The 45,429-nt window shown below is 67.8% G+C and carries 42 protein-coding genes, 1 tRNA gene and 1 pseudogene (1 of these 44 running past the window's edge); 14 read left to right on the plus strand and 30 right to left on the minus strand.

What is annotated here, in order from left to right:
* The 4 genes in view from BST38_RS04535 to BST38_RS04550 are tightly spaced (at most 9 nt apart) and all read left to right on the plus strand, a layout consistent with a single transcriptional unit that may run on beyond the window.
* Positions 1-1,100, plus strand: the 3' portion of a protein-coding gene (locus BST38_RS04535) for a M1 family metallopeptidase (RefSeq protein WP_083142042.1). 244 nt of this gene lie to the left of the window's left edge; only the last 1,100 of its 1,344 coding nucleotides appear in the window; its start codon lies beyond the left edge, outside the window; its stop codon occupies positions 1,098-1,100.
* The gene (locus BST38_RS04540) at positions 1,097-2,362 is read left to right on the plus strand and encodes a hypothetical protein (protein ID WP_083142043.1); all 1,266 of its coding nucleotides are present in this window, start codon (positions 1,097-1,099) and stop codon (positions 2,360-2,362) included. Before BST38_RS04535 ends, BST38_RS04540 begins: the two co-directional genes overlap by 4 nt.
* 9 nt (positions 2,363-2,371) lie before the next feature.
* On the plus strand, positions 2,372-3,349 hold the full coding sequence (gene galE, locus BST38_RS04545; RefSeq protein ID WP_083142044.1) for a UDP-glucose 4-epimerase GalE: 978 nt from the start codon (positions 2,372-2,374) through the stop codon (positions 3,347-3,349).
* A 4-nt stretch (positions 3,350-3,353) separates the two neighbouring features.
* Entirely contained in the window at positions 3,354-5,123 is a 1,770-nt protein-coding gene (locus BST38_RS04550; protein WP_083142114.1) for a hypothetical protein, read from the plus strand.
* Between the two features lie 15 nt (positions 5,124-5,138).
* Here BST38_RS04550 and BST38_RS04555 read toward each other — a convergent pair.
* Together BST38_RS04555 and BST38_RS04560 are read right to left on the minus strand one after the other, a co-directional pair.
* Positions 5,139-5,214, minus strand: a tRNA-Thr gene (locus BST38_RS04555).
* 86 nt (positions 5,215-5,300) lie between these two features.
* Positions 5,301-6,515 (minus strand): DNA polymerase III subunit delta', encoded by a 1,215-nt coding sequence (locus tag BST38_RS04560; RefSeq protein ID WP_083142045.1) that lies wholly within the window; start codon positions 6,513-6,515, stop codon positions 5,301-5,303.
* Between the two features lie 82 nt (positions 6,516-6,597).
* On the opposite strand from BST38_RS04560, the gene BST38_RS04565 reads away from it, so the two are divergent.
* On the plus strand, positions 6,598-8,268 hold the full coding sequence (locus tag BST38_RS04565) for an adenylate/guanylate cyclase domain-containing protein (RefSeq protein WP_237160661.1): 1,671 nt from the start codon (positions 6,598-6,600) through the stop codon (positions 8,266-8,268).
* 38 nt (positions 8,269-8,306) lie between these two features.
* On the opposite strand, the gene BST38_RS04570 is transcribed toward BST38_RS04565, so the two are convergent.
* From BST38_RS04570 to BST38_RS04585, 4 genes are all read right to left on the minus strand, one after another.
* Complete coding sequence (locus tag BST38_RS04570; RefSeq protein WP_133057205.1) at positions 8,307-8,738, minus strand: hypothetical protein; 432 nt, start codon at positions 8,736-8,738, stop codon at positions 8,307-8,309.
* Between the two features lie 264 nt (positions 8,739-9,002).
* Complete coding sequence (gene topA, locus BST38_RS04575) at positions 9,003-11,840, minus strand: type I DNA topoisomerase (protein WP_083142116.1); 2,838 nt, start codon at positions 11,838-11,840, stop codon at positions 9,003-9,005.
* A gap of 148 nt (positions 11,841-11,988) precedes the next feature.
* Entirely contained in the window at positions 11,989-12,579 is a 591-nt protein-coding gene (locus BST38_RS04580; protein WP_083142047.1) for a hypothetical protein, read from the minus strand.
* Between the two features lie 108 nt (positions 12,580-12,687).
* Positions 12,688-12,891: a cold-shock protein gene (locus BST38_RS04585; RefSeq protein ID WP_006243848.1), complete on the minus strand. Its 204-nt coding sequence runs from the start codon at positions 12,889-12,891 to the stop codon at positions 12,688-12,690.
* Positions 12,892-13,204: 313 nt separating this feature from the next.
* Here BST38_RS04585 and BST38_RS04590 point away from each other — a divergent pair, with 313 nt between their 5' ends.
* Positions 13,205-15,553 carry a DNA 3'-5' helicase SftH gene (locus tag BST38_RS04590; protein WP_083142048.1) on the plus strand — a complete coding sequence of 783 codons (2,349 nt, stop codon included), beginning with the start codon at positions 13,205-13,207 and terminating at the stop codon, positions 15,551-15,553.
* A gap of 130 nt (positions 15,554-15,683) precedes the next feature.
* Positions 15,684-16,766, plus strand: a complete 1,083-nt coding sequence (locus BST38_RS04595; protein ID WP_083142049.1) for a PAS domain-containing protein — start codon at positions 15,684-15,686, stop codon at positions 16,764-16,766.
* A gap of 7 nt (positions 16,767-16,773) precedes the next feature.
* Here BST38_RS04595 and BST38_RS04600 read toward each other — a convergent pair whose 3' ends face one another.
* From BST38_RS04600 to BST38_RS29750, 4 genes and pseudogenes are all read right to left on the minus strand, one after another.
* On the minus strand, positions 16,774-18,009 hold the full coding sequence (locus BST38_RS04600; protein ID WP_083142050.1) for a serine/threonine-protein kinase: 1,236 nt from the start codon (positions 18,007-18,009) through the stop codon (positions 16,774-16,776).
* 65 nt (positions 18,010-18,074) lie between these two features.
* Positions 18,075-18,386 (minus strand): Rv3654c family TadE-like protein, encoded by a 312-nt coding sequence (locus tag BST38_RS29600; RefSeq protein WP_237160662.1) that lies wholly within the window; start codon positions 18,384-18,386, stop codon positions 18,075-18,077.
* A 31-nt stretch (positions 18,387-18,417) separates the two neighbouring features.
* Positions 18,418-18,702: a TadE family type IV pilus minor pilin gene (locus BST38_RS29605; protein ID WP_237160663.1), complete on the minus strand. Its 285-nt coding sequence runs from the start codon at positions 18,700-18,702 to the stop codon at positions 18,418-18,420.
* Between the two features lie 44 nt (positions 18,703-18,746).
* A pseudogene (locus BST38_RS29750) lies at positions 18,747-18,878 on the minus strand (DUF4244 domain-containing protein); the annotation flags it as partial.
* A gap of 141 nt (positions 18,879-19,019) precedes the next feature.
* Here BST38_RS29750 and BST38_RS04615 point away from each other — a divergent pair.
* Positions 19,020-21,179: a hypothetical protein gene (locus BST38_RS04615; RefSeq protein WP_133057206.1), complete on the plus strand. Its 2,160-nt coding sequence runs from the start codon at positions 19,020-19,022 to the stop codon at positions 21,177-21,179.
* A 283-nt stretch (positions 21,180-21,462) separates the two neighbouring features.
* Here BST38_RS04615 and BST38_RS04625 read toward each other — a convergent pair whose 3' ends face one another.
* The 14 genes from BST38_RS04625 to ssd form a co-directional block, all read right to left on the minus strand.
* Positions 21,463-21,747: a hypothetical protein gene (locus tag BST38_RS04625; protein WP_083142053.1), complete on the minus strand. Its 285-nt coding sequence runs from the start codon at positions 21,745-21,747 to the stop codon at positions 21,463-21,465.
* A 323-nt stretch (positions 21,748-22,070) separates the two neighbouring features.
* On the minus strand, positions 22,071-22,976 hold the full coding sequence (locus BST38_RS04630; protein WP_083142054.1) for a hypothetical protein: 906 nt from the start codon (positions 22,974-22,976) through the stop codon (positions 22,071-22,073).
* 150 nt (positions 22,977-23,126) lie between these two features.
* Positions 23,127-23,306, minus strand: a complete 180-nt coding sequence (locus BST38_RS04635; RefSeq protein ID WP_083142055.1) for a hypothetical protein — start codon at positions 23,304-23,306, stop codon at positions 23,127-23,129.
* Between the two features lie 429 nt (positions 23,307-23,735).
* Positions 23,736-24,644, minus strand: coding sequence for a phage major capsid protein (locus BST38_RS04645; RefSeq protein WP_272818839.1), 909 nt, complete (start codon positions 24,642-24,644; stop codon positions 23,736-23,738).
* 123 nt (positions 24,645-24,767) lie between these two features.
* Positions 24,768-25,238 carry a hypothetical protein gene (locus BST38_RS29190; protein ID WP_133057207.1) on the minus strand — a complete coding sequence of 157 codons (471 nt, stop codon included), beginning with the start codon at positions 25,236-25,238 and terminating at the stop codon, positions 24,768-24,770.
* A gap of 91 nt (positions 25,239-25,329) precedes the next feature.
* Positions 25,330-25,470, minus strand: a complete 141-nt coding sequence (locus tag BST38_RS29320) for a hypothetical protein (RefSeq protein ID WP_165761556.1) — start codon at positions 25,468-25,470, stop codon at positions 25,330-25,332.
* Between the two features lie 1,036 nt (positions 25,471-26,506).
* On the minus strand, positions 26,507-26,908 hold the full coding sequence (locus BST38_RS04655) for a hypothetical protein (RefSeq protein WP_083142059.1): 402 nt from the start codon (positions 26,906-26,908) through the stop codon (positions 26,507-26,509).
* A gap of 38 nt (positions 26,909-26,946) precedes the next feature.
* Positions 26,947-27,792, minus strand: a complete 846-nt coding sequence (locus BST38_RS04660) for a restriction endonuclease (protein WP_083142060.1) — start codon at positions 27,790-27,792, stop codon at positions 26,947-26,949.
* A 307-nt stretch (positions 27,793-28,099) separates the two neighbouring features.
* Positions 28,100-28,336, minus strand: coding sequence for a hypothetical protein (locus BST38_RS04665; protein ID WP_083142061.1), 237 nt, complete (start codon positions 28,334-28,336; stop codon positions 28,100-28,102).
* Between the two features lie 3 nt (positions 28,337-28,339).
* A complete protein-coding gene (locus BST38_RS04670; RefSeq protein ID WP_083142062.1) occupies positions 28,340-30,004 on the minus strand; it encodes a recombinase family protein in 1,665 nt (554 codons plus the stop codon).
* Between the two features lie 127 nt (positions 30,005-30,131).
* On the minus strand, positions 30,132-30,704 hold the full coding sequence (locus BST38_RS04675) for a type II secretion system F family protein (protein ID WP_083142063.1): 573 nt from the start codon (positions 30,702-30,704) through the stop codon (positions 30,132-30,134).
* The gene (locus BST38_RS04680; protein ID WP_083142064.1) at positions 30,701-31,483 is read right to left on the minus strand and encodes a type II secretion system F family protein; all 783 of its coding nucleotides are present in this window, start codon (positions 31,481-31,483) and stop codon (positions 30,701-30,703) included. Before BST38_RS04680 ends, BST38_RS04675 begins: the two co-directional genes overlap by 4 nt.
* The gene (locus tag BST38_RS04685; RefSeq protein ID WP_083142065.1) at positions 31,480-32,649 is read right to left on the minus strand and encodes a TadA family conjugal transfer-associated ATPase; all 1,170 of its coding nucleotides are present in this window, start codon (positions 32,647-32,649) and stop codon (positions 31,480-31,482) included. Before BST38_RS04685 ends, BST38_RS04680 begins: the two co-directional genes overlap by 4 nt.
* Positions 32,646-33,758 carry a septum site-determining protein Ssd gene (gene ssd / locus BST38_RS04690; RefSeq protein ID WP_083142066.1) on the minus strand — a complete coding sequence of 371 codons (1,113 nt, stop codon included), beginning with the start codon at positions 33,756-33,758 and terminating at the stop codon, positions 32,646-32,648. Before ssd ends, BST38_RS04685 begins: the two co-directional genes overlap by 4 nt.
* A 433-nt stretch (positions 33,759-34,191) precedes the next feature.
* Between ssd and BST38_RS04700 the strand changes: the two genes are divergently transcribed.
* Positions 34,192-35,031: an HAD-IB family hydrolase gene (locus BST38_RS04700; RefSeq protein WP_165761558.1), complete on the plus strand. Its 840-nt coding sequence runs from the start codon at positions 34,192-34,194 to the stop codon at positions 35,029-35,031.
* Positions 35,032-35,471: 440 nt separating this feature from the next.
* Here the strand turns inward: BST38_RS04700 and BST38_RS04710 are convergent, their stop codons facing one another.
* Complete coding sequence (locus BST38_RS04710; RefSeq protein WP_083142069.1) at positions 35,472-36,206, minus strand: Fic family protein; 735 nt, start codon at positions 36,204-36,206, stop codon at positions 35,472-35,474.
* A gap of 120 nt (positions 36,207-36,326) precedes the next feature.
* Between BST38_RS04710 and acs the strand changes: the two genes are divergently transcribed.
* Complete coding sequence (acs, locus tag BST38_RS04715) at positions 36,327-38,288, plus strand: acetate--CoA ligase (protein WP_083142070.1); 1,962 nt, start codon at positions 36,327-36,329, stop codon at positions 38,286-38,288.
* Between the two features lie 4 nt (positions 38,289-38,292).
* Here acs and BST38_RS04720 read toward each other — a convergent pair whose 3' ends face one another.
* Complete coding sequence (locus tag BST38_RS04720; protein WP_110781503.1) at positions 38,293-38,958, minus strand: chymotrypsin family serine protease; 666 nt, start codon at positions 38,956-38,958, stop codon at positions 38,293-38,295.
* 172 nt (positions 38,959-39,130) lie between these two features.
* Here BST38_RS04720 and BST38_RS04725 point away from each other — a divergent pair, with 172 nt between their 5' ends.
* Together BST38_RS04725 and BST38_RS04730 are read left to right on the plus strand one after the other, a co-directional pair.
* Positions 39,131-39,676: a phage holin family protein gene (locus BST38_RS04725; protein ID WP_181791959.1), complete on the plus strand. Its 546-nt coding sequence runs from the start codon at positions 39,131-39,133 to the stop codon at positions 39,674-39,676.
* On the plus strand, positions 39,676-40,641 hold the full coding sequence (locus tag BST38_RS04730) for an alpha/beta fold hydrolase (protein WP_083142072.1): 966 nt from the start codon (positions 39,676-39,678) through the stop codon (positions 40,639-40,641). The genes BST38_RS04725 and BST38_RS04730 overlap by 1 nt, the downstream gene beginning before the upstream one ends.
* Positions 40,642-40,663: 22 nt before the next feature.
* On the opposite strand, the gene marP is transcribed toward BST38_RS04730, so the two are convergent.
* From marP to nth, 4 genes are read right to left on the minus strand one after another with little or no spacing between them, the layout of a single operon-like run.
* Positions 40,664-41,857 (minus strand): acid resistance serine protease MarP, encoded by a 1,194-nt coding sequence (marP, locus tag BST38_RS04735; RefSeq protein WP_083142073.1) that lies wholly within the window; start codon positions 41,855-41,857, stop codon positions 40,664-40,666.
* Positions 41,854-42,636 (minus strand): NUDIX hydrolase, encoded by a 783-nt coding sequence (locus BST38_RS04740; RefSeq protein ID WP_083142074.1) that lies wholly within the window; start codon positions 42,634-42,636, stop codon positions 41,854-41,856. Before BST38_RS04740 ends, marP begins: the two co-directional genes overlap by 4 nt.
* Entirely contained in the window at positions 42,633-43,277 is a 645-nt protein-coding gene (locus BST38_RS04745; RefSeq protein WP_083142075.1) for a TlpA family protein disulfide reductase, read from the minus strand. The genes BST38_RS04740 and BST38_RS04745 overlap by 4 nt, the downstream gene beginning before the upstream one ends.
* A 4-nt stretch (positions 43,278-43,281) precedes the next feature.
* On the minus strand, positions 43,282-44,079 hold the full coding sequence (nth, locus tag BST38_RS04750) for an endonuclease III (RefSeq protein ID WP_083142076.1): 798 nt from the start codon (positions 44,077-44,079) through the stop codon (positions 43,282-43,284).
* Between the two features lie 104 nt (positions 44,080-44,183).
* Here nth and BST38_RS04755 point away from each other — a divergent pair, with 104 nt between their 5' ends.
* Positions 44,184-44,528 carry a hypothetical protein gene (locus tag BST38_RS04755; protein WP_083142077.1) on the plus strand — a complete coding sequence of 115 codons (345 nt, stop codon included), beginning with the start codon at positions 44,184-44,186 and terminating at the stop codon, positions 44,526-44,528.
* Positions 44,529-44,630: 102 nt separating this feature from the next.
* Positions 44,631-45,305 (plus strand): cAMP-activated global transcriptional regulator CRP, encoded by a 675-nt coding sequence (gene crp / locus BST38_RS04760; protein WP_005138643.1) that lies wholly within the window; start codon positions 44,631-44,633, stop codon positions 45,303-45,305.
* Positions 45,306-45,429: the final 124 nt, after the last annotated feature.

The following is a 45,429-nucleotide window of genomic DNA, read 5'->3' on the forward strand; positions in this document are numbered from 1 at the left end:
CCGCCCAGTTCCGCGCGGCGGCAGGCAAACTGCACATCACGCTGCCGGACCGGTTGCCCGCCGGCGCGGCGATGACGATCGCGATCCGCTACGGCGGCACCCCACGACCCGTCCGGTCGCAGTGGGGCGAGGTCGGTTTCGAGGAACTCACCGAAGGCGCGCTGGTCGCCGGGCAGCCCAACGGCGCATCGTCGTGGTTCCCGTGCGACGACCACCCCGCCGCCAAGGCCAGCTTCCGGGTCCAGATCGCCACCGAGAGCCCGTATTTCGCGTTGGCCAACGGCAAGCTGCTGTCACGGCGCCCGCGGGCCGGCATGACCACCTGGGTCTACGAACAGCCCGAGCCGACGTCGACGTACCTGATGACACTGCAGATCGGCATGTACGAACGGCACCGGATGGCCAAGAACGGCGTCGAGATGTTCGCGGTGTTGCCGGACCGGCTACGCGACGATTTCGACCACGACTTCGGCCGCCAGCCACAGATGATGAAGCTGTTCACCAAACTGTTCGGCCCGTACCCGCTGGCCAACGGCTACACCGTCGTGGTGACCGACGACGACTTGGAGATTCCACTTGAGGCCCAAGGGATCTCCATTTTCGGCGCCAACCACTGCGACGGCAGCCGCCGCGCGGAGCGGTTGATCGCCCACGAGCTCGCCCACCAGTGGTTCGGCAACTCGGTCACCGTACAGCGGTGGCGCCACATCTGGCTGCACGAGGGATTCGCCTGTTACGCCGAGTGGTTGTGGTCGGAACACTGCGGTGAGCGCACCGCACAGGAGTGGGCGCAGCACTATCACCACCGGCTCAGGCATTCCCCGCAGGACCTCGTCCTCGCCGACCCCGGCCCGCGCGACATGTTCGACGACCGGGTCTACAAGCGTGGCGCACTGACCCTGCACACGCTGCGCTCCCACCTCGGGGACACGAACTTCTTTGCGCTGCTCAAGGATTGGACGACGCGGTACCGGCACTCCAGCGCGGTGACCGACGACTTCGTCGGCCTCGCGTCGCAATACTCCGACGAGTCACTGAGGTCGCTGTGGACGGCGTGGCTGTACGAGCCGGAGGTTCCGCCCCTGGACACCGGGTCGTGACGGACGCGAGCGCAGGCCCTGCGGGGGCGGTGAACCGAGCCAGCGTGGTCCGGGTCGCCGTGGCCACGGCGATGTCGGCATTGTGTGGTTACGCGGTGCTCTACCTCGCGGCCCGGGACCTCGAGCCCGCCGGCTTCTCCGTCTTCGGGGTGTTCTGGGGCGCGTTCGGTCTGGTCAGCGGTGCGGCGTTCGGACTGTTGCAGGAGACGACGCGCGAGGTGCGCCACCCCGGAACCGACCCCGCCCAGACGCACCCGGCGCGGGTCGCCGCCGGTGTCGGGGTTGTCGCGGCCGCGGTCCTGGCCGCGACGTCACCGCTGTGGTCGGCACACGTGTTCGTCGACCTGCGCGCGTTGAGCGTCGCCCTGCTGTGCGGCGGGCTGGCCGGATTCTGCATCCACACCACGTTGCTCGGCGCGCTGGCCGGGATGGGCCGCTGGTCGGAGTACGGCGCGCTGATGGTCACCGACGCCGCACTGCGCGTGGTGGTCGCGGTCGCGGCGTTCGCGGCCGGCTGGGGTCTGGGTGGCTATCTGTGGGCGTCGGTGGCCGGGGCATTCAGCTGGCTGCTGATGCTGCTGGTGTCACCGGCGACCCGGGCCGCGGCCCAGATCCGGACGTCGGGTGGCACCGCCACGTTCCTGCGCGGCGCCGGTCATTCGATCGCCGCGGCGGGCGCCAGTGCCGTACTCGTGATGGGTTTCCCGGTGCTGCTGCAGGCCACCTCGCGGGATCTCGGTGCGACCGGTGGTGTGGTGATCCTCGCGGTGACACTGACCCGGGCCCCGCTGTTGGTTCCGCTGACCGCGATGCAGGGCAACCTGATCGCACACTTCGTCGACCAGCGCGCGCACCGACTCAAGGCCCTGCTGGGGCCCGCGGCGCTCGTCGGTGCGCTCGGCGCCGTCGGCGTCGTGCTCGCGGGCGTGTTCGGACCGTGGCTGCTGCGCGAGGCGTTCGGTGCCCAGTACCGGGCCGACGGGATCCTGCTGGCCTGGCTGACCGTCGCCGCGGTGGCCATCGCGCTGCTGACGCTGACCGGCGCCGCGACCGTCGCCGCCGCCCTGCACCGTGCCTACGCGGCCGGCTGGGTGATCGCCACGGTGGCCGCGACGCTGCTGTTGCTGCTGCCGCTGGACCTGGAGGTCCGGACCGTGGTGGCGCTGCTGTGCGGGCCGCTGATCGGCATCGGGGTACACCTGAGCGCGCTTGCCGGACGACGCCGCGACGCCGCGCCCACCTATGCTGCGATCGATGACTGAGGAGGCAACATGAGCTGGCTGGTGACCGGCGGGGCCGGATACATCGGTTCGCACGTGGCCCGGGCGATGCTCGACGCCGATCTGGACGTGGTCGTCCTCGACGATCTGTCCACCGGTTTCGAGAGTTTCGTGCCCGCGGGGGCTCAATTCGTCAAGGGCACCCTGCTCGACGCGGCGCTGGTCGACGACACCCTGGGGCGGTTCGGCGTCGACGGCGTGATCCATATCGCCGGGTACAAGGCCGCGGGCGAGTCGGTGAAACGGCCACTGCACACCTACGAACAGAACGTGTCGGCGACGGTGATCCTGCTGCAGGCGATGCAGGCCCGCGGTGTCGGTCAGATCGTGTTCTCCTCCAGCGCCGCGACGTTCGGGACCACCGACGTCGAACGCGTCGACGAGTCGACCCCTACGCAACCGGAATCGCCGTACGGCGAGACCAAACTGATCGGTGAGTGGTTGCTGCGCGACGCCGGCCGGGCCACCGGACTGCGGCACACCAGCCTGCGGTACTTCAACGTCGTGGGATCCGGGGACGTCGAGTTGTTCGACGCCAGCCCGCACAACCTGTTCCCGCTGGTGTTCGACATGCTGATGCGCGGTCAGACCCCCCGCATCAACGGCGACGACTACCCGACGCCGGACGGCACCTGCGTGCGTGACTACATCCACGTCAGCGATCTGGCGCTGGCGCATGTGGCGGCCGCGCGCCGGCTCGCCGACGGGCTGCCCGTCGAACCGGTGTACAACCTCGGCAGCGGGGCGGGAACCTCGGTGCGCGAGATCATGACGGCGATGCGGGACGTGACCGGAATCGACTTCGAACCCGAGATCATGCCGCGGCGACCGGGCGACCCGGCACGCATCGTCGCGGCCGGGGATCTCGCGGCACGCGACCTGGGCTGGCGCAACCGGCATTCGGTGGAGGAAATGGTCGCGTCTGCGTGGCGTGCCCGCCGGCACGCCGGAGACGCGTATCCCCGGTAGTTCTGTGAGATTCACCGTCGCCCGTGCCGCCGCGGCGCTGATCGCCGTGCACCTGGCGGTCCGCGCGGTGCTGGCGTTCGGCGGCTACTTCTATTGGGACGACCTGATTCTCGTCGGCCGGGCCGGTACCCAGCCGCTGCTGTCGCCGGGGTACCTGTTCGACGACCACGACGGTCACGTGATGCCGGGGGCATTCCTGGTCGCGGGCGCGATCACCCGGGCGGCGCCGCTGAACTGGATCGGCCCAGCGGTCAGCATGGTGGTGCTGGCGCTGGTCGCGGCGCTGGCTCTGCTGCGCGCGCTGTACGTGATCCTCGGGTGGCGACCGGTATTGCTGGTGCCGTTGACTTTTGCGCTGTTCACCCCGCTGGCGGTGCCGTCGTTCGCATGGTGGGCCGCCGCGCTGAACTCGCTGCCGATGCTGGCGGCGATGGCGTGGGTGTGTGCGGAGGCGATCCTGTTGGTGCGCACCGGGGTTGCGCGGCACGCATGGTCCGGGGCGCTGGTGTTCCTCGGCGGGCTGCTGTTCTTCGAGAAGGCGGCCATCATCCCGTTCGTCGCGTTCACGGTCGCCGCCCTGTACGGGCATGTCACCGGCACGGCCGGGCTGCGCGAGGTGTGGCAGCGCGGACAGCGGTTGTGGGTGGCCTCGCTGGCGGTGACGGCCGCCTGGGTCGGGGTGTATCTGCTCGTCGTCGACCAGCAGCGGTGGAGTTTCGACCTGGCGATGACGTGGGATCTGTTGCGCCGCTCGTTCACCCACGGCATCGTTCCGGGTCTGGTCGGCGGCCCGTGGGACTGGCAGCGGTGGGCGCCGGCCTCGCCGTGGGCCACCCCGCCCGTGACCGTGATGGTGCTCGGCTGGCTGGCACTGGGCGCGGTGGTGGTGGTGTCGCTGCGGCGCAAGTATCGGCTCGGTCCGGTATGGCTGGCCGCGCTGGGCTATGCGGTGGCCTGCCAGGTGCCGATCTATCTGATGCGCTCGTCGCGGTTCACCGCGCTGGAATTGGCGCAGACCCTGCGCTACCTGCCCGATCTGGTACTGGTGCTGGCGCTGCTGGCCGCAGTCGGGTTGTGCGCCCCGAACCGGGCGGGCTCGGGGTGGTTGGACGCCTCCCCCCGGCGCACCCTCGTAACAGTGTGCTGTGCCGGGCTTTTCGCGGTCAGCAGCCTCTACTCGACGGCGACGTTCCTGATCAGCTGGCGGGACAACCCGGCGCAGCCGTATCTGCAGAACGCGCGGGCCGCGCTCGCACAGGCCCACACCGACTCGGATGCGCCGATGCTCGACCAGGAGGTCGACCCGCTGGTGCTGCAACGCGTCGCGTGGCCGGAGAACCTCACCTCACACATGTTCGCGCTGCTGCGCGACCGGCCCGAATTCTCGTCGGCGACGACGGAACTGCGCATGCTCGACTCCGCGGGCCGGCTGACCGACGCGCAGGTGACCTGGGTGCGCAGCATCCGGCCCGGGCCCGACGAGCGGTGCGGCTATCTCGTTCAGCCCGACTTCCCGGTGCGGATGCCGTTGGACGGTCCGCTGCTGCCCGCCGACTGGACCGCCGAGATCAACTACCTCGGCAACAGCGAGGGGTCCATCACGCTGTCGCTGTCGGAGGGCGACGAGGTGAAGGTGCCGGTGCACCCTGGCCTCAACCGGGTGTTCGTCCGGCTGCCGGGCGCCGGGGACACGATCACCGTGAGCGCGAACACCGCCGCGCTGTCGGTCTGCGTCGCCGCGGGGCCGGTCGGATTCGTCGCCCCGAAGAACTAGAGCACCCGAAGGTGGTGGAGCCGCCTGGGGGAATCGAACCCCCGACCTATTCATTACGAGTGAATCGCTCTACCGACTGAGCTAAGGCGGCGCTGACGAACAGCGGCATGAGTCTACGGTAGGGCCTGCCCGCGACCCAACTTGAGCCCGGGTCGCCGCGCTCCTGCAAGCCGAACCTCAGCTACGCAACGCCTGTCCGATCGTGGCGACCATCGCGTCGACGGCGAATTTCGGCTTGACGTTGACCGCCAGTGCCTCGCGGCATTCGAGCACCGCCTCGATACAGCGCAACAGCTTGTCCGGGGATGCGTGGGCGGCCAGCGCGGCGACCTTGTCGGCCATGTCGGGATGGTTCGCGACCACACCGGTCGCGCCCGAGGACACCAGCAGCGCGTCGCGGAAGTAGGTGGCGAGGTCGATCAGTGCCCGGTCCATCGCATCGCGCGACGCCCGGGTCTGCCGGGACTTCTGCCGCTTCTCCAGGTCCTTGAGCGCCCCCGCTGCACCGCGCACCGCGCCCGCGGTGCCCTTGCCCGTCCCACCCGCGCCCAGCGCGGTGCGCAGTTCCTCGGCCTCGGCCTCGTTGCGGTCTCCGGTCAGGGCCTTGGCCTCCGCCTCGGCGGTCGCGACGAGTTCCTCGGCGGCCGCATACGCGCGCGACGGTGTGGCGGCGTCGCGGGCCAGCCCGAGCGCCCGCTTGCGCCGCTCCCTGGCCTGTTCGTCGGTGGCCAGCCTGCGGGCCCGCCCGACGTGCCCGCCGCTGACCGACGCCGCCCACTCGGCCGTCTCCCGGTCCAGCGCGTCGCTGTCGATCAGCACCCCGGCGATCGCCTCGGCCCGCGGCGTCACCAGCGCGACGTGGCGGCACCGCGAGCGCAGCGTGATCGCGATGTCCTCCGGGTCCACCGACGGGGCGCACAGCAGGAACACCGTCGACGGCGGCGGCTCCTCCACAACCTTGAGCAGCGCGTTCGCCGCGCCCTCGGTGAGCCGGTCGGCATCCTCGATCACGACGATCTGCCAGCGGCCCGTCCCCGGGCGGCGGGACGCGATCTGCACGATGGCGCGCATCTCGCCGACGCCGATGGACAACCCCTCGGGAATGATGCGTCGCACGTCGGCGTGGGTGCCGGCCATCGCCGTCGTACAGGCCCGGCAGTCACCGCAGCCCGGCGTGCCGTCGGCCGTGCACTGCAGCGCGGCGGCGAAACACAGCGCGGCCACCGACCGTCCCGATCCGGGCGGGCCGGTGATCAGCCATGCGTGCGTCATGGTGCCTGTCTCAGCGGCGCCGTCGCTGTGAGAGGAATCACCGCGCGCGGCCCTTGCCGCGGCGATCAGCTCCTTCTCGACTGCGTCCTGGCCCACCAGGCGCGAGAAAACTCCGGCCATCGCCGATAACAGTAGTGCTGCGAACCGACACGTCCGCCCCAGAGGCCCCTTCTGCGTCAGGCCGGCCCGATACGGTAATCGGGTGGCCGCCGAACCGATCGAGATGGGACGCATCAGCGCGTTCGTCCGCTGGGTCGCGCGCACGCCCTGGCCGGTGTTCACGCTGGGCATGCTGCAGGCCGACATCATCGGCGCCCTGCTGGTGCTGGGATTCCTGCGCTTCGGGCTACCCCCCGAGGACCGCATCCAGCTGCAGGATCTGCCCGCGTACAACCTGGCGATCTTCCTCGGCTACCTGTTCGTCTCGTTCACGGTCGCGTCCTATCTGACGCTGCGCATGCTGATCCCGGTGATGCGCTGGCAGCGCCGGGACACGCTGCTCGGCGACCGGGATCCCGCCGAGACCGAGGTCGCCCGGATGCGGGCGCTGAAGATGCCGTTCTACCGCTCGCTGATCAGCGCCACGAACTGGTTGCTCGGCTCGGTGGTGTTCATCGTCGCGAGCTGGCCGGTGGCGTCCAAATCGGCCCCCGTGGTGGCGGTGGCGACCGGCCTGGGCGCGACGGCCACCGCGATCATCGGCTACCTGCAGTCCGAGCGTGTGCTGCGGCCCGTCGCCGTGGCGGCGCTGCGCGGCGGCGTGCCGGAGAACTTCCGGGCGCCCGGGGTGATCCTGCGCCAGGTGCTGACCTGGGTGCTGTCCACCGGAGTGCCGGTGCTGGCCATCGTGCTCGCGCTGGTCGCCAGCAAGTTCGAGGTGCTGACCGCGCCCGCCGACCGGCTGATCACCACGATCCTGCTGCTGGCGATCGTCGCGCTGGTCATCGGGTTGTCCAGCACCGTGCTGGTGGCGATGTCGATCGCCGACCCGTTGCGGCAGCTGCGCTGGGCCCTCGGCGAGGTACAGCGCGGCAATTACAACGCCCACATGCAGATCTACGACGCCAGCGAGCTGGGCCTGCTGCAGGCCGGCTTCAACGACATGGTGCGCGACCTGGCCGAACGACAACGCCTGCGCGACCTGTTCGGCCGTTACGTCGGTGAGGACGTCGCGCGCCGTGCGCTGGAGCGCGGCACCGAGCTGGGCGGCCAGGAACGCGACGTCGCGGTGCTGTTCGTCGACCTGGTCGGTTCCACGCACCTGGCCGCGACCGTCCCGGCCTCCGAGGTCGTCAACCTGCTCAACGAGTTCTTCCGCGTCGTCGTCGACACCGTGAACCGGCACGGTGGATTCGTCAACAAATTCCAGGGTGACGCGGCGCTGGCGATCTTCGGCGCACCGATCGAACATCCGGACGCGTCCGGCGCGGCGCTGGCGGCGTCGCGGGAACTGCACGACGAGCTGATCAGGGTGCTCGGCGAGACCGACTTCGGCATCGGCGTCTCCGCCGGCCGGGCCATCGCCGGCCACATCGGCGCGCAGGCGCGCTTCGAGTACACCGTCATCGGCGACCCGGTCAACGAGGCGGCCCGGCTGACCGAGCTCGCCAAGCACGAGCCCGGGCACGTGCTGGCGTCCTCGATCGCGGTGTCCGACGCGCTGGACGCGGAAGCCCTGTGCTGGAACGTCGGCGAGATCGTCGAGCTGCGCGGGCGCACGGCGCCGACACAGCTGGCTCGCCCCGTGAAGCTGGCTTCCCCGGATGAGGCGTACAGCGAGGCGCCCGAGAGCGCCGCCGACGACGCGTCACCGATGAGCTTCGCGCCCCCGGCCGACCTTCACCCCGACCGCGCATCCACCTCACGGGAGTGACCGGGCGAACGACCTAGAAAAGTCGGTCGCGCTGAGCACTACCTGCGATGATCCCGCACCGTCGGCGGCACGGTTGTGGGTGGTGGGGCCGGGTCCGCGGCCACCGTCGGCGCGGCCGCCGGTGCCGAGGGGCGCTGCCGTGAGCCCACGTCCACCGCCTCGAGTGGCAGTCCCCCGGGACTCTGCACGGTCCCGGGCAGCGCCGCGGGAGCGGTGCAATGCTGGACGGAATGCCACTCCCCGCCGGATCGCAGACAGCAGAACTTCACCTCGTCGGCGTAGGTGGCCCCGTTGGTCTGACCATTGACGAAACGAATGTCGGCAGCGCGCACACAGCTGTCGTAGTCCTGGATATCCCAGATCCGCTCCGCGTGCGCGACGGCCGGTGCCAGCCAGCCTCCGACGGAGACGAGCGCGGCAGAGACGAACAACGCGGCCCGAGTGCCAGGACGATGCAATGTGATTTCCATGAACCGTGACCCTGCCGCGGCGACAGATCGACGACATCAGGAGATTTCCCCCATCTTCGGTTCCGCGCAACTGCTCTCAGACGGGGGGCTACCTATACAGAGCCGTTCGGCGACATCCACCTACCGGTGTAGGCAGTGGACGGACACGTATCGGCGGTCATCGCCGAACTCGCAGTGGGCGGTCGACGCGAAGAAGCGCGGCGGGCCCGAGACTCGGAATCCGGTAGGCCTGCAGGGGTGCCCGTTGGGGCCACCCCGCTGTGCCTAGGCCTTTTTCGCGGCCTTCTTCGCAGGTGCCTTCTTGGCGGGTGCCTTCTTCGCGGCCTTCTTGACCGTCTTCTTCGCGGCGGCCTTCTTCTTCACCGGCCCGCGCGCGCGGCGGTCGGCGAGCAGTTCGGAGGCGCGTTCGTCGGTGATCGACAGCACGTCGTCGCCCTTGCGCAGGCTCGCGTTGGTCTCACCGTCGGTGACGTACGGACCGAAGCGGCCGTCCTTGATCACCATCGGCTTCTCCGAGACCGGGTCGACACCCAGTTCGCGAAGCGGCGGCGTCGCGGCGCCTTGGCGGCCACGCCGTTTCGGTTCCGCGTAGATCTTGAGCGCCTCGTCGAGGGTGATGGTGAACATCTGCTCTTCGGTGGCCAGCGACCGGGAGTCGGTGCCGCGCTTGAGGTACGGGCCGTAGCGGCCGTTCTGCGCGGTGATCTCCTCGCCGTTCTCGGGATCCACCCCGACCACCCGCGGCAGCGACAACAGCTTCAACGCGTCGTCGAGCGTCACCGTCTCCAGATCCATTGTGCGCAACAGTGATCCGGTGCGCGGCTTGGGCCCGGTCGGCTTCTTACCCTTCTTCGCCGTCACCCCTGCTGTGCCATCGTCGGGATTCCCCGACTCGGGTTCCGGCAGCACCTCGGTCACGTACGGGCCGTACCGGCCGTCCTTGGCGACGATCTCGTGTCCGGTCGCCGGATCGATACCCAGCGATCGACCCTCTTGCGGTGTGGCGAAAAGCTTTTCGGCCAGTTCCAGGGTCAGCTCATCGGGGGTGAGCTCGTCCTTGAGGTTGGCGCGTTGCGGTTTGAGCTCACCCGGATTGTCGGGATCGGCGATCATCCGCTCGAGATAAGGCCCGTTGCGGCCGACCCTGACATTGACCGCGCGACCCTCGGAGTCGTCGAACAGCTTGATGGAGTTGACTTCTCGGGCGTCGATCTCTTCGAGGTTGCCGCCGACGAGCTTCTTCAGACCACCCTCGCGGGCGATCGAACCCTCGACGCCGTGTTCGCCACCGAAGTAGAAGTTGTTGAGCCAGTTGGTACGTCGCTCGTTGCCCGCGGCGATCGCGTCGAGCTCGTCTTCCATCGCGGCGGTGAAGTCGTAGTCGACCAGCCGGCTGAAATGCTGCTCGAGCAGTCCGATGACCGCGAACGCGACCCAGGACGGCACCAGCGCGCTGCCCTTCTTGTGGACGTAGCCGCGGTCCTGGATCGTCTTGATGATCGAGCTGTACGTCGACGGCCGGCCGATGCCGAGATCCTCGAGCGCCTTGATCAGCGACGCCTCGGTGTAGCGCGCAGGCGGCGAGGTGGTGTGGCCGTCGGCGGTCAGGTCCTTGGCGTCGACCCGCTGCCCCTGGGTCAGGTTCGGCAGCCGGCTCTCGGCGTCGTCGGCCTCCCCGCCGGCCTGGTCGTCGAGGCTCTCGACGTAGGCCTTCAGGAAGCCCGGGAACGTGATGGTGCGGCCGGAGGCGTTGAACACGACGTGTTCCCCGCCCGCGGCGGTGCCGCCGATGCGCAGGCTCAGCGTCGTGCCGCGCGCGTCGGCCATCTGGGAGGCCACGGTGCGCTGCCAGATCAGCTCGTAGAGCCGGAACTCGTCGGTGTCGAGCTGGCTGTGCAGCTGGCCCGGCGTCTGGAACACGTCCCCCGCCGGGCGGATGGCCTCGTGGGCCTCCTGCGCGTTCTTCACCTTGCGGGTGTACTGGCGCGGCGTCGGGTGGACGTACTCCTCGCCGTAGAGCTGGCGGGCCTGGTTGCGGGCCGCGTCGATCGCCGACTGCGACAGCGTCGTCGAGTCGGTACGCATGTAGGTGATGTAGCCGTTCTCGTAGAGCCGCTGCGCGATGCTCATGGTGCGCTCCGACGTGAACCGCAGCTTGCGGCCCGCCTCCTGCTGCAGCGTCGAGGTCATGAACGGCGCGTAGGGCCTGCGCGTGTAGGGCTTCTGCTCCACCGACGACACGGCCAGCTGGGCCCCGCGAAGGCCCGAGGCCAGTCCGGTCGCCGCCGCCTCGTCGAGCACAAGCACCTCGTCGGGCTTCTTGACCGCGCCCAGGGAGTCGAAATCGCGGCCGGTGGCCACGCGGCGGCCGTCGACCGTGTTGAGCTTCGCGACGAACGTCGGCGGGCTGGCCTGCGCGTCGGAGACGCTGGCGTCGAGTTCGGCGGTGACGTCCCAGTAGCCGGCGGAGCGGAACGCCATCCGCTCGCGTTCGCGCTGGACGATGATGCGGGTCGCGACGGACTGCACGCGGCCGGCCGACAGCTTCGGCGCGACCTTCTTCCACAGCACGGGGCTGACCTCGTAGCCGTAGAGGCGGTCCAGGATGCGGCGGGTCTCCTGCGCGTCGACCAGGTCGTTGTCCAGGTCGCGAGGGTCCTCGGCGGCGGCGCGGATCGCGGGCTCGGTGATCTCGTGGAACACCATCCGCTTGACCGGGATGCGCGGCTTCAGCGTCTCCAGCAGGTGCCAGGCGATCGCCTCGCCCTCGCGGTCACCGTCGGTGGCGAGGTAGAGCTCGTCGACGTTCTTGAGCTTGTCCTTCAGATCGGCGACGGTGGCCTTCTTGTCGGGGCTGATGATGTAGAGCGGCTCGAAGTCGGCGTCGACGTTGACCCCGAGGCGCGCCCACGGCTCCGATTTGTACTTCGCGGGCACGTCGGCTGCGGCGCGCGGCAGATCGCGAATGTGCCCCCTGGAGGACTCGACGATGTAGTTCGACCCCAGGTAACCTGCGATTTTGCGCGCCTTTGTGGGCGACTCGACGATGACGAGTCGCCGCACGGACCCGTTCTTGCCGTTGCCGCGGTCCCCGTCAGCCACGTGACCCATTCACGATCTAGCTCCACCATTCTTTCTGCTGCCCTGCGGTGTGCATTTATTCACGCAACCCGCCCCGGCAACTGACAATTTGACACCCCGGGCTTGCCGACGCAAACCGTCCCCCTCCCCGCGGGCCCCCTCAGAGCAGCTAGATCCGGGGCCAGTGCGTCAACGCCTCGGCACCCTCTGGAGGTTCCCCCACGTTCTCTACCAGGCGCGATAGCCGTCGGCGCCCACTGATCCGCAACGCCGGATGCGATCCCCTGGTGCCGATCAGAGTCGGCGCGATCCCGATTCTCATCATTGCCGATGCGAGCGCGGAATGCGTGTCGGGCGCGTGCGGATCCAGCCCGAGCAGGTAACGGTCCGATTCCGGGGTCCCCGCCGCCAGCGTCCAGGCGCGCAGTTCGCGGGGACCGGGCAGCCACTGCGGCGGGACCGTCTTGACCGCTCCCCTGGTCCACGACGCCGCGATGGGCACCAACCGGACGTCGGCGTTGGTGCGCACCAGCGGGTTGTTCTCGTCGGTGCGGGCGATCTCGGGCACCAACCCGGCCTCGGCGATCATCTCGGCCAGCGCATCGGCCCGCCACCGCTGCTCGACGACCACCGACAGCCGGGCCGCCTGGCCCTGCGGCCCGCTCAGCAGCACGGCCTGCCCGGGCCCGGCCAGAATGCCCGTCAGATCGGCGATCGCCGGGGGCACCGACTCCGCAGAAAAGAAGGACAACTGGCTCACACTGTCGACATTAAGCCAGGCCGCGCGGATCGGGGCCGCACGAACAAGGACACCCCCGCGTGTCCGGTGGGACGACGCGGGGGTGTCGATAGGTCTTGGTGGTTCCGCTCAGACGGCGCGAACGCCGGTGGCCTGCGGGCCCTTGGGGCTCTGGCCGACCTCGAACTCGACCTTCTGGTTCTCTTCCAGGGTGCGGAAGCCGCTTCCCTGGATTTCCGTGTAGTGGACAAAGACGTCAGCGGAGCCGTCCTCGGGAGCGATGAACCCGAAACCCTTCTCCGCGTTGAACCACTTCACAGTTCCCTGTGGCATCTCTCGTACATTCCTTCTCTGTATTCAACCGGGTGCGGTCCGCCGTCTTTCGGCAGACCGGGCCCGTTCCGACCGCCATACCTTCGTGGAGTGCTCGGAACTCGACCCGACCTACAACCCTCGCAGGAACCGCGATCGCAACGTCGTTCCTGCGAGTGCTAACACACGAACACAGAAGCTGCGACCGCGATCAGTCAACCATGAGATCGACGACTGCGACAGTCTCGCGGAGATCCCGTAGTGAACAATTCACGTAGATGAAGCACGGGGCCGGATATCGGGCGGCCCCGGTCCTCGACCGGGAGGGTCCCAGGTGAGCGATCCGGCGCCGGATTTCGGCCGCGAGCTGCTCGCATGCGCGGTCGAGGGCACCGCGGCGGACGAGCACCCGCTGCGCCACGTCGCGGACCTGCCGCCCCGCCGCGCCAGATCCCATCCTTTCCCGCTCTGGGCTGACCCAGATGTGGTGCGGGCGTTCCATGATCGAGGTATCGAAGCGCTGTGGTCGCATCAGCTGGCCGCGGCCGAGTTGGCCCGCGACGGCCGCCACGTCGTGCTGAGCACGGGTACCGCCTCGGGTAAGTCGCTGGCGTATCAGCTGCCGATCCTGACCGCACTCAAACAGGATCGGCGCGCCCGGGTTCTGTACCTGTCCCCGACGAAAGCACTCGGACACGACCAATTGCGTGCCGCCGCTTCGCTGACCGCCGCCGTGCCGGGTCTGGACGACGTCGCGCCGAGCGCCTACGACGGGGACAGCCCGACCGAGGTGCGCCGCTTCGCGCGGGAACGTTCCCGGTGGATCTTCTCCAACCCGGACATGATCCACCTGTCGATGCTGCGCAACCACTCCCGCTGGGCGGTGTTCCTGCGTAATCTGCGCTATCTGGTGGTGGACGAATGCCACTACTACCGCGGCGTTTTCGGGTCGAACGTGGCCATGGTGCTGCGCAGGCTGCTGCGGCTGTGCGCGCGCTATGCGAGCAGCACGGCCGATTTCTCGGGGCCGACGGTGATCTTCGCCAGCGCCACCACCGCGGAGCCGGCGGTGACAGCCTCGGAGTTGATCGGGCAGACGGTCGCCGAGGTCACTGAGGACGGTTCGCCGCAGGGCGGTCGCACGATCGCGCTGTGGGAGCCGGCGCTGATCCCCGATCTTCACGGCGAGAACGGCGCTCCGGTACGGCGTTCCGCGGGCGCCGAGGCGTCGCGGGTGATGGCCGATCTGATCGCCGAGGGTGCCCGCACGCTGACGTTCGTGCGGTCACGGCGCGGCGCCGAACTCGCCGCGCTCGGCGCGCGGGCCCGATTGGCGGACACCGCACCCGAATTGGCCGACCTGGTGGCGTCGTACCGGGCCGGCTATCTGGCCGAGGACAGGCGCGAGCTGGAGCGGGCGCTGGCCGACGGCACACTGCGCGGTATGGCGACCACCAACGCACTGGAGCTCGGTGTGGATATCGCCGGGCTCGATGCCGTTGTGCTGGCCGGGTTCCCGGGCACCGTCGCATCGTTCTGGCAGCAAGCAGGCCGGGCGGGCCGGCGCGGCCAGGGTGCGCTGATCGTGTTGATCGCCCGTGACGACCCCCTCGACACCTACCTCGTGCACCATCCCGCCGCGCTGCTCGACCGGCCCATCGAGCGGGTCGTCATCGACCCGGCCAACCCGTACGTTCTCGGCCCGCAGTTGTTGTGCGCGGCAACGGAGTTGCCGCTGACCGAGGCGGAGGTGCGGATGTGGGGGGCCGAATCGGTGGCCGACGACCTGGTCGACGACGGCCTGCTGCGACGTCGCCCGAGCGGCTTCTTCCCGGCGCCCGGCATCGATCCGCACCCCGCCGTGGACATCCGCGGTGCGAGCGGCGGGCAGATCGCGATCCTGGAGGTCGGGACCGGCAGGATGCTCGGAAGCGCTGGTGCGGGACAGGCGCCTGCCGCCGTCCATCCCGGCGCGGTTTATCTGCATCAGGGTGAGAGTTATGTCGTCGACTCACTCGATTTCGAGGACGGCATCGCATTCGTGCACGCGGAGGACCCCGGGTACACGACGTTCGCGCGGGAGATCACCGACATCAGTGTCACCGGAGACGGGGAACGCCGCAGCCTCGGCGCCGTCACCGTCGGGCTGGTGCCGGTGTCGGTCAGCAACACGGTCACCGGCTACCTGCGGCGGCGCCTCGACGGCGAGGTGATCGACTTCGTCGAACTGGACATGCCGACGCGCACGCTGGACACGATGGCGGTGATGTGCACGATCACCCCGGAAGCCCTGCTGGACAACGGAATCGATCTTCTACGGGTGCCGGGGTCGTTACACGCGGCCGAACACGCCGCGATCGGATTGCTGCCGTTGCTGGCCAGCTGCGACCGTGGCGACATCGGCGGGGTGTCCACCGCAGTCGGTCCGGTCGACGGACTGCCCACGATCTTCGTCTACGACGGGCACCCGGGCGGGGCGGGGTTCGCGGCCCGGGGATTTCGCACCATGAGTCGGTGGTGGGGTGCCACCGCGTCGGCGATCGAGGCGTGCGAATGCCCGACCGGTTGCCCGTCGTGCGTGCAGTCGCCGAAATGCGGCAACGCCAACGACCCGTTGGACAAACAGGGGGCGGTGCGGGTGTTGCGGCTGGTCATCGACGCGCTCGGCCGCGGGTCCGGGTGAGCTCCGGGTGAGCTGGAGTGCCGAGGACCGACGGCGTCGCAGCCCACCGAAACCTGGGCAGGAAATACCCACTGACCGCGGGTGTCGCACTATGTCCCGGTCTGAAGCGGCGCCTCGGTAAGATTGCCCCATGACCCACGACTGGATGCTCGTGGAAACGCTCGGTTCCGAGCCTGTCGTCGTCGCCCATGGCGCCCACACCAAAGATCTCGTTCCGATAGGGACGTTTCTGCGGCGCAACCCCCATCTGATGGCGATCCAGACGGCGATCGCCGAGACCGTGCGGGCCGCGACGGGCCTGAGCAGCATCACACCGAAGAACGACCGGGTGATCCGCACCGAGGTCGTGCAGATGACCGACGGCCGCATTCACGGCGTCCAGCTCTGGCTCGGCACGCCCGACGAGACACCGCCCGAACGCCCCCTGGTCGGTCCGCTGCTGTGGGACCTGGCCGCGGGCACCGCGACCGACACCCCGGAATCCCTGCAGATCGGTGGCTGGGATCCGGCCAAGCAGTCCACACACGGCCGCGCGTTCGCCGAAGACCTGCCCCGGCGCGACCTGAATCCGAACGAGGCCAAGGTGATCAGCATGGTCATCAGCCCGGAGCCCGGCGTGACGATCTGCAACACCTGGGATGTGACCGACTACCGCGGCGAGGCGATCACGGTCGGGTTCGTGGCGCGGTCCCTACCGGAGATCCAGGAGGACGGCAGCGAGCGGTTGATCTGCCGGGCGATGAACTGGCGCAGCGTTCGTGAGGGCACCGGCATCCAGCACGACCTGCTGGCGCAGCGGATTCTGGACGGCCTCGCGGTGCCGGGCGTTCACCGGGCGCTGGTCGACCCGAAGCACTGGGCGCTTCTCAAGTGGCTCGACGATCCCGCGCCGTTCTTCAACTGGCGCGCAGGCGGACTGCGCGAGGACGTGGTCCATCCGGATGATCTGCACAGGATCGACACGATGGCCGCCGAGTTCGCCTCCGGCGCGACGGCCGGGGTGTTGCGACTCGCCGGGCACGACGGCGGCTGGGTTCCTGTGCACGTCACGGTGAATCGGGTGACGTTGGGCAACGGAATCTATGCGGGACTTGCGTCGCTGCGGGTGCCGACGGATGCCGAGATCGCGGCCGCCGACTTCGACCAGCCCGCGCCTGCGCGCAGGAATTCGCGGAAGCTGTTCTCCTCCAAGGGAACAGAGTCCCGAACCTGAACTGTGTTCAGTTGGGCTTGCCATTTCCGTTGCCGCGCCCGTTGTTGCCGGGGCCACCCTTCTTGTCGGGGGGACCTTTCTTCGGGCCTTCACGCGGCGCGGGTGGTTCGACGGCGGGCACGACGGGTGCCGGCGCGGTACTGAGCGGTGTCGGCGGCGGTGCGGTGGTGGTGCGCGGTGGGACCGACGTGCTGGTGCTGACCGTCTCCAGCGGTGCGGGCGACGAGAACGGCTCCAGGGCAAGGGCCAGCGCGGCGACGGCGAATGCGAGCACGGCGGCGACGGCGAGCAGATACTTGCGGGCCCGCGTGGGCGGTGCGGTCGGCGGCGCGGTCGGGTAGCGGGCCGACGGCGGGAGTGGCTGGGCCATCACCCTCGTCGACGGCCGCTGCGGCGGCCCGGTCAGGACCGTGACCGGGTCGGCGCCGAGGGCGGCCGGGTCCCCGGCCAGAGCGGCGCGCATCTGCGCGGCGCTGCCGAAGCGCAGCCGCGGGTCGCGGCTCATGGCGCGGTCGATGACGGTGCTCAGTGCGGGGTCGGCGTCGGTGCCGAGCATCCGCAGCGGGGGCGGCGGGACGTCGAGGATCGCCCGCGCCAGCGCGGCGGGGTTGTCCTGGGGGAAGGCGCGGCGGCCGAGCAGCGCCTCGTAGCCCATGACGCCGACGGCGTAGAGATCGTCGGACACCGATGCCGGGGCGCCGGTGACGCGCTGCGGGCTCAGGTAACACATGGTGCCGACGATGGTTCCGGTGGCGGTGTGGGCGGAGCCGCCGCTCTTGGCGATGCCGAAGTCGGCGACCTTGACCGAGTCGCCCATGGCGGTGAGCAGAATGTTGGCGGGTTTGATGTCGCGGTGCAGGACGCCCGCGGCGTGGGCGACGGCCAGAGCCGCCAGCACCTCGTCGAGCATTCGCCGGACCCGCGCCGCAGGCAGCGGTCCCTGTTCGATCAGGTCGGCGAGCGTGCGGCCCGGCAGCCGCTCCATCACGATGAACGGGGCGTCCTCATGCTCACCGAAATCGTGGATCGCGACGATGTTCGGATGCGACAGCCGCGCCGCCGAGCGGGCCTCGTCCTCGAACCGGGCCCGCGCTGCCGCATCACCGGACTGGGCGGGATAGAGCAGTTTCACGGCGACGTTGCGGTGCAGCCGGGTATCCCACGCGTCCCGGACCTCGGCCATCCCGCCGCGGCCGAGCAGACCTCGCAGTTCGTAGCGGCCGGCGAGCACCTCGGCGGTCATGCGGCTTGCGTATCCCTCCTTGCGCGTGCGTAAACCCGTGCGGACGGATCACGCCGGCCCCGACGCTACCCGTCCGGCCCGCTGGGTCCCGCCCGGGCCGAGGCCGACGCCGGCCCGACCCAGTCCCCGCCCAGCGCCACCTCGGCTTCGGTGCGCACCACCACATCGAGTCCGTCGACGGCGCAGTCCGCCAACGTGGTGTGCATCGTCAGCGCGAGCCGGCCGGCGGACCCGCATGCCGCGGCCTGCCCCTGCGGCAACCTGGCCGCGGCCGCCAGCGCGGCCAGGTCGGCCACCGCCTGGGCCCGGTGTCGGGCCACCACCACGGCGGCCAGCACCGCGCCGCCGGACGTCACGGCCAGCAGTGCCGCGCACATCGCGGCGGCGACCAGGGTCGCCGACCCTCGGTCATCCGCCGTCAGGCTCCGCGGCGGAGACCGCGTCGGCGCTGATCGCGACCGTCGGCAACAGTCGGGATTGCGCGGTGACCCTGGCGAGGTAGAACGTTCCGTCCCGCCGGATCTCGATGCGGGCCCCGGCCGGGGCGATCCGTTCGGCCGTCTGCGCGGCCGATGCGGTGTCACCGCGTGCCGCCAGCCGTGCCGCTTCCCTCGCGGCGTCGATGCAGCGAACCTGCATCGACACCGCGGTGAGACCCGCCAGGCACACCGCCAGCACGGACACCAGCGCCATCGTCGCGAAAGCCGCTTCGGCGGTGGCGATACCGGCATCATCGGCTACGCCTTCGTGTTCAGCGCTCTGGTGATGATGTTGGTCAGTGCGCTGACGATCGAATCCCCTGTCACAACGGTGTAGAGGATCGCTCCGAACGCCGCCGCGGCGATCGTGCCGATCGCGTAGTCAGTTGTCTAGGTTTACACCCGCAAGGCGAGGCAGCGTCCCTAGCTCCGGACTCGACCGGGCCTCAGTGGCGATCTTTAGCAGAACTCACACTCCTGAAGAACCAGAACGCGAGGCTCGTGCGGCTTCCGTCCGCCTACGATCGGCAGGTGAGCAGGAAACGACTTGAACTAGCTCTCGCCCAAATCCCTCCCGGGGCGTGGGAGGACTTCGAGCAATTTGCCTCGGAATTTCTTATCGCCGATTTTCCTGGTCTACGTACGATGGCGCGTGCCGCTGGAGATGAGGGTCGCGACGCCGACATCTTCGACGTCGACGCAGCTGGGCGGATCAAGCTGCAGTATTCAGTCACGGTCGCTTGGCGATCGAAAATCCAGGCAACTGTAAAGCGGCTCAAGGACTTCAAGCCAAAGCCTACTCATCTGATCTATGTGACCAACCAGGAGATCGGGCCTGAAGCCGACGACCTGAAGCGCGACATTCTCGCGGCTGAAAATATCGTGCTGGATATTCGCGACCGATCCTATTTTCTAGATCGCCGCGACCACACGGTCGCCGCTCGCGCGGCCAGTGAAGTCCTAGAGCAGAAATTTGTCGCCCCACTCTTGACTTCGCAGGGCATTGCCCACTCGGTTGCTCCGGCTCTGACGGCAGAAGAAGAGCGCATCGCTTTCCTCCATATATCCATTGACCTTATCGAGCGCGATCGCTCCAGAAACTTCTCTAAAGACGCCTACGAATCATTAGTTCTAGCCGTCCTTCACGGAACCACGCATGAGACTGCTCTGCATCGCAACGAGATCCGTGATCGAATCTGCTCCTTTGTTCATGCAGATTCCCGCCATCAACTCGATGCCCGTATTGATTCCGCGCTGGAACGTTTGACTAAAAAGCGAGGTACCGTCAAGCACATCCGTTCGACAGATTATTTTCACATTGCGTTTGAAGAGACCGAGCGAATTAATGTTGGGGCGGAGAAGTTCCTTGAACAGGAAACCGCGTTCGAAGAGGACATTCGTGCCGCTCTTTACGTCGTAGACAGTGATCTGGCTGACGACGAAGTGAAGGGAAAGCAGTCTGTTCAGGCGCTGCGCGAGGTCATAGAAAAGCTTCTCCTAGACTACGGCGAGCAGTTCACAGCAGCTATTGCTACTGGTAACGCTCCAGAGGCCACCAAGGAAAAACTTGAACATCTGCTGACAGAGATGTCCTTTAAGACCCATCTATCAAATGTGGCGGCGGCAGAGATTATTGAGATGGTTCTGACGCAGGGAACCGAAGAGACTGAGGCACACCTACGTAGGCTGTTGGACAGCTACACGGTGCTTGCGATGCTTAAATCGACGCCGGACGTACAGAAAGCGCTGAGGAAGGTTTTCAGCGGGGGCCAGATTTGGCTAGACACCAGCGTGATACTGCCTTTGATGGCCGAAGAGCTTTACACCGGAAATACGCCTATGCACGACCTGGTTACGGCTTGCCGTCTTTCTGATACCAGGCTTTTCGTTACTACAGGAGTTATCGAGGAGGTGAACTCGCACCTCACGCGATGCGTTTCTACTGCCAGATCCGGAGGCTCTAACTCATACCGTCTACCTTTCCTGTTGAAGGAGTACATAACGGCGGGCAATACTCGAACTGGCTTCGTGAAATGGCAAGAAAACTTCCGGGGGACGGAAAATCCGCTGCTGGATATCGAGGAATACCTACGAGACGAGTTCGGTATCGTCCGCAAGGACCTGAAGGACGAGGTCGACCAGGCGAGCCAGGAACTCCGGATCGCAGCTCAGGATTACTGGCGAGAAGAACAGCAGAAGCGCAGAGGCGACAGCGGTATAGATGCTGCGAGCCTCGACCGATTGGTTGCCCACGATGTAGAGAACAGCGTGGGTGTCATCCAGCTGCGCGGTCGCAGGAATCCGGGGCCCGCTGGGTACCAGCACTGGTGGCTGACCACAGACCGCCTTGGTAAAGGCCTGAGCTCGGCTTTGGAGCTCTCGCTCGGCGAACCTATTGCGTCGCCCGTGATAGACCCGGGCTTCCTAGTCCAATTGCTGCGATTCCGTCCTTATTCACCGGAAGAAGCGACCGCAGCACTAGGGCGCTTTCCTGTGCTTCTCGGCCTCGCGAAGATGGACGTTATTCCTAGCGACATGATGGATGTCGTCGAGGAAATCCGGAATGAGATACCGACTTTAAAACCGCGGCTTATCCAACGTCGACTCCGAGATGAGGTCAACAGGCGGAAGACCGGTGAATACGCAGAACCGACGGACGACGCTCCGGGGCTCGCCGACGACATCGCCTAAGTGCCGCTTGCCTCCGACTTCGGGACCGTTTCTGGCAACGCTCAAACCGGGAAGCGACCTAAGCAGCGGCGGTACCAGTCCGCTGCGGAGAGGCCAGCGGCGTTCATCGCGGCCGCTGGCTTGTCGGTGCTGACGGCGTGAGAGACAGCGGCCAGGTAGTCGTAGAGACCCGCTGGGGCTCCGCCCTCCACGTAGAGGTAGTTGTCGAACGTCTGAAGCTCCGGCGGGAGCTGCGGGAGCTTGGACCGGCGGCTACGCCTCCGAGTCTTCCGGGCGGCTCGGCTCACAGCGCTTCCTCGAAGTTCAGCCGAGCGAGCAACTGCGCCAACAGAGCCCGCTGCGCTCGCGCCTCCGCGATGAACGGGCTGATGACCGGCTGACCCATGCTGCCCTTGACGGTCAGTGGGGCCTCGGCGGCTGCCTCGTCCAGCTCAGCGATCTGATCGACTACCCGGCACGCTTGGGCCAGGATCTCGGCCTTATCGGGGTCGCTTTCAAGGTCGAACTCGGCGGTGATCGACCGCCACAAACGCTTCCCCGCAGCCTGCAAACCTGCAGGACAACGCATGTTTTCTCCTAACTTACTGACTCAAAAAAGGGGGCATTTAAGACTCATCGGATGGCAAGGGCGCATTACCGTCCGGTCGAGAGCCGGGGGTGGGGTATATCCCCCTGGGGGTAGCAGACCCCCGCCGACCAGGGCACACGCGGTCTGCCGCACCCCTGCATCCCGGACGCGGCGGGATCTACGCACGCGGCTAACCGGTGCGGAAGCCGGTGCGCGACAGCAGGACTGCCCCCTGCCCACTGCGACCTACCCAGGGGGGGAGCCCCTGCCCGGGCGGCTACCCCTACTCCCCTCCGGCCTGGGGACCGGAGGGGGACACCGGGCTACGCCACGAACCACGTCTCGGGCTGGCGGGTTCTTCGTCCGTTCTTGTACCGCCACCCACCGGGGTACGTTCCCGAGAGCAGCAGCTTGCCCTCCTGCTCTCGCAGCAGCCTGGTTGCCATGTAGCGGGTGACTCCGAGCTGACGGGCTACCGTCGTCACGTCCAACGGGGTGCGGGTCTTCAGGGTGGACACCCACTCGGCGAACGCAGTTCGGCTGTCGTCTGCCGTCTGTCGCACTTTGGTATAGCTATCTTTCTCAGCTGAGAAGATAGGTATACCGTTCTGCGACAACCCAGGGCACTGGCAGCGACTCTTGGACCGGTTGCATCCGGGTAGGTGCTTCGGCTTGGAGGTCGGAACCCAGTCCGGGTTCACGGTCCACACACGACCGTGACCCGGCACCCCGTCATAGGTCCTCTTGGTGAAGAACCCATAGGCGAGGGTGCTGCTCCACTGCCGTAGCACCTTGTACGCAGCCTGCTCATGCACCCCGACCACCTCGGCCAGCGAGGGGCCGGTGATCACCGGGGTCAGCGTCTCGTGCTTGAAGCACAGAGCGATGGCACCGAGGAGGTACTTCTCGTGGGTCACCCCCGAGCCCGAGATCCGAGCGGCCAGCTCGTGCAAGGGCTGGGGATCGAACCTCGTCTGTCGCAGCCCCGGAACGTATTGCTCGACAGCACGTTCGGCTCCTTTGGTGATGTGGTGGCGGGTGGGGTTGAGCTGGCCCCGAGATCCCCGAGGGAGCTTCTCCTCGTGGGGATGGTCGAGCACCCAATCGACGGCTGAGTGCTCATCACACTCGCCGTGGCGAAGGCCCCATGCCGCCAGCCGATAGGCGAGGTCGTAAACCTCGTCGGTGTCAGTGGCATTTTCCAGGCTCGGCTTAGGTTCCGCGAGCATGGTCGGCCTTCATGGCTGCGGTGATCTGACAGTGTAGGTCGGCCAAGGTCTCGTCGGTGAACAGCAGGAACTTGTTCGTGCCTTGGATCTGGACCTTGTGGGTTACCGCCTGACGGCGGTTATCCCAATACGACTGCAGGACTGGCCGGTTCATGCGGCTCGCTCCTGTCTCGCCCTCTCGGCTTCGTGCTTGACCTGTGTGGCGAGCTGGAGGTAGCGGGTCATCGCGTCCGACAGCACGACCGCCGATGCCCACAGCTCACCAGCCTTCTTGCCGTGTCCGGCTTCGCGGCAGAGACTCTCGGCCCGGTCCAGCTCTTGATGGACCATGAAGCAGATCGCCGAGCAGTGGGATCTACCGACGGCTTTGGGTCGGGTGCATCCTGGTCGGTGGCATCGCTTACGTGACCCATCCCCTCGTTGCCGGGGCTTCTGCTGCGGCATCTCGCTAGGCAGCGGAGCCGACATCAGCGGTCATCCTCGCTGACAATCGCGGCCAGCTCGCTGCGGTGGACCTGCACCGTCATCGGAGCGCGGTTGAGTCGGAATCGGAGGATCTCCCCGTCGATCTCCAGGGAGCCTGGTTCAACGTGCCAGACTTTGCCTCCGACGACGGAGATCGTTCGGACTTTCTCCGGGTGATCTAACTTCCACATTCGGTACTTCTCCTGTGCTGCTTACTCATTCGATGGTCGAGAACGCCGAAGGGCCGTCCCAACCAGGACGGCCCCTCGGCGGTTATTCAGTTGTGAGTGAGGCTCAGCTCTCGCCTTCGCCCTCGCCCTCGCCAGAGCCGAGGGCATGGCCGCGAACGACCCCGGCCTCGTTCAGGAACCCGATACCGAACCGGCTCACGGCACGGACGTAGGTGCCGTCCTGATGGACAGCCGGGAACCGCTCGACCGTGGTGCCCTTTCGCATCACCAGCACGACGTGCTCACGCGGGATGCCCCAGAACACGGTCTGGTTGTCGACCTGGTCGGAGACCAGAACCGGCAGACCGGCTACCCGGATGCCGTCCTCGACGAACTCCAGAAGGTTCTGGTTGCTGCCGTTGGCAACCTTCAGCTTGGAGATCGCCTCGGCGGTCGCCGGGGAGACGATCCACGAGGTCAGCTCGGAGCCGTTGTCGATGGCCGCATACCGGGCCTCGGTGAACGGATCGAGGTTGGTCAGGCCAGCACCGGTGTTCACCGAGGTGTAGGCGATGCTGAGCAGACCGTCCGGACCCTTCGCGGTGGTGTTGCCGAGGAAGGCACCGTCCACCGCCCGGCCGATCTTGTTGGCAAGACCAGCACCGAGCAGCTCGGCCACGGCGGGGTCGCTGTCGTCGCGCAGTTCGTTGGACAGCAGAGAGATCCCGGCGGTCTTGTAGATGCTCACCGTGACCTCGTCGGTGTCACCGTCGGTCTCGGCGATGGTGTCCAGCTCGCCGTAGAAAGCGACATCGGGATCAGCCACCCAGACCGGGAAGGTGACCTTGTCGCGGTTGGTGCTGAACACGGTGGCCGACCGAGCAGCGATGCTGCGGGCCTTGACGGCCAGGTCGACCAGGCCCCCGAAGTCCTCCGGGGTGAAGGCATCAGCGGTGGTCGTCAGACCGACACCGCTGGTGGTGTTCGTCATAGCCATTTGGCTAGTTCCTCCTTGGAATGCAGAAAGGCCCAGCGCATTACGGCTGGGCCTCGGTTACTCGGGTGCTTTCCATCGAGTCACTGACTCGAAGGAGGGTGCGTCGCAGACGCTTCAGACGCTCCTACGCAGCCACGGGCTGCGGGTTCAGAGCTAAAGTCACTTCATCAGGGCGTCCCAGGACGCTTGGGGCTTGTGGCCGCCTCCGGACAAACCCTGAGTCGGATCGAATGCGGGGCTGTTCTTCGCCAGACCTGGTCGGGTGCCGAGGATCTCGGCGATAACGGCGTCTACCTTCTCCGGGTCTACGTCGCCGTCCTCGTCCAGCAAGTCCTGCACCGTGACCCCGCCGAGGGTGAGCAGGTCTGCCGGGTTAGCAAGGTTCTTCGCGGCCAGCCGCTCCGCCTCTCGCGTCAGCAGTCGCTCGACCCGCTGAGCCAGAGCATCACGCTCGGCTCGGGCTTCGTTCCGTTCGACGCGGTAGCGTGCCTCCCGGTTCTGCCGGGGGGCTTGGGTCTGCGTATCGTCCCCTCCAGCCGACTGAACATCGGCCTCGGGCCCATCACCCTCGGGGGTAGCTGAAAGTCCGTCAGAATCGAGATCAGGGGCGTTTTCTGCGGTGTTTGTCATCGGTTGGTTCTCCTATCTCTCAGCATGTCTCGCGCGAGCCACAGCGCTAGAGCAGCGTCGGCTGCGGCTAGGACCATCAGGGGTCCGGTGATCACTGATCCCCCCATGCGACGATGACCAGCCCTGCCCAGATGTTGGAGCCAGTGCCGGGGGTGATGTCTGCGTTCTCAGGGACGTGCCAGACGCGTTCGGGTGCGCTGGCGAGTCGGTTCATCAGTTCGTCTTCTGTCATGTGGTTTCTCTTTCGTTCTCGTGATGTGGATACGGGCCAGAGGCCCGTCACCCCGGAGGGCGTCGGCAGCTCCGTGCCTGGTCCATGAGAAAGGCCCCAACAATCCGCTGGGACCTCCACGTCGGGGCTACGCGGCCAGGACGGCCTGTAGCTCCCGAAGCTTGCGGCGCGCTTGGCGACACTCGCGCATGTACCGCCGCTGGCGGTCTCTGCGGCAGTACCGACAGCCTTCGCCGGGGACGTAGTCGGCAGGTGCCCGGAGGTGATGTCCGTTGCGGCACTCGGCAGGCACTGGGTCGTTCACTTCCTGAGCCGCCGCTGACGGCTCGGTCGACGGAGAGGACCGCCGCTGACGGTCCAGTAGGTCTACGGCAGATGGCGTTTAAGAGAAACCCCCGGCCACACATGTCCGGAAGTGGCCGGGGGCGTCCCGTTAGGAGATGGAGAATCACTGGCGGTCCCTTGCCGGTCGCGCTAAGGCAGAGCGAAGGGCCTGAGCCCTACTTGCTTCTTCAGTGTTCTCGGAGCACCGGAGATGCCGTGCTCCCAACCCCGCCTCACGCGGAGGCGGGGAAGACTTAGTTCGCGGGGTCCGTTTACCCCTCCCACAACGTATGGGTGCAATTTTGCGGTAAATGCTGCATCTGGCGCGCTGAAGGTCACTTAAGGAGAACGACGACTCGCTCATCCCATCTCAACCTGTAGTAGGCGTTACTTCGCCGAAAAGTAACGCTGGCGTGTGGGGGGTCTGTCTCTTTACCCCTCCCCCCCTTATATGGGTGTCACAAGGGGTTGTTTGTGACACCCAACCTCTTGCCCCTCATAGGGATATAGGTGTTAATTTGTCGATCCTTAACACCTCTCATTGGGATATAGGTGCAACACCTGGGCGTTTGTTGCGGACTCGTGAGCAAAGTCACACGCCTCAGGGCTGCTCTCCCTCGGCTACACCCCTCCATAGGGATATAGGTGTTGCACTTGCGGTTTCGCAACGAAATCAAGACCGGAGTGTGATCAAAATCACTTTCGGCAGTCCCTAGAAGTCGACCTGCTTGCCGTCCTGGTACAGGCACATGGCGTCGTTAGCTTCGCCGGTCTTGCGAGACTCGGCTACGACCTTCCCGTCGACCGTGATCTTGCACCACGCTTGACTGTCGCGGCCCTCGGAGGTGTTGGCCCAGGTGTACAGAGGCTTCGGCGGCTGCGGCACGTCGTCCCCAGTCAGCTCGACTCGGGTGACCCCGGCTGGGTACTCGATGCCGTTCTCGAAGTTGTCGTCGTACGTCGCATACGAGAAGTCCCCGCCGACCTCGTAGACGACGGTGCCCCGCTTCGCCTCGCCTTGGGCGGTTGTATCCGTGGCGGCTGGACGCGAGTCCTCGCTGCAAGAAGTCAGCACGGCTGCCGCAGCGGTGAGGGCAAGAGCGATCTTGTGCATGGTCCTCCTTCCTTCTGCGGCGAGGATCTTATCGCTGCCTACTTCGGCTCAAGGGACGAGAAGTAGTCGGCCTGCACCTTCACGTCCTCGACCACTCGCTCGGTCGTGCTTACACCGATCCCGTACTCCTTCAACAGATCACAGAGCCGGTCGCCGTCGATGAGGTCAATAGGCGGGGCCCCATCGCGCGTGGATTCCGCTCGGGCATCGTTCGTGAAGGTGCCGGTTGTAATCAGCAGGCCCTTGTCGCCGCGTCCCGCCATCGCTCCTCGGAAGTCACGTACGGCGGAAGAGCCGACGCTCCCCGAATACCGCTTGCACTGGAAGAACACGGGGAAGCTCAACAGGGAGATCTGATACACCCCCTGGCCGTCGATGCCACCGTCACCAGACCGACCTGTCACGACTGCGCTGGAGAAACCGGACTCCCGGAGCAGTCGCTGAGCGAGCCGCTCGAACCCTGTGGGCGACATCTTCAGAAGGGTGTCAAGAAGCTCGTCCTTCCAGTCCGCCTCGGCTTCCGCTTCGACTTGATCGAGTTCGCTTGCGACGTTCGACTTCTGGCCGGACTTCTTCTTGCCCTTCTTCTTGGAGCTGGCGACGAACTGAGCGTGCAACGGACCAATGTCTGTTGGAGCGGCGGTTTGGCCGGCTTCCGTGACTGTCCAGACACCGCGCTTGCTGTTGGTCAGTAGGCCCATGCCCTTGAGGTAGGTCCTCGCCCAAGCAAGCCGGTATTGGATCTCCGTCTGTGGGCCGTCGCCGTGCAACACGTCTTGTTGATCGCTTGAGAACTGTTCAGCCTCGATGACGGCGGCGTCTAACTCAGCGATGGACGCAGAGCCGCCTAGCGCCTTCGCGGCTTGCAGGGTCGGCCACAACATGTCGGTGTACGGAGGAACCGTTGCAGTCACGGGTACGAGGATGTCAGACGTTCGAGAAGCGTCTCCCGAAGACGGAGGACAGGGCCGCCTAACCGCAACCCCGGCGCCGAAGGCGTCATCTGAAGACCCCCGGTCTCCGCAGCCGGGGGTCTTCTCTCTTCAAGGCTGTTTCGTGAACCAAACTGGCGTCTCCGGCGACTAACCCCACATGGACGATGACGACCGAGAAGCAATCCGAGACGAGGGGCACGACCCCGACGACCCCGCCGTGCGTACGGCCATCGACTTCGTGCGCTGGGAACTGGAGCTACTGCGACTCGGGTAGACGCAGCTCCAGTAGGTGCTCAGCACCTTCGACCAGGACGACCCGCAGGAACCCAAGGTCTTCAAGCTCCTCGATGGCTTCGGTGATCGCTTCGGGGTCCAGGCCCTCGACGTGTGAATCATCGAAGGCCAGGGCGGTGGCCACTAGAAGGTCGGTGTCGACGGTCTGCGGGTGAGCGTCGATAGCAGTGAGCCACAATGCCGTATTCACCGCTGGCATGGCTCAGTCTCCTTTCGCGATGAGATGTACTTCGCCGTCACGTACCTCGATACCGGCGATGTCGTTGTCCTGCATGTGGGCGAAGACACCTGCCCAATCGGAAGCTCGCCCCTTCGGCACCATCTGTTCCGTGAGCTTGAATAGGTCACCGAGGTCAAGATTCAGCCGCTCAACCTCGATCCGACCGTTGGCCCCAGCCGAGCACCAGAAGTCCAAGCGAATGTTCATGGATCGAAGCCAGATGTTCCGGGCAGTGGTGTCCTGCCGATTCCACCAGTCGGCGAACTTCTCACCGGTCGGTTTCCAGGTCCAACCTGCTGGCCGCACCGCCTCTGCTGATAACTCTTCCTGGCGCGCTGCCAGGCTCGCGATCTGCCTGTCCAGAGCTTGCCGCTGCGGCGTGCCAGCCCTGTAAGGACCGGAGCCGAGCAGGCTGGTCAGATCCACGAGTCGGTCGTTTACCTCGGCCAGTTCCGCTGAGTGGTCCGAACCTGCATCCCAGACCCGTTCCATTCGCTCGGATTCCCCAAGGACCCTGAGGAGCGATCGCTCGACAGCATCGTCGGCGTAATCGAGCGGTATCGACTTGTTGCCGCAGTTCTCGCGGTATTGAGCAGAGGAGCATCGGTAACGGGGCTTCCGGCCAGGCCCACCCTTGAGTCGGTATGCAGGTCGACCACAGACGCCGCAATAGATCACCTGGAGTAGAAGACCCTTGCTCCGCTTGGTTGGTTCCTTGCGGTTCTCGCGGTCAGCCAACTCTTGGCCGAGGCGATTGAATACTCCACGGGTGATGATCGGCTCTGCGCGGACCAGAGGGGAGTTGTCGTCGGTCAGCACGACAGTTTCAGGGCCGAAGATCTTCCTGCCCTTGGTATCCCGCTGAATGCGCCCCTGGGCGTCCCTGAGCGGTTCTCTGGTCAATGCGTACCCGAGAAGCGTTTGACTCGTCAGTGCCCGCTTCAAGCCGCTTGAGTGCCACTCGTAGCCTCTGACCTCTCTTCCCTGGGCTTGGGCAAACCGGTCCCTGGGTGTTAAGACCTTCCGCTCTGTCAGATCGTGGGCCACAGACCGGAGAGGCTCGCCGGACAGCACTCGCTCGACAACCTCGCGGATAATCGAAACCTGTTCCGGGTCTTGGACGAGCCGCCACGTCCCTGCCTCATCCCGCTGAGGGAGGTAGCCCCACGGGGGTATCCCACCGCGCCACTTACCGGCCCTCAGGTTGTGCCGGAAGGCCGAGGCGTTCCGTTCTGAGATCGCCGCCAGCTCCATCTCGGCCACCTTCGCGACGAGCATCGCGATGACGTCACCGAACGGCATGGTCAGGTCCAAGAACTGTTCCGTCGCTGACACGACGGTCACCGAATGTGCCTGGCACCAGCGGATCAGATCGGCGAGGTCCAGCAGTCGCCGAACTATCCGATCCATTCGGAAGAAGACGATCACATCGAACTCGCCGAGGCGGTTGGTCAGCCAGTCCCCGAGCTGGGGCCGGTCGAACGGAGACGTAGATCCCGCCGAGACATCGAGATCCTCCGCTACTCCTACGACCTCGTAGCCGCGCTGTTCACACAGCTCGCGACATGCCTTAAGTTGCCGTTCAGGTGAGGTGGTTGCGTCCGTGACTCGGGAGAGTCGGACGGCAATCAATGCCCGTTGACTCATGGTTGTAATTATCGGCAATCGAGTACTCGACAGTGGACATGCCGTCGTCGGCGACCGCGAATACGATCAGCCGCGCCCGGATCTCTCGAAGACGTTGCGTCATCACCTTTTTCTCCTTTGCTCTCTGTCACAGCACTCCCGACTGCAGGACTTCACCGGCCAGCCCCGCGACGACGGGAACGATCCCGAGGCACAGGAACGCCGGGAGGTAACACAGCCCCAGTGGTCCGGCCATCAACACGCCCGCGCGTTCGGCCTTGGCGCTCGCGGCGTCGGCGGCATCGGCGCGCAACTGCACCGCGAGTTCCTCGACGCCGTGTGCCAGCGCCGCTCCCGAGGCCGCCGACCGGCGAGCCATCCGCAGGAAGCTGTCCACATGACTGTCCACCGGTGCGTCGGGACTCGCCCACGCCCGGGCCGGATCCGCGCCGAGCGCGAGCAGGTCGGCGGCACGGCTCAACAGCGCGGACATCTGCGCGGGCGCCGTCGCCGCGACCGCCGCCGCCGCGGTCGAGACCGCCATCCCGGACCGCAGGCACGCGGCGAGCAGGTCGAGGTCGGCGGCCACGGTGAGCGGGTCGTCGGAGCCGCCCGCCGGGGGCCCCTTGCCGGCCGCACGGCCATCGCGTCGCCCTCGGCTCCGTGCCGCCGGCGGCACGACAAGCAGCGCCGACGCGAGAAACAGCGCCGCCCAGGTCATGTCAGCACCTGCGCGGTGATCCGGTCCGACCACAGCAGGCCGGCGCAGACGAACACCGCGCCCAGCATCAGCAGCCACCCCCCGGCACCGCCGGAGAGCAGGAACCCCAGCGGCTTCGCCCCGATCGCGTGACCGAGCAGCACCCCGAGAAGCGGGAGCCCGGCCAGGATCGCGGCGGTCGCGCGAGCCCCGGCCATCCCCGCCTCGACCCTCCCCCGGAATCGTTCGCGTTCGGCGATGTCGCGCTGCGCGGCCTGCATCAGCGTGGCGACGGCCAGCCCGTGGGTCTGGGCGAGATGCCAGCACACGGCCAGCCGGTCCCAGTGATGTGGTGACGTGGAGCGCCGGCCCACGGCGCGCAGACCCGCGGCCACGTCGGCTCCCAGCAGCGCCCGCGCCGCGACCCCCGTGAGCGAGTCGGCGATTCGCTCTCGAGCCTCCTGGGCTGCCACCTCGATCGCCGCGACCGGATGTGCGCCGACCCGCAGCTCGCCGACCAGCACGTCCAGCGCGTCCTGCAATGCCGCCGCCTCCGAGGCGCGGAGTCGGCGCCGCCGACCGGCACGGCGGCGGGCGATCAGCGTCGCGAGCAGCAGCCCAAGTGCCGCCGCGGAGGTCGCGGTGTGCAGGACGGCGACGGCCGCGCAGACGGCGACCGCGCACAGCGTCTCGGATGGCCGTCGCCGAGGCCGGGCCCGGTGCAGCAGCGGCACCGGCCTTCGCGGGCCGGCCGGGGCGCTGAGCACCGCCAGAGCGAGGACGAGCGCGGCGACAGTCACGGCCTGGCCCTGCTCTCGATCAGCTCCCGCAGCGCGTCCGCGCCGACGTCGACGCCGCTGTTTCGGCGCCAGCACCGCAGCACACCGACGCGGCCGTCCGGCTCTCGATGCATCAATCCGACTTCCGCGAGCCCGCGTCGGCCCGTCCGGTCCCGGGCGACGTGCAGGACCACCTGGATGGCCGCGGCCAACTGGCTGTGCAGCGCGGCCCGGTCCAGTCCACCGAGTGCGGCCAGGGCCTCGAACCGGGCGGGCACCTCCGCGGGATTGTTGGCGTGCACCGTCCCCGCGCCGCCGTCGTGGCCGGTGTTCAACGCGGTCAGCAGATCCACGACCTCGGCACCGCGCACCTCCCCGATGACGATTCGGTCGGGACGCATCCGCAGGGCCTGCCGAACCAGGTCGCGCACCGTGACCGCACCGGCACCTTCGACGTTGGCGCCGCGTGCGACGAGTTTCACCAGATGCGGGTGCGCGGGCGCGAGCTCGGCGGCGTCCTCGACGCAGACGATGCGCTCGTCGTGGCCGACCTCGGCGAGCAGTCCGGCCAACAGGGTTGTCTTGCCCGCGCCGGTTCCTCCCGAGACGACGAAGGCCAGCCGCGCGGCGATCACGTCGCGCAGCAGGTCGGCCGCGTCGCCGTCGATGGCACCGGCCCGGATGAGTGCGTCGAGATTCTGGTTGGCGGGCCGCAGCACCCGCAGGGACAGACAAGTCCCCGCCGCGGCGACCGGCGGCAGCACCGCGTGCACCCGGACGGTGAGCACTCCGCTGGGAGAGGACGCGCTCAGATGTCCGTCGACCCACGGCTGGGCCTCGTCCAGACGGCGGCCCGCATTGAGCGCCAGCCGCTGCGCGAGCCTGCGCACAGCCGCCTCGTCAGCGAAGCGCACCGTGGTGCGTCGCAAACCGTTTCCGTCGTCCACCCACACCGCGTCGGGCGCCGTGACGAGGACGTCGGTGGTGCCCGGCGCGGCCAGCAGCGGCTCCAGAAGGCCGGCCCCGGTGAGCTCGGTCTGCAGTTCCCGCAGGCTCGACAGCATCTGCGTGTCGCCGAGGACTCCCCCGGACTCTGCACGGATCGCAGCCGCGACCACGCTCGGACGCAGCGGCGCCGTTTCGGCTGCGAGCCGTTCCCGGACCCGGTCGACCAGCGGCGCGTTCACGCCGCCGACTCCGCGGCCCGGCGCAGGTGCGGGTTCTGGTCGAGGACCGACAACACCTCGCGGGCGGCGCGGGCCAGCGGCGACCGGGCCCGTACCCGCAGACCGCCCCGCTCCAGCGCGCCGTCGAGACCCGGCTGTGGCCGCATCGCCGCCAGCACGGGCAGCCCGACGATGCGTGCGACGTCCGCGGGCCGCAGCCCACCCGGCGCCGGGCCGCGCACGACCACCCCGGTGTTCGGGTTGGTCGCCGTCACCCACCGCGCCGTCGCGGCGGCCGCGGCACATGAGCGCAGGTCGGCCGGTGTCATCAGCACCACGAGATCGGCTGCCGCCAGCGCGATCTCGGTGGCCGGGTGAGGCCGGCGCGCAACGTCACAGACCACCGCGACCCCGGCCCGACTGCCCGCGTCGATCACCGCGCTCAGCGGGGCGGGGTCGATGTCGTTTCCGGGGTGGTCCCCGGACAACACACGGCTTCCCGACAGCACGGTGACGCCGTGTCGTCGCGGCAGCGCGTCCCGCAGCGCCGGGTAACCGACCCGGCCACCGGCCAGCGCGAGGTCCGGCCACCGCAGGCCGGGTTCGGTCTCGCTGCCGAGCACCAGGTCCAGGCCGCCGCCCCACGGATCGCCGTCGACGAGGAAGGATTCGACGGGAAAGGATTCCGCCACGACCTGGGCCAGCGCCGTCGCGAACACCGACGCGCCACCGCCTCCGCGGCCCGCCACCACGCTCACCACCGGCCCCCGCCCCAGTTCGTCATGTCCGGGTTCGGTCGCGTCGGCAAGCACGGCCATCACGACGTGGTCATCTGTCGGCAACGTCACTATCTGTTGTGCGCCAACGGCGACCGCGGCCTGCCAGTCGTCCGGCGCCGGGGCATCCGCGGTGATCAACAGCACCCGGGGCCGACGCGGCAGCCCACGCTCGACGCAGCGGCGGGCCGCGTCGGTATCGAGCAGTACCGCGGAGGCGCTCGTCCACACCCGCCGGCTCGAAGGATCACTGGCCCGTACGATCCGCAGGCCGGTGGCCGCGACGACACGGTCGACCTGGGTGGCGAGGGCCTGGTCGTCGACCAGGGCGAGGATTCCGTCCGCGGACTTCATGGCCCCAGCCTGGGCCGGGACCTGCAGCGCCGGGAAGCCTCAGTACAGCGTTCTGGGGATCAACGCGGATCTGTGGACAGCCAACTCTGGCGTCGCTGAAAACACCGTTCCGCTACCGATTCGGGGGGACGGAACTATCCGTCCGGCGAAAACACCCCACAAAAGGGACGACCCCCGCCAGGGGGGGAGGAGGCGGAGGTCGTCGTGTATCAGCCCCGGGGGGTCGGGCTGATGCACACCCGGCATAAGCCGAGTAATGCCCACTATACACACGCCAGTGAGCCCCAGCGCAAGTATCGAAATGGCAACGCTCCGCGTGGTTGTCGAAAACGTTCGGCGCTTGACACGTGTCGTGAACTGCCAATTTGTACGATCTGCCGCCAATTGTCACGCCGAGCGGCTCTATGCTGACGGGGTGACCTCATCCGACCCGGTGGTTGGGGGTAGCCCCGCGCCCGACGGGCCCGGCGCGCCGCAGCTCCCCGTCCGCACCGCGGCGTTCTTTGACCTCGACAAGACAGTGATCGCCAAATCAAGCACTTTGGCTTTCAGCAAACCGTTCTTCAGCCAAGGGCTAATCAACAGGCGGGCGGTGCTGAAATCCAGCTATGCGCAATTCCTGTTCCTGATGTCGGGCGCCGATCACGACCAGATGGACCGGATGCGCAGTTACCTGACCAACATGTGCACCGGGTGGGACGTCGAGCAGGTCAAGGCGATCGTCGGCGAGACGCTGCACGACATCGTCGATCCGCTGGTGTTCGCTGAAGCTGCCGAGTTGATCTCAGACCACAAGCTGTGCGGACGCGACGTGGTGATCGTGTCGGCCTCCGGCGAGGAGATCGTCGCGCCCATCGCGCGCGCCCTCGGCGCCACGCACGCGATGGCGACCCGGATGGTCGTCGAGGACGGCAAATACACCGGCGAGATCGCGTTCTACTGCTACGGCGAGGGCAAGGCCGAAGCGATCCGCGCGCTGGCCGAACGCGAGGGTTACGCCCTTGAGCATTGCTACGCCTACTCGGATTCGATCACCGACATCCCGATGCTGGAGACCGTCGGCCATCCGACCGTGGTGAACCCCGACCGCGCGCTGCGCCGAGAAGCCGCCGCGCGGCAGTGGCCGATCCGCACCTTCTCCAATCCGGTCTCGCTGCGCGACCGCATCCCCGCGCCGTCCGGTGCGGCGGTGGCGACCACCGCCGCGGTCGGCTTCAGCGCACTCGCCGCCGGCGCGCTGACATACTCGCTGCTGCGCCGATTCGCGTTATGACACAAGCTACTTGCGGGTAGCTGGATCACTGCGCGTAACGATCTGGGGTCGCGCGCATTTCACCCTTGCTGTGACCGTGGTCACGTAGTACAAAGGACGTACGGAAGCTGAGAGAGGCCAAGACCGAGTCGGAAGAGAAGGCTCGGCCTCCCGACCTCAGATTCCCAGCACGGGTCCCGGTACCCACGCGGAGCACATACCGCGATAAAGGTAAAAGTGTTGCGGGCCTGCGTAGTTGCGAAAATCGGACGGCCCCGACGGTCCTTTGGGTAGGGCTGCGGTCGTAACGAGTCGCAAAGGCGCCGAGGCCACCCACGCAACCCATACGGCACGCATGGTAACCGTGCCCCGTGCTAGCGGGCGGTGAGCTGATGTGGTCGCAAGGCCACGCGGATCGCCGCCCGCTTCATGTTGCGGGCCGCATGCCACGCGGCCGCGACTCAGGACGTGGCGGCCTGCGCGATCGACAGCGCCTCACGCGCCCCGGCGTGTAGCGCCTCGCTGCTGAGCACCAGCCACGCCGCCAGCCCATCGGGCGTCCCGGACGCGAATCCCCGTGCCGCAGCACGGTAGTCGTTGGACCGCCGCATCCAGTGCACCTCCGGCACCCCGAGGCCGTGCGGGTCCAGCCCGCTGGCGATCGTGATCAGCCGCGACACCCCCCGCGCCACGACACCGTCGGCACTGCCGAAAGGTTCCAGCGTCAGAAGTTCGCCGTGCGCGACCGCCGCCAGGATCGTGGCGGGCACCCGCGTCGCCCCGGTCGCGAGCTCGGCGAGCAACTCCAGCCGCCGCCCGGCGCCCTCCCGCGGCCGGCCCAGCGCGTCGTCGCCGACCAGGTCCGCCGCGGCCAGCGCATGCAGTCGGGCCATGGCCTGCAGCGGCGCGCGCCGCCACACCCCGACCAGCGCTCCCTCACCGCCTTCGAGGGCCTCGGCCACTCGCAGCGCACCGGCGAGCACCGGATCGCGCTCACCGTCGGTGGCGAACTGCAGCGGCCCGCCGTCGAGCACCGACGACGCGCGCGCCGCTCGCAGCGCCGCCTCGGCGGCGTTCTTCGGCCACCCGCGCAGATTCGCCCGGTGCCGGTGCGCCCGGCCGAGCGCCTCGCGCGCCTCTTCGCCGGCCTCCGCGACGCCGGGCAGTTCGGTCAGCGGAGCCAACGGGTCAGTCACGCCCCAGAAGATACCGCTGGGCCGACGCTCGCTGACGTTCGTCGCAGCGCAGATGCCGTCCGCAGCGTCGGAAGTGACGTGCCAACGCCGATGCAACGTTGGGTGACTACCCTCACAACCATGACCGAGACGCATGTCGACGCCCCGTCGTCCTATCCTCCGGCACCCGAGTTCACCGCGCAGGCCAATGCCACCGCGGACCTCTACGACAAGGCCGAAGCAGACCGGCTGGCCTTCTGGTCCGACCAGGCGCAGCGGCTGAGTTGGGAGACCCCGTTCACCGAGGTCCTCGACTGGTCACAAGCCCCGTTCGCGAAGTGGTTCGTCGGCGGCAAGCTCAACGTCGCCTACAACTGCGTCGACCGCCACGTCGAGGCCGGCAACGGCGACCGCGTCGCGATCCACTGGGAGGGCGAGCCGGTCGGGCACTCGCGCGACATCACCTACGCCCAGCTCAAAGACGAGGTGTCCCAAGCCGCCAACGCGTTCACCGAACTCGGCCTCAAGTCCGGCGACCGCGTCGCGATCTACATGCCGATGGTGCCCGAGGCGATCATCGCGATGCTGGCCTGCGCCCGCCTCGGCGCGATGCACAGCGTGGTGTTCGCGGGCTTCTCGGCCAGTGCACTCAAGGCCCGCATCGACGACGCGAAGGCCACGCTGGTGATCACCACCGACGGCCAGTACCGCCGCGGCCAGGCGGTGTCGCTGAAGGAAGGCGTCGACGAGGCCATCGAGGGCCTCGGTGACGACAGCCCCGTCGAGCACGTCGTCGTGGTGCGCCGCACCGGCATCGACACCCCGTGGACACAGGGCCGCGACCTGTGGTGGGACGAGGTCGTGCCGAAGGCCTCCACCGAGCACACCCCTGAGGCGTTCGACTCCGAGCATCCGCTGTTCCTGCTCTACACCTCCGGCACCACCGGTAAGCCCAAGGGCATCATGCACACCTCGGGCGGTTACCTGACCCAGGCGTCCTACACCCACTACAACGTGTTCGACGTCAAACCCGAGACCGACGTGTACTGGTGCACCGCCGATATCGGCTGGGTCACCGGGCACACCTACATCGTGTACGGACCGCTGTCCAACGGCGTGACCCAGGTCGTCTACGAGGGCACGCCGGCCTCCCCCAACGAGCACCGCCACTACGAGACCATCGAAAAGTACGGTGTCACCATCTATTACACGGCGCCCACGCTGGTCCGCACGTTCATGAAGTGGGGCCGTCAGATCGCCGCCGATCACGATCTGTCCAGCCTGCGGCTGCTCGGGTCGGTCGGCGAGCCGATCAACCCGGAGGCGTGGCGTTGGTACCGGAAGGTGTTCGGAGCCGACAAGACGCCGATCGTCGACACCTGGTGGCAGACCGAGACCGGCGCGATCATGATCTCGCCGCTGCCCGGCGTCACCGACTGCAAGCCGGGTTCGGCAATGCACGCGCTGCCGGGTATCTCGGCCAAGATCGTCGACGACGACGGCAAGCAGCTCGATCCCAGCCCCGATCACGGCGAGCACGAGACCGGATACCTCGTGCTGGACAAGCCGTGGCCGTCGATGCTGCGCGGCATCTGGGGCGACGACGAACGGTTCAAGGAGACCTACTGGACCCGGTTCGCCGAGCAGGGCTGGTACTTCGCCGGCGACGGCGCGCGCTACGGCAGCGACGGCGAGATCTGGGTGCTGGGCCGCATCGACGACGTGATGAACGTGTCCGGCCACCGGATTTCGACCGCCGAGGTCGAGTCGGCACTGGTCGGCCATTCCGGGGTCGCCGAGGCGGCGGTGGTCGGTGCCAGCGACGAACAGACCGGCCAGGCCATCTGCGCGTTCGTGATCCTGAAGTCCTCGGCGCACGGCGGCGAGGAGAACATGATCGACGAACTGCGCGCCGAGGTCGCCCGGGAGATCTCGCCGATCGCCAAGCCGCGCGAGATCCACGTCGTCCCCGAGTTGCCGAAGACCCGCAGCGGCAAGATCATGCGCCGGCTGCTGCGCGACGTGGCCGAGGGCCGCGAGCTCGGCGACACCTCGACGCTGGTCGATCCGAGCGTGTTCGAGGCGATCCGCGCCAGCAAGTAGTCCGTCAGCGGGCGCCGACCGGGACGAACCCGCTTCCCGGTCGGTTCTTGGCGACGATGTCGGCCAGCTGGGTGTTGAACGACATCGTCACCGCCGGGGTGTGCAGCGGGATGAACTTGACGACGCACGTAGGCAGGTCCTCGGAGAAAGCTCCGTGGAGCATGCCGACCAGGCGGTTGTTGACGGTGACGGGGCCGCCCGAATCGCCCGGGCCGCCGCACACCTGGTTGAGGATGGTCCCGGGCTCCTGGCCCGGGCCCCACGTGACGCCGCACGAGTAGCCGGTGGTGCGGCCCAGCTTGCACGCGACCTCGCCGAACTTCGGGTCGGGACCGAGCCCGTCGATGCGGAATCCGTTGACCTCGTTGACGGGCACGACCTTGGTCGGATCGAACTTGATCACCGCGTAGTCGAGCATGTCGTTGCCCGCCACCATCTCCCCGAGCACCCCGGCCCCCTGCGCCGCCTCGGCGCCGACCACCGCACCCGGCCCGCCGCAGTGCGCGGAGGTGAACCCGATCAGGTCGCCGCGGTTGTCGGTGCCGATCGCGGTCAGCGTGCACAGCGTCTCGCCGTCGACGACGAGGCCCGACCCACCGCCGAGCGGAACCCCGGTCTGTGCGTGCGCGACGGAGTTGCCGGTGAACGCACCTGTGACGGCGGTCAGCACGGCAAGCAGAACCGCGGCCGCGGCACGCACCGTCAGCCGGAGGTTGTTGGTCGCCAAGTTGGTCCCTCCCCGATCACAAAGCCCGAAATCCCCGACGTGCCTGAACCCCCAGCAAGGAATGTAGGCAGTCTATCGTCGGCCTGAATCGTTTAGCGGCGCGCCACGTGGCAACATGAACGCGACCCAGGACACAAGCGGGAAGGAAGCTTTCGTGAGCGACCGCAGGAACGGCGTGCCCAATACCGTGACGTCGATACCGCTGGTGGACCCGCACGCACCGAAGCCCGATCCGTCGATCGGGGATCTGGTCAAGGACGCCACCGCGCAGGTCTCGACGCTGGTGCGCGCCGAGGTCGAGCTGGCCAAGGCCGAGATCACCCGCGACGTCAAGAAGGGTCTGACCGGCAGCGTCTTCTTCATCGCGGCGCTGGTGGTGCTCTTCTACTCGACGTTCTTCTTCTTCCTGTTCGTGGCGGTGCTGCTCGACGAGTGGCTGTACACCTGGGCGGCGTACCTGATCGTGTTCGGGATCATGGTCGTGGTCACGGTGCTGCTCGCGTTGTTGGGCTATCTGAAGGTCCGCCGGATCCGCGGCCCGCAGAAGACCATCGAGACGGTCAAGGAACTTCCCGACGCGTTCACCCCCGGTCACGACAGGAGGGCCGTCGCGACCACCGACGGTCAGCCCGCGGCGCAAAAAGACCCGTCCGGCTGGTAATGGGCCGACCCGACCCGTCGGTCGTACGCATCGGGGGGCCATGGCGCCATCTCGATGTTCACGCCAACGGGATCCGCTTCCACGTGGTGGAGGCGCTGCGGCCGGATGACGAAGCACCCGCCGACCCGACCCGGCCGCTCACCGACCGGCCGCTGGTGATCCTGCTGCACGGCTTTGGATCGTTCTGGTGGTCGTGGCGTCACCAGCTCAAGGGCCTGTCCGGGGCGCGGGTGGTCGCCGTCGATCTGCGCGGGTACGGCGGCAGCGACAAGCCGCCGCGCGGCTATGACGGCTGGACGCTGGCCGGCGACACCGCCGGGCTGGTGCGCGCGCTGGGGCACAACAGCGCGACGCTGGTCGGGCACGCGGACGGCGGGCTGGTCTGCTGGGCGACCTCGGTGCTGCACCCACGGGTGGTGCGGGCCATCGGAGTCGTCAGCTCCCCGCATCCGGCCGCGCTGCGCGCGTCGACGCTGCGGCGGCGCGACCAAGGCCGGGCACTGCTTCCGTGGATGCTGCGCTACCAGGTTCCGATGTGGCCGGAGAAGGCGCTGACCCGCCACGACGGCGCCGAACTCGAACGTCTGGTGCGCAGCCGGTCCAGCGCGCGATGGCAGGTCGGTGAGGATTTCGCGGAGACCATCGGGCACCTGCGCCAGGCCATCCAGATCCCGTCCGCCGCGCACTGCGCGCTGGAGTACCAGCGGTGGGCGGTGCGCAGCCAGATGCGCACCGAGGGGCGGCGGTTCATGCGCTCGATGCGCCGGCCGCTGGCGGTGCCGATGCTGCACCTGCGCGGCGACACCGACCCGTATGTACTGCCCGACCCGGTGTATCGGACCCAGCGTTACGCGCCGCACGGGCGCTACGTGTCGATCGCCGGCGCCGGGCATTTCGCCCACGAGGAAGCGCCGGAAGCGGTCAACGACCAGCTGATGCGTTTCCTGCGGCAGGTGTACGCCTGAGCCTTCTGGGCCCGCCTGAGCCCTATCCGGCGCTGATGCAGGTTCCCGTCGGGACCGGCGCGACATTGCCGACCTTGGCCATCTGCGGCGCCACCTCTACGGCGGTCAGCACGAACCCGGTGTCGACGTCGTCGACGGCGGCGCCGAACACCACCCCGAGCACCTTGCCCTGCCGGTTGATCATGGGTCCGCCCGAATTGCCCTGCTTGACCTGGCCGCGGATGGTGTAGACCTCGCGGGTGACGGTCGTCGAGCGGTAGATGTCGGGCCCGTTGAGCTCGATGACCTCGCGGACCCGCGCGGGGGTCGGGGTGAAGTCGCCTCCGCCGGGATAGCCCATCACGATGCCGTCGGTGCCGCTCGCGGCGATCTGGTCGACGAACTGCAGCGGGGCCGACGGCAGGTTCGGGACGTCGAGGATCGAGATGTCGGCGTTGGGGTCATACGACACCACGCTGGCCTCGTACTCCTGGTCGTCGACCAGGATGGTGACGGTGTCCGAACCGGCCACTACGTGCGCGTTGGACATCACCCGGTTCGGGGCGACGACGAAGCCGGTGCCTTCGAGCACTTTCTGGCAGCTCTGCGCGACGCCCTTGACCTTGACCACGCTGGAGCGCGTCTGGTTCACGACCGGCGAGGTGGCGAGCGCCGCGTCCGGCGGGTCGATCTCGGCGACCGGGGTCGGCCCGAACGGTTTGAGCACGTCGTGCAGGCCCGCGGTCTCCCACAGCGCCGACAACCGGTTGGGCACCGAGCGCAGCCAGCCGGGGGCCACCGAGTCGACCTCGGCGATCACCTTCGACCCGGACACCGCGGCGGCCAGGTTCGGTTGCGGCGAGGACACCAGTGCCGTGCCGAGCAGCCACGACGCGGTGAGTACCAGGACCAGTTGCAGCGCGACGCCGACGACCGAATCCGCCAGCCGCAGAGCAGGGCTGCGGATCGCACCGCGCACCGCGCGGCCGAGCACCACACCGGCGATCTCGCCGATCACGACGAGCACCAGGATCAGGAACAGGGTCACGAACAGTTTCGTGCGGGGGCCGTCGAAATAGCTCACGACGTGCGGAGCCAGCAGGATTCCGGCGCCGGCGCCGAGCGCGACACCGACCAGGGCCATCAACGAACCGGGCGCCCCTGATCGCCAGCCGGATACGGCAGCGAGGAGCGCCACGGCGAGGATGGCGATATCAAGCCATTGTGACGAGTTCATCGTTGGGCCTCACCGTAGCTGTCCTCGGCGTCCAGGAGCGCCATTGCATCGCTGAGTTCGTAGAGTTTGTCGGTTTCCCACGGCTGTGCCCACCCGGCGACGTCGAGCATCGCGGAGATGACCTGCCCGGTGAACCCCCACACCAGCATCTCGTTGAGCAGGAACGCCGGGCCCGCGGTGCGGCGGGTGTTCTCGCCGCGGTACACCATGATCCGGTTCTCCGGGTTGACGAACGCGCGCACCGGAACGCGGGCGACGTGCGCGGTCTCGGACTTGTCGACGACGGTGACGGGGCCCGGATCCGGTGAGTACGCGAGCACGGGCACGACGTGGAATCCCGACGGCGGGATGAACATCTTGTCGAGCGTGACCAGCGGCCGCACCCGGCCGGCGGCGAGGCCGGTCTCCTCGGTGGCCTCCCGCAGCGCGGTGTGGACGGGGCTGCGGTCGTCCGGGTCGGCGGCGCCTCCGGGGAACGCGGCCTGGCCCGCGTGGTGGCGCAGGGTCGCGGCTCGCACGGTGACGAGCAGGTCCGCGTCGTCGGGCAGCGCGCCGGGGTCCCCGTCCGCGGGCCCGGAGAACAGCGCGAGGACCGCGGCGTCGCGGCGGGTGCCGGTCACCGCCGCCGTCGTGTTGGCGGCGGTCAGCGCGGCCAGCACCTCGGCGGGCACGCGGCGGCGGTAGGCGTTCTTCACGGCGCCGGGGTTCTCGACCAGCGGCGCCAGCCAGGGCGGCGCGGCCGACGGCGTCAGCTCACCTTCTCGGCTGTCCCAGCTCACGGGACTCCAATCTTCGGGTCGACCGCTGCGGCGATGTCGTCGGCCGTCGCGAAGGACCGGGGCAGGATTTCGGCAACGCTACCGTCGGCACGCAGGACCACAGTTGCGGGCATCACGTTCGGGACGCCCAGCGCAGCGGCGATCCGGCGGCGGCCGTCCTGCACGGTCGGCAGGTGAACGCCCAGTTCGGCCAGCCGCAGCAGCGCGGCGCTCTCGTTCTCGTCCTGGTGCACGGTCAGCACCAATACCTCGGAGCCGACCCGGCGCTGGTACTCGGCCATCGCGGGCAGTTCGTCGGCGCACGGCCCGCACCAGTACGCCCATAAGTTCAGGACCACGGGACGGCCCGCGACGGCACGGGCGATGTCGACCTGCGACCCGTCGCCGACGCATTCGAGAACGATGCCGCGCAGTGCGGCCGGGCCTGCCCCATCCCCGGGCGCGGGACAGGGTTGCAGCGCCGCCGCGGCGCGGGGCGCCGCGAGTGCTTCGGGGGTGTCGGCGTCGCGCCGGTCCCGCGCGGACGGGACGTCGGTGTGCGGTGAGGTGCCCGGTTCGTCACCGAGCTCGGTCCACAGTGCGACGCCCAGCGCGACGAGGATGACCAACGCCACGACGCTCCAGCGGGCGGATGCGCTCACGCCCCTAGAGCCCGGCCAACGCCAGCAGGTGCTCGGTTTCGGGACCCTTGACCAGCGGTGCGGCGACCAGCGGATCGGTGGGACCTATGCCGTAGGACGGGCAGTCCTTGGCGAGCACGCACACCCCGCAGGCCGGCTTGCGGGCGTGGCAGACGCGGCGGCCGTGGAAGATCACCCGATGGCTGAGCAGTGTCCACTCACTGCGCTCGATCAGCTCGCCGACGGCGTGCTCGACCTTGACCGGGTCCTCTTCGGCCGTCCAGCGCCAGCGCCGCACGAGCCTTCCGAAATGGGTGTCGACGGTGATGCCCGGGATGTCGAACGCGTTGCCCAGCACCACGTTGGCGGTCTTGCGCCCGATGCCGGGCAGCGTGACGAGCTCGTCGAGCGTGCGGGGCACCTCGCCGTCGAAGCGTTCCTCCAGCGCCTGGCCCAGACCGATGAGCGCGGTGGCCTTGTTCCGGTAGAAGCCGGTGGGCCGGATCAACTCTTCGAGTTCGGTGCGGTCGGCGGTGGCGTAGTCGCGGGCGGTCCGGTACTTGGCGAACAGCGCGGGGGTGGTCAGGTTGACCCGTTTGTCGGTGCTCTGGGCCGACAGGATGGTCGCGACGGTCAGCTCGAGCGGGTTGGTGAAATCCAGCTCGCAGTAGACATGCGGGAAAGCCTCCGCCAGAGCACGATTCATCCGACGCGCACGGCGCACCAGGCCCAGCCGCGTCTCTTTGTCCCACTTGGCGGAACTCTTCCGGCGGGCCGTCTTCGCGCCGGCGCGGCCACCGGCCGAGGACTCACTGACGGTCACCAGGCCAGCGTACTGACCGACACGCGACGCGCCCGGCGCGGATCGGTCCTTAACGTGGACTTTTCGTGATCCCGCTGAGACCTTGGCGGTGTTTACTTCCCCTCGTGTCGTGGTTGCTCGTCGTGCTGATCCCGGGGTTGCTGATGGCTGCGACCTTCGGGTTGGAGCGCGTCGAGTCCGGGTTGCGTGACGGCACCCTGTCGGCGGCCGACGTCGACGAATTCCTGGAACAGGCCAAGGCCAGTGAGGCCGAAGCCCGTATCCGGGAGTCCGCGCAGACGGTGCCCTACACCGGATCCGAGTGTGTGTGCGAGCAGAGCGCATCGTTGCCCGCGCCGCTGCCCATGTACACAGAAGCGATCACGGCCCGCGATTTGCCGAGCGGCGACTATCTCCAGCACCTCGCCAATCCTGAGTTTCGGCAGACTCGGCATGCCAATCGTGTGTAGCGTGAGCAGGTCACAAACGGCGTACCACTAGACTGATCTCACGGCCTGCAGAGGTCGCCTCGCAAACTTTCTAATACACCGAACGCATATCAAAGGGGCAACGTGGACGAGATCCTGGCGAGGGCCGGAATCTTCCAGGGAGTCGAACCCAGCGCGGTCTCCGCGCTGACCAAGCAACTCCAACCTGTCGACTTTCCGCGCGGGCACACCGTGTTCGCGGAGGGTGAGCCCGGTGATCGGCTGTACATCATCATCTCGGGGAAGGTGAAGATCGGGCGTCGTTCGCCGGACGGCCGCGAGAACCTCCTGACGATCATGGGTCCGTCGGACATGTTCGGTGAACTGTCGATCTTCGATCCGGGTCCGCGGACCTCGAGCGCGACGACGATCACCGAGGTGCGCGCGGTGTCGATGGACCGCGACGCGCTGCGGGCGTGGATCGCCGACCGCCCCGAGATCGCCGAGCAGCTGCTGCGCGTGTTGGCCCGCCGGCTGCGCCGCACCAACAACAACCTCGCCGACCTGATCTTCACCGACGTGCCCGGTCGCGTCGCCAAGCAGCTGCTGCAGCTCGCGCAGCGCTTCGGGACGCAGGAGGGCGGCGCGCTGCGCGTGACCCACGACCTGACTCAGGAAGAGATCGCCCAGCTGGTCGGCGCATCGCGCGAGACCGTGAACAAGGCGCTGGCCGATTTCGCCCACCGCGGCTGGATCCGGCTGGAGGGCAAGAGCGTACTGATCAGCGACAGCGAACGCCTGGCGCGCCGAGCGAGGTAACGAGCGAGAATCCGGCGCCGAGCGAGGTAATTTCTCCGCCGAAATTGCATTCCAGCAGGAGAAGTGCGACTCAGACTCAATCGGTCGCTGCAACACCTGATTCGTCGAGGGGTGTTGTTCGATG

This window comes from Mycolicibacterium parafortuitum (assembly GCF_002086815.1).
GTDB lineage: Bacteria > Actinomycetota > Actinomycetes > Mycobacteriales > Mycobacteriaceae > Mycobacterium > Mycobacterium parafortuitum.

Coding starts and splice junctions, on each gene's coding strand:
- marP (WP_083142073.1), bottom strand. CDS start 41,857: ATGAACTCGTCACAATGGCTTGATATCGCCATCCTCGCCGTGGCGCTC.
- BST38_RS04625 (WP_083142053.1), bottom strand. CDS start 21,747: ATGCGTTGTCCTGCAGGTTTGCAGGCTGCGGGGAAGCGTTTGTGGCGG.
- BST38_RS04585 (WP_006243848.1), bottom strand. CDS start 12,891: ATGCCACAGGGAACTGTGAAGTGGTTCAACGCGGAGAAGGGTTTCGGG.
- BST38_RS29190 (WP_133057207.1), bottom strand. CDS start 25,238: ATGACAAACACCGCAGAAAACGCCCCTGATCTCGATTCTGACGGACTT.
- BST38_RS04670 (WP_083142062.1), bottom strand. CDS start 30,004: ATGAGTCAACGGGCATTGATTGCCGTCCGACTCTCCCGAGTCACGGAC.
- BST38_RS04630 (WP_083142054.1), bottom strand. CDS start 22,976: ATGCTCGCGGAACCTAAGCCGAGCCTGGAAAATGCCACTGACACCGAC.
- BST38_RS04675 (WP_083142063.1), bottom strand. CDS start 30,704: ATGACCTGGGCGGCGCTGTTTCTCGCGTCGGCGCTGCTTGTCGTGCCG.
- BST38_RS04570 (WP_133057205.1), bottom strand. CDS start 8,738: ATGGAAATCACATTGCATCGTCCTGGCACTCGGGCCGCGTTGTTCGTC.
- BST38_RS29320 (WP_165761556.1), bottom strand. CDS start 25,470: ATGACAGAAGACGAACTGATGAACCGACTCGCCAGCGCACCCGAACGC.
- BST38_RS04730 (WP_083142072.1), top strand. CDS start 39,676: ATGGGCCGACCCGACCCGTCGGTCGTACGCATCGGGGGGCCATGGCGC.
- BST38_RS04725 (WP_181791959.1), top strand. CDS start 39,131: ATGAACGCGACCCAGGACACAAGCGGGAAGGAAGCTTTCGTGAGCGAC.
- ssd (WP_083142066.1), bottom strand. CDS start 33,758: ATGAAGTCCGCGGACGGAATCCTCGCCCTGGTCGACGACCAGGCCCTC.
- BST38_RS29605 (WP_237160663.1), bottom strand. CDS start 18,702: ATGGCGCTGGTGTCCGTGCTGGCGGTGTGCCTGGCGGGTCTCACCGCG.
- galE (WP_083142044.1), top strand. CDS start 2,372: ATGAGCTGGCTGGTGACCGGCGGGGCCGGATACATCGGTTCGCACGTG.
- acs (WP_083142070.1), top strand. CDS start 36,327: ATGACCGAGACGCATGTCGACGCCCCGTCGTCCTATCCTCCGGCACCC.
- BST38_RS04660 (WP_083142060.1), bottom strand. CDS start 27,792: ATGTTGTGGCCGACCCTGCAAGCCGCGAAGGCGCTAGGCGGCTCTGCG.
- BST38_RS04595 (WP_083142049.1), top strand. CDS start 15,684: ATGACCCACGACTGGATGCTCGTGGAAACGCTCGGTTCCGAGCCTGTC.
- BST38_RS29600 (WP_237160662.1), bottom strand. CDS start 18,386: ATGTGCGCGGCACTGCTGGCCGTGACGTCCGGCGGCGCGGTGCTGGCC.
- BST38_RS04560 (WP_083142045.1), bottom strand. CDS start 6,515: ATGGCCGGAGTTTTCTCGCGCCTGGTGGGCCAGGACGCAGTCGAGAAG.
- BST38_RS04655 (WP_083142059.1), bottom strand. CDS start 26,908: ATGCACAAGATCGCTCTTGCCCTCACCGCTGCGGCAGCCGTGCTGACT.
- BST38_RS04665 (WP_083142061.1), bottom strand. CDS start 28,336: ATGCCAGCGGTGAATACGGCATTGTGGCTCACTGCTATCGACGCTCAC.
- BST38_RS04635 (WP_083142055.1), bottom strand. CDS start 23,306: ATGGTCCATCAAGAGCTGGACCGGGCCGAGAGTCTCTGCCGCGAAGCC.
- BST38_RS04600 (WP_083142050.1), bottom strand. CDS start 18,009: ATGACCGCCGAGGTGCTCGCCGGCCGCTACGAACTGCGAGGTCTGCTC.